Source organism: Paenibacillus sp. GQ49, from assembly GCF_059759055.1.
Genome location: NZ_JCAXEL010000007.1, coordinates 230,686 through 288,356, shown reverse-complemented (window position 1 = coordinate 288,356; position 57,671 = coordinate 230,686). Strand labels below are relative to the sequence as shown.

Genomic DNA, 57,671 nt, shown 5'->3' with positions numbered 1-57,671 from the left:
TTGCAATTCCTAAGACGCTGCCATTGCTAAGCCCTGCTTTGTCTGTAGTTGCGCTGCAATTGCTGGCATACTATGCTTCCCTGGCACTGGGTCATGATGTGGATAAACCACGTAACCTGGCGAAAAGTGTAACGGTTGAGTAAGGTATTCTGTACAAATTAGTTTATTTTCCAATGATAAATAAGTGTAGAACCATTTACAAAAGTATGGAACTACACGAACTGTTGTCTGATGACATGGATTACCAAACAAAATAATGGTCCTGATGACTCTAAGTCATCAGGACTTTTTTGATGTATCAGGAGGGTGGTTCTGAATATTAGAACCACCTTATTTGTGTTTGTACAATGTAAACCGTAAGTGCAATTATATCCCCAAGAAGGATGCGGATCGGGCATAAAAGATCATTTTAACGATAAAGGAAGATAACTGAACGTGACTGGAACATCCTTCAGCGACTCACAAAATGGTATGCCAAGGAGCAACAATTTGCTGAATGAAGAAGCTTATTACGCGAAGTGAAATCATTGTCTGTTTAACTTGGATTCAGAACGTCATTGGTAATCTATATGTAAATGAGTGAAGGACATCGGAAAGCGTATAAGGGAAAATCTCACGTACGGTTTGATGAGGAGGAGCATAATATATTTACCCTTTATTCTAACAGAGTTGTTGAGAAGAAGGCGTGATACAAAACGATGTCGGCTGCCATCCGTGTGGGTGCTGCGGCAAGCTTCCAGCCAGGCTTTCAGAAATTGGTCAGGTAATCAAGTTAAGTTAATGCAAAGTGCAAGGATTCGAAACACTGGCAAAGATTATTGAAAGGTAATATATACCAAATTATCCTGTTTCACGGATGAATGTCAACACGCGTCGAATTCCTCGATTGATGTAAAACCAATTCTCAACGTTTCTTCGCTATTCACTCTTTTTAACGAAAAATGTTAACACATTATGTTCCATAAACCAAATTTAACAATATAATGACTATATTTAACAAAAAATTTACTATACATTCTTGTAAATTTTGATATAATTCAACCTAGGTCTTATTCCCTATTATTCTATAAAATGGAATTGTAGGGTTTTTTATACCCATACAAGCTGTGTGCGAGAGACCAGTCTACTGGCTAAACAACAAGCCGGCATGCGGGGACCAACAATTGTGGAAAATGACAGCCTAGAATATGTTGCTCCATGACGTCAGAAGGTTCAGAAAGGAAGGTTCAGAAAGATGGAGCCAACCTTATCCCAATTCCGATGGAGGATGAAGTGAGTGAGCATTTTTGAAAAGCTGGAATCCAACGTAAGATCTTACTGCAGAAGTTTTCCGGTGGTATTCGACCGGGCCAAGGGAGACCTTTTATATTCTGAGGACGGAAGAGCATATATTGATTTCTTTGCAGGTGCCGGGGCACTCAATTACGGCCATAACAACGATTATATTAAAGACCGGGTTCTCGATTACTTGACTTCCGACCGGATTATGCACGGTCTGGATATGTATACAATGGCCAAACGTGAATTCATCCAGAGCTTCTCAGAGCGGATCCTGGAGCCGAAGAAGCTGAATTACAAGCTTCAATTCTGCGGTCCAACAGGGACGAATGCGGTGGAAGCGGCCCTGAAGCTCGCACGCAAGGCGAAGAAGAGAAGTGGAATATTCGCATTCATGGGTGGCTTCCACGGCATGTCGCTCGGCAGTCTGTCGGCGACAAGCTCCAAGTCCATGAGAGAAGGGGCGGGGCTTCCTCTGGACGGAGTTACGTTCATGCCGCACCCGAGCGGGGCTTTCGCAGAAATGGATACGCTCGGCTATATCGAGAATATCCTGACTGATTCGCACTCAGGAATCGATAAGCCGGCCGCGATCCTGCTTGAAACGGTACAAGCCGAAGGAGGAATTCACGTTGTCGACGCGCAGTGGCTACGCGAGCTGCAGCAGCTTTGCCGCAGGCACGATATTCTGCTCATTACAGACGAGATTCAAGTAGGATGCGGTCGGACAGGCGAATTCTTCTCCTTCGAACGTGCAGGGATCGAGCCGGATCTCATTACCCTGTCGAAGTCGATCAGCGGGTACGGCCTGCCAATGTCCCTCCTGCTGCTGAAGCCCGAACTGGATATCTGGACGCCGGGCGAGCACAACGGCACCTTCCGCGGCAACCAGCTGGCTTTTGTGGCCGCGAAGGCTGCTCTCGAGTTCCGGGACAGAACCGAACTGGAAGCTCAGGTGAAGCAGAAGGAAGAGTATGTGCGCTCGTTCCTTGATCAAGAAATCAAGCCTCTGCATCCGTCCATCGCCATCCGCGGACTCGGCCTGATCTGGGGCATTGACGTCTCGGGGTTCATGGATGAAGCCGGGGCGAAGCGGGTGACGGATATCAGCTTCGAAAACGGGCTCATCATTGAAAGAGCCGGCAGAGGAGATTGTGTGCTGAAGATCATGCCTCCGCTTACCGTCTCGATGGAGCATCTGACCGCCGGCTGCGCCATTATCAAGTCCAGTATGCAACAGGTGATCTCTCAGGAGACCAAGGATTTGTTAGTAACGACCTAAGCTTGGCCAAGCCGATGGCCGCCCCCGGCAAGAGGCATGAAAGTGCCTTCCGGAGGGCGTGCGGACTTGATGTTAAGGTAGCGCTTTCTCCTCATGCTACCTGCGGTAACGTCAATCAGCATGGAATTCTCCGGCAATCCAAGGGCAGTACCGTTCGTGCCATACGGAGCATTCCTTGAGTCTCATGCAGTACCCTCGTTAAATTTAATCGTCAGGAAAAGCTCACTACCCCGCAGCCGAATCTTTACTTATCCACACCAGGGCTGTGGGGGAATAAGCAAATCGTACATAGAGTGTATCAATACCCCTTAAACATAGGCTTCGTCAAAGGCAGCTCGGGTGCCAAATCAGGAGGTACGGTCGACTTCCTGCTGGACGGCTGGAACCCTGCGGCAAGCCTTACATCGACAGGAGGAACATTCCTTGTCGTCTATCCCCAAATCCAATTCTGAATCCCATGTTAAACCAAATCCCGTCTTCGGGTGACTCGTCGGCAGCAATCTTATTGAAGCAGAGGAGTCCGAAGTAACCGCATCTCTTGCGTAGAACGATGCTTGTTGTTGTCAGATGTTTGAAAAGGAGAGGAGCGAGGCTGGAGCGTTGCTTCGGCATATGCTCTGCCGGATTGCTTTTACCGATGAAGAGAGGGGAACGATCCAGATGGCTTTTGAAAAAGAAACGTTGTTTTGGAACGAAAAATTCGGTAGTGAAGATTATACCTTGACGCGGTTGCCTTACAGCAAAGCTCCAAACTCCCTGGTGCCCATTGTGAAAACCGTTGGCAGTTCGCTTTCGGAGAAAGCGGCGCAGCGCGTCCTTCAAATGAGCAAGGGTGCTCCGCTGGCTACTTTTATGATTTTGCTCGCCGGTGTTCAGGCACTCTTGCATAAATATGCAGGAGCTTCAGACATTCTGGTCGGCATGCCGGTTGTGCCGAAAAAGGGGGAGACGCGTCGATCCGTTAATCATACGGTCATTTTGAAAAACTCGCTTTCGGTGGGGGCAACGTTTAAAACGCTGCTGAGCGAACTGAGGACTTCCTTGCCGGAAGCCATTCAGCATCAACATATTCCGTTCTTGAAAATGACGGAGAAGCTGGATCTGCAATATGCTGAAGGGATACCCTTCGTCCATACGCTAGTATCCCTTAAGGAGCTGCATCTGGACGAAATTGGGCAAAACGTGGTCACGGATTGTTCCTTTGAATTCAGTTTAACCGGGGGGACGATACAGTTAGCGCTATCATATAACGAGCATTTATATGACTCCGAGTTCATGAATCGGGTCGTCGGCCACCTGAATCGCCTGCTGTCCGTGGGGCTTTATGAGCTGGAGTTGGAAATCGTGCGAGCGGACATGCTGTCGGAGGACGAAAAATTTCAATTACTGCAAAGCTTCAACGATACCGAGAAGGACTATCCTCGTGATCGGACGATTCATCAGCTTGTGGAGGAGCAAGCGAAGCGTGTGCCCGAGGCGACTGCGGTTGTCTTTGAGGGGCAGCGGCTTTCATACGCAGAGTTGAACGAACGGGCGAACCAGCTGGCGCGTACACTACGATCGGTCGGTGTGCTGCCCAATCAGTTGGTAGGCTTGATGGTCAGGAGATCGCTGGAGACGGTCATTGGCATTCTGGCGGTTCTGAAAGCTGGCGGTGCCTACGTGCCGATCGACCCGGAGTACCCGGAAGAACGTATCCGCTACATTCTGGAGAATTCGAACGCGCAGCTTCTGCTGACTCAAAGAGAGCTGTTACAGCAAGTCCCGTTTGAAGGGACCGTATTGGCGCTAGATGATAAACAAGCCTATAGCGACGATGGCTCGAACCTGGAGGCGGCCAGTGGTCCACACGATCTTGCTTATGTCATTTATACGTCAGGTACAACGGGGAAACCCAAAGGAGTCATGCTGGAGCATCGTGGTTTGGTCAGCTTGAAGCTGATGTTCGCAGATAGGCTGGGCATCACGGAGCATGACCGGATCGTTCAATTTGCGAGCTTGTCCTTCGACGCATCCTGTTGGGAAGTATTCAAAGCACTCTATTTTGGCGCGGCTTTGTACATCCCGACAGCCGAAACAATTCTCGACACTCGTCTGTTCGAGAGTTATATGAACGAGCATGCGATTACGGCGGCGATTTTGCCTCCGACGTACAGCGCGCATTTGAACCCGGATCGTCTTCCCAGCTTAACAAAGCTTGTAACGGGAGGTTCGGCGGTATCGGCCGAATTCGTGCAGCAGTGGAAAGCGAAGGTTCACTATTTCAATGCTTACGGCCCTACCGAAGCTTCAATTGTTACCACGCTTTGGGATGCGGATGAGCAGCAGCCGGAACGCAGAGTCATTCCGATCGGGCGCCCACTGGCTAATCATCAGATTTTTATTTTGGATGCCCACCTGCAACTTGTGCCTCCGGGAGTGGACGGCGAGCTGTGCGTGGCAGGGGTTGGGCTTGCGAGAGGTTACCTGAACCAACCGGAGCTGACGGCAGAGAAGTTTGTGGAACATCCGTTTGCGCCGGGAGAACGCCTTTACCGGACAGGAGATCTCGCCCGCTGGCTGCCGGACGGAAATATGGAGTACTTGGGCCGGATCGACCATCAGGTGAAAATCCGTGGATTCCGAATCGAGGTCGGTGAGATTGAAGAGCAACTTCTGAGGATCGACTCGGTGCAGGAGACGATTGTAATCGCGCGGGAAGGCAAAAGCGGGCAAGAATTGTGCGCTTACCTGGTCGCGAGCCTCCCTCTTACGCTCGGCGAGCTGAGAAGCGCACTGGCGCAAAAATTGCCGAATTACATGATTCCGGCGCATTTTGTTCAGCTTCCGCGGATGCCGCTCACGCCGAACGACAAAATCGATCGTAAGGCTTTACCTGCCCCGGAAGGAAACGCACTGACTGGCGGCGCGTACGTAGCTCCCCGCAATGAAGCTGAGCGAACGCTTGCTGATGTGTGGCAGGCGGTATTAAACGCTGATCGTGTTGGGGTAACGGATCATTTCTTTGAGCTGGGCGGAGACTCGATCAAGTCCATTCAAGTATCTTCGCGGCTTCATCAAGCCGGGTACAAGCTGGAAATCCGGGATTTGTTCAAATATCCGACGATTTCACAGCTCAGCCTGCATGTGAAACCGATCAGACGTACCATCGATCAAGACGAAATAACGGGTGAAACGGCATTGACGCCGATTCAGCATTGGTTTTTCGAGAGTTCATTTGCAGACCCGCATCATTTCAACCAGTCGGTGATGCTGTACCGGAAGGATCGCTTCAACGAAGAGATAGTGTATCAGGTGTTGCAAAAGCTGGCCGAGCATCATGACGCCTTGCGCATGGTGTTCTGCAAGACGGAACAAGGGTTTGGTGCGTTAACCCGAGCGATTCAGGATGGTGGACTGTTCACGCTTGACGTGTTCGACTTTAAGGATGCGGAGAATCCCACGCAGGCTGTGGAAGGGAAGGCAACGGACATTCAAGCAGGCATCGATCTGGTGAACGGGCCCCTTATGAAGGCGGCACTGTTCCAGTGCGAGGACGGAGATCATTTGCTGCTCGCGGTTCATCATGCTGTGGTAGACGGCGTGTCTTGGCGCATTTTGATGGAGGATTTCGCTCTAGGTTACGAGCAGATTGGCAAAAGCGAGGGAATTTGTTTCCCGGCGAAAACAGATGCGTACCGTACTTGGTCCGAGCAACTGGCTGCTTACGCGCAAAGTCCGGAGATAGCAAAGGAACGGGCCTATTGGCAGGCCGTGGAACAAATGGAGATTCTGGCCGTGCCGAAGGATATGGAGGCGGACGTTACGACGCAGCATGACAGCGAATCGCTGTTTGTCTGTTTGACTCCCGAAGAAACGGATCTGCTACTGAAGCGGGTTCACCGTGCCTACAACACCGAAATGAATGATATTTTGGTAACGGCGCTCGGAATAGCCTTACGCAAATGGACGGGGCATGAACGGGTGCGGATCAATCTCGAAGGACACGGACGTGAATCGATCGGAACGGATATCGACATCACGCGTACAGTTGGCTGGTTTACGACCAAGTTTCCGGTCGTCCTGGAGCCGGAAACCGACCGAGATTTGGCATATCAGATTAAACAGGTCAAGGAAAACTTGCGCCGTATTCCGAACAAGGGGCTAGGGTACGGCATATGCCGCTATCTCTCGAAATCGGAGGATGGATTGGTTTGGGGCGCAGAGCCGGAAATTAATTTTAACTACCTCGGCCAGTTCGACGATGATGTCGACCAGGACGAGATCGGCATATCTTCTTATTCCAGCGGCAGCCCGGCTAGCGACCGGCAGGCCCGCAGCTTTGTGCTGGATATCAACGGTATGGTGCTGGACGGCGCTTTATCGCTCGATCTCAGCTACAGCCGGAAGCAGTATCGCAAGGAAACGATGGAAGGCCTCGCTCAGCGGCTTGAGCAAAGTCTTCGAGACCTCATTATCCACTGTGCAGGCAAAGAAAACACTGAATTGACGCCGAGCGACGTGCAATTTAAAGGCTTGACCATTGCAGAATTGGAGCAAATCGCCCAGCGCTCGGGCCATCTCGGGGAAATCGAAAATATTTACTCACTTACGCCGATGCAGAAGGGGATGTGGTTCCACAGCGCCCTTGACCGGCAAACGGCAGCTTATTTTGAGCAGACGCGGTTTACGATGCGGGGAGCGCTCGACGTCCAGCTTTTTGAGAGGAGTTGGATGGAACTTGCGAAACGTCATCTGGTGCTGCGGGCGAATTTTGTGAAAGGACCGGCGGGCGAGCCGTTGCAAATCATATACCGCAACAAACCGGTCGGTTTTGAATATGAAGAGCTGCTTCATATGCAGATGGACGAGAAACAAGCTTACTTGGATAAAAAGGCCGAGGAGGACAAGCTTCGCGGCTTCGATATGGAACATGACGCGCTCGTTCGGTTCACGATCCTGCGCACCGAAGAGCAAAGTTATCATGTACTGTGGAGTTTCCAACATATTTTGATGGACGGCTGGTGCCTGGCTCAGCTGACACAGGAGCTGTTTGAGGCATACTCGGCCTTAGCATCCGGCAAGCAGTCAGCGGGAGATAAGGGATCGGATTATGGCGCCTATATCGAATGGTTGGAGAAACAGGACGATCAGGCGGCATCAGGCTATTGGATGGCATTCCTGGCAGGTTATGAAGGGCAAACCGTACTCCCGGGACAAAAGGAAGTGGCGCCCAACGGCAGATTTACGGCTGATCACGTCACCGCCGAGCTGGGCAAGGACTTGAGCGAGCGGATGGACCGGGTGGCGAAACAGCGCCTGGTTACGGTCAATACACTGCTGCAAGCTATTTGGGGCGTGATGCTGCAAAAATATAACGGAACAAACGATGCCGTATTCGGTAGCGTCGTGGCAGGAAGACCGGCGGAAATCCCGGGCATTGAGTCGATGATCGGGCTGTTCATCAATACGGTGCCGGTCCGGGTCACGAGTGAAGCGGACACCGTGTTCGCCGACCTGATGGCGAAGCTTCAAGAGCGGGCGCTGGAGTCCGGGCGTTATGATTACTATCCGCTGTATGAAATTCAGGCCCGCAGCGTGCAAAAGCAGAACCTGATCAACCATATCATCGCTTTTGAGAACTATCCGGTGGACGAGCAGATGGAGCAGGCGGGGGACCAGCAGCACGGCGATCTGACGATTGCTGATGTTCAGATGGATGAGCAGACAAACTATAACTTCAACGTCACCGTGGTGCCGGGAGACGAGATTGAAATTCGGTTCGACTTTAACGCAGAAGTGTTTGATAAAGATAGCATTGAGCGGCTCAAGGGGCATCTCGTTCATTTGCTGGAGCAGGTGGCGGATAACCCGGAAATTACCGTGGGCGAGCTGGAACTTGTGACGGAGGCGGAAAAAGCTGACCTTCTCGGACGTTTTAACGACACCACAACGGAATTTCCGCGCGGGAAAACGCTCATTCAATTGTTCGAAGAGCAGGTGGAGCGCATCCCGAATGCAGCTGCCATCTCCTTGAATGGGCAAGAGCTGACCTATTGCGAGCTGAACGAACGCGTTAACCGCCTTGCTCGTACCTTGTGTAGCCACGGGATATCCAAAGGCCGCCTGGTCGCCATTATGGCTGAGCGTTCCATCGAAATGGTGGTGGGTATGCTGGCGGCACACAAAGCCGGTTCGGCTTACGTACCGATTGACCCGGAATATCCCGAGGAGCGTATCCGTTTCTTGATCGAGGATTCAGGTGCGCAGGTCATGCTGACGCAAAGCCGATTACGCGAGCGCCTGGCGGGTTCGGACTCCGTGATTTTACTGGATGACGAGTCCTTCTATCACGAGGACCGCACAAATCTAAATTCGGGCAACGAAGCGACAGATCTGGCTTGCATCATCTATACGTCAGGCACGACGGGCAAGCCAAAAGGAAACCTTGTTTCGCACCGCAATATCGTGCGGATCGTGCGAAATACGAATTATATCGACATCACTGAGCAGGATCATGTCCTCCAGCTTTCGAGCTATTCGTTCGACGGAGCGATTTTTGATATTTTCGGTGCTTTGACCAACGGGGCACGGCTGGTGCTGGTTCCCCACGAGACTTTGCTGGAGATCGGCCAGCTGGCGGATCTCATCCAGCGCGAGCGAATCTCGGTCATGCTGATCACGACGGCTTTCTTCAACGTCCTTGTGGATGTGAACGTCAACTGCCTGCGGGATGTCCGGGCGATTTTGTTCGGAGGAGAGCGCGTGTCGGTCGGCCATGTGCGTAAAGCGCTCGCCCATATCGGACCGGGCAGGCTCAACCACCTGTACGGCCCATCAGAAAGCACGGTTTATACCACGTATCTTCCAGTCGACTTTGTCGATGACTCCGCGGTTACCGTACCCATCGGACGGCCGATCAGCAATACGACGGTGTATATCGTCGACAGCCAGAATAAACTTCTGCCGATCGGCGTGGCCGGGGAGCTTTGCGTCGGCGGAGAAGGCTTGGTACAGGGCTACAATAACCGGCCGGAGCTAACGGCGGAGAAATTTGTGGACCATCCGTTTGTGCCGGGAGAGCGCATGTACCGTACAGGGGATTTGGCAAAATGGCTACCGGACGGCACGATTGAATACGTGGGGCGGACGGATGATCAAGTGAAAGTCCGCGGCTTCCGTATTGAACTGGGCGAGATCGAAGCTCAGCTTCAGAAAGTGCAGGGAATTCGGAAAACAACGGTATTTGCGCGGGAAAACACCTCCGGCGAGAAGCAACTTTGCGCCTATTATGAAGCGGACCGTGAGCTTCCGGCGGTCGAGCTGAAGAGCGTTCTTTCCCAGGAACTTCCTGCCTATATGATCCCGGCCTACCTGATCCAGTTGGAACGGCTTCCGCTGACGACGAACGGCAAGGTTGACCGCCGCTCCCTCCCGGCACCTGAGGAGAGCTTGTTGCCGGGCGAAGGACATACTCCGCCTCGGACTCCGTTGGAAGCCAGCTTGGCTGAAATATGGAAAAGCGTGCTCGGATTGGAACACATCGGGGTTCATGATAACTTCTTTGACTTGGGCGGCCATTCCCTGCGGGCAACGACACTGGTGAGCAAGGTGCATCAGGAGTTGAACGTCGAGTTGCCTCTGCGCGACGTATTCCGCTACTCAACGATCGAAGAGATGGCTCTCGCCCTCTCCCGGATTGAAGAGCAGTTGTTCTCGTCGATTCCGCTGGCAGATGAAAGAGCGTATTATCCACTTTCCTCAGCTCAGAAGCGCCTGTTTATCCTGAATCAGCTGGAAGGAGCCGATCAGAGCTATAACATGCCGGGTGTGCTGCTGCTCGAAGGATCGATTGACCATAGCCTGCTGGAGAAAGCTTTCCGCGGACTGATCGAACGTCATGAAACGTTGCGAACCGGATTTGAGATCGTGCAAGGCGAAGCGGTACAGCGTATTTACGAGAGCGTTGATTTTGCCGTTGTGTGTCGACATGCGAACGGGGAAGAAGCAGCTGCAGTCGTGGAGGCTTTTATCCGACCTTTCGACTTGGCGAAGCCACCGTTGCTGCGTGCCGGGCTCGTAGAGCTGGCAGCCGATCGTTATTTACTGATGTTTGACATGCACCATATCATTTCCGACGGGGTTTCAATGGACGTGTTCGTTGAGGAACTCGTTCGTTTGTACGGCGGCGAGTCATTAGAACCTTTGCGCATTCAGTACAAGGACTATGCGGTATGGCAGCAATCGGACGAGCAAAAAGTGCAATTGAAACGCGAGGAAGCTTACTGGCTGGACCGTTACCGGGGCGAGCTGCCGGTTCTGGAAATGCCAACGGACTACCCGCGTCCTGCTGTACAGAGCTATGAGGGACATACGCTGACGTCTTTTGTGGACGAGGCAACGAACGAAGGCTTGAAGCAGCTAGCCGCTCAAAGAGGAACGACGCTATATATGGTGTTGCTTGCCGCATATACCGTGCTTTTGCATAAATACACAGGTCAGGATGATTTGATCGTTGGCACGTCGATTGCGGGCAGAACGCACGGCGATATGCAGCCCTTGATCGGAATGTTTGTTAACACGCTGGCGATCCGCAATTATCCGGCTTCGGAGAAGACCTTCCTGTCGTATTTGGAAGAAGTGAAAGAAACGACCTTAGGCGCTTACGAGCATCAAAATTATCCGTTCGAAGAACTCGTCGATAAAGTGCAGGTTAGCCGGGATTTGAGCCGCAACCCGCTGTTTGACACGATGTTCTCCCTGCAAAACCTGGAGGAGTCAGAGTTTGAGCTGGAAGGGCTGAAATTGTCCCCGTACCCTAGTGAATATGGTATGGCCAAGTTCGACCTGAGTGTGGATGTTACGGAAGAAAATGGCGGATTGGAGTGCAACTTTGAATTCGCAACGGCTCTTTATAAAGAAAGCACGATCCGGCGGCTATCGATTCATTTTGGACATTTGCTTGCGGCGATCGTAAGCCGTCCAGATGCGAAGATTGCCGAGCTGGACTTGCTGACGGCAGAGGAAAAAGAGCAAATTATCGGCGCGTTCCACCCGACGCAGTCGGAAGTGGCTCCTGTGGCGGCGTTCCACCGCCTGTTCGAGGAACAGGCGGAGAGCACTCCGGAAGCGGAGGCGGTCGTGTACGAAAACGATCGGCTTACGTATGCGGAGCTGAATGAACGGGCGAACCGCCTGTCGGCAACGCTGCGCGCAAGTGGAATCGGCCGGGAGGAGATTGTTGGCATTCTCGCCGAGCGTTCGGTCGATTTGCTGGTGGCCGTGCTGGCGGTCTGGAAAGCGGGCGGGGCGTATATACCGCTTGACCCGGATTATCCGGCAGACCGCGTGCGATTCATGCTGGAAGACAGCGGAGCGAAGGTGCTGTTGACACAAACGCCGCTGCGAGAGCGTGCCGAAGCCTGGCTCGGCGAAGAGGAACTGTCACTGGCGAAGGTGCTGTACCTCGACGACGAAACGTCATACAGCGAAGACTGGGAGAATGCACCGCTTGGCTCCAGCATGGTTTCCGGTAAAGTCTCCAGCAAGCTGACGGGTGCTGTGAACGGTGGTGGCGAGAGTCATCCAAATGATGTTGATGTTGTTGGTATGGACAGCTTCCATGAAGCTCGTCCAGAGGATTTGGCCTATGTAATCTACACGTCGGGTACAACGGGTAAGCCAAAGGGTGTAATGATCGAGCACCGCAGCCTGGTGAACACGGCAGCGGGTTACCGACGGGAATACCGGTTGGATCAGTTCCCGGTAAGGCTGTTGCAGCTCGCCAGCTTCTCGTTTGACGTGTTTGTGGGTGATATTGCGCGGACGCTGTACAACGGCGGTACCATGGTCATTGTACCGAAGGACGATCGAATCGATCCGTCTCGTCTGTACTATTGGATAGAGCGGGAGCGAGTGACGATTTTTGAATCAACACCAGCGCTGATCGTGCCGTTTATGGAATACGTGCACGAGCAAGGGCTGGAGTTGAGTGAGATGGAGCTGTTGATCACTAGCTCGGACAGCTGCAGTGTGGCAGATTACCGGACCTTGCAGGAACGGTTCGGCCCGTCGTTCCGCATCATTAACGCCTACGGCGTAACGGAAGCAGCAATCGACTCCAGTTTCTATGACGAGGAGTTGGAGAAACTGCCGCAGACAGGTCATGTGCCAATCGGCAAAGCGTGGCTGAATGCGAAATTCTACATCGTGGATGCACATCTAAATCCTGTTCCAGTCGGTGTGCTGGGCGAGTTGGTCATCGGCGGCGTTGGTGTAGCACGTGGGTACTTGAACCGTCCAGAGCTGACGGAAGAGAAGTTTGTAGACAGCCGGTTTGTCGCGGGCGAGCGGCTGTACCGCACGGGAGACTTGGCGCGGTGGATGGAAGACGGGAACGTGGACTTCATCGGCCGAATCGACAACCAAGCGAAAATTCGGGGTTACCGGATCGAGACGGGTGAGATCGAGTCGCAGCTGCTGCGGGTGGAAGGTGTGCGCGAAGCGGTGGTGCTGGTTCGAAGTGATGCGAACGGGCAGAAAACGCTGTGTGCGTATTACACGCCGGATACTGGTGCGAGGCTGTTGGTGAACGATCTGCGCAGTGCGTTGGCACAGGAGCTGCCAGGTTACATGATCCCGTCGTACTTCGTGGAGCTGGAGCGCCTGCCTCTGACGCCGAACGGGAAACTTGACCGAAAGGCGCTGCCAGCGCCGGAAGGAGAAGCGGGAAGCGGAACACAGTACGTCGCACCACGCAATGAGCTGGAAATGAAGCTGGTAGTTATTTGGCAGGAAGTGCTGGGGCTTACGAAGGAGATTGGTATTCACGACAACTTCTTCGACATCGGTGGCCACTCCCTGCGCGCGACAACGTTGGTCAGCAAGATTCATAAAGACTTGAACGTGGATCTGCCACTGCGCGACGTGTTCCGCCATTCCACGATCGAGAGCATGGCTGCCGTCATTTACCGGCTGGATGAGCAGACATTTGTTGCCATTCCGGTGGCGGATGACCGAGAGGTGTACCCTCAATCTTTTGCTCAAAAACGTCTCTTTATCCTGAATCAGCTGGAAGGTGCGGAGCTTAGCTACAACATGCCGGAAGCGATGCTGCTGGAGGGTGCTTTGGACCGGGCAAGGTTCGAAGAAACGTTCCGCAAGCTGGTGGCGCGGCATGAAATGTTGCGCACCGGGTTCGAAATGGTGGATGGCGAAGCATCACAGCGGGTTTACCAGGACGTGAATTTTTCGGTGGAGTTCTATCAAGCGGATGAGCAAGAGGTCGAAGCGGTGGTTCACGGTTTCGTCCGTCCGTTTGACTTGGCTAAGCCACCGCTGTTGAGGGTAGGCCTTGTTGAACTGGCTCCGGAACGCCATATTCTGATGTACGACATGCATCATATTATTTCTGACGGCGTTTCGATGGAAATCTTTGTTGAAGAATTTGTGCGTTTGTATGGTGGAGAGCAATTGGAGCCGCTGCGCATTCAGTACAAAGACTACACCGTTTGGCAGCATTCGCAGGAGCAGCAGGAACGGCTTCAGCATCAGGGGGCGTATTGGCTGGACATGTTCCAGGGCGAGCTTCCAGTGCTGGAAATGCCGACCGACTATCCACGTCCTGCTGTACAGAGCTATGAGGGCCAAACGATGGAGTTTTTCTTCGACGCTTCAAAAACCGACGGTTTGAAACAGCTGGCTTCGGAAACGGGCACGACGCTGTTTATGGTGCTACTTGCGGCGTATAACGTGCTTTTGCACAAATATTCAGGTCAGGAAGACGTGATCGTTGGTACGCCGATTGCCGGAAGGAATCATGGAGATGTGCAGCCGTTAATCGGGATTTTCCTAAACACGCTGGCGATTCGCAGTTATCCGTCTTCGGAGAAAACATTCCTGTCATATCTGAATGAAGTCAAAGAAACAACTCTGCACGCCTTTGAGCATCAAAACTATCCCTTTGAACAATTGGTGGACAAGGTGCAAGTCACCCGTGATTTAAGCCGTAATCCACTCTTCGACACGATGTTTACGATGCAAAATACGGAGAATGAGCAATTTGAGCTGGAAGGGCTTTGTCTGATTCCTTATCCGAGCGTACTGGATACTGCGAAGTTTGATATCAGCTTGGATGTGGGAGAGGAAAACGGCGGATTGGATTACAGCTTCGAATATGCGACGGCTCTTTATAAAAGGGAGACGATTGAACGACTGGCAAAACATTACGAGCAGTTGCTCGTGACAATTGTAAACCATCCAGATGCGAAGATTGCCGAGCTGAACTTGCTGACAGCAGAGGAAAAAGAACAAGTTCTCAGTGCGTTTAACCCGGCGCAGCCGGAAGAGGCTCCTGCGGCGGCGTTCCACCGGTTGTTCGAGGAACAGGCGGAACGCACACCGAAAGCGGAAGCCGTCGTGTATGAAAATAACCGCCTAAAGTATGTGGAGTTGAACGAACGAGCGAACCGCTTGGCGGCTACACTGCGCACAAGTGGCATCGGCCGGGAGTCAATCGTTGGCATTCTCGCCGAGCGTTCGGTGGACTTGCTGGTGGCCGTGATGGCCGTCTGGAAAGCGGGCGGGGCGTATGTACCGCTCGACCCGGATTATCCGGCAGACCGCGTGCGGTTCATGCTTGAAGACAGCGGAGCGAAGGTGCTGCTGACACAAACGCCGCTGCGAGAGCGTGCCGAAGCCTGGCTCGGCGAAGAGGAACTGGCACTGGCGACGGTGCTGTATCTCGATGACGAAACGTCATACAGCGAAGACCGAGCGAATGCTCCAATGGACTTCGGCCAAGGCTCCAGCATGGTTTCAGGTCTGGTCTCCGGCGAGCTGACGGGTGCTGTGAACGACCGTAATGAGAGTCATCCAAATGATGTTGATGTTGTCGGTATGGGCAGCTTCCATGAAGCCCGTCCGGAGGACTTGGCGTACGTCATCTACACGTCGGGAACAACTGGTAAGCCCAAGGGTGTAATGATCGAACATCGCAGCCTGGTGAACACGGCAGCGGGTTACCGACGGGAATACCGGTTGGATCAGTTCCCGGTAAGGCTGTTGCAACTCGCCAGCTTCTCGTTTGACGTGTTCGTGGGTGATATCGCGCGGACGTTGTACAACGGAGGCAGCATGGTGATTGTGCCGAAAGACGACCGGATTGATCCGTCTCGTCTGCACTACTGGATAGAGCGAGAGCAAGTGACGATCTTTGAATCAACGCCGGCGCTGATCGTGCCGTTTATGGAATACGTGCACGAGCAAGGGCTGGAGTTGAGTGAGATGGAGCTGCTGATCACAAGCTCGGACAGCTGCAGCGTGGCAGATTACCGGACCTTGCATGAACGGTTCGGCCCGTCGTTCCGCATCATCAACGCCTACGGCGTGACGGAAGCGGCAATCGACTCCAGTTTCTATGACGAGCAGTTGGAGAAACTGCCGCAGACAGGTCATGTGCCGATTGGGAAAGCGTGGTTGAATGCGAAGTTTTACATCGTGGATGCACATCTGAACCCGGTGCCAGTCGGCGTGCTGGGCGAATTGGTTATCGGCGGAGTCGGCGTGGCGCGCGGGTACTTAAACCGTCCAGAGCTGACTGAAGAGAAGTTTGTGGATAGCCCATTTGTCGCGGGCGAGCGGCTGTACCGCACGGGAGACTTGGCGCGGTGGATGGAAGACGGGAACGTGGACTTCATCGGCCGAATCGACAACCAAGCGAAAATTCGGGGTTACCGGATCGAGACGGGTGAGATAGAGTCGCAGCTGCTGCGGGTGGAAGGTGTCCGCGAAGCGGTGGTGCTGGTTCGAAGTGATGCGAACGGGCAGAAGGCGCTGTGTGCGTATTACACGCCGGATAATGGTGCGAAGCTGTTAGTGAACGATCTGCGCAGTGCGTTGGCACAGGAGTTGCCAGGTTACATGATCCCGTCGTACTTCGTGGAGCTGGAGCGCCTGCCTCTGACGCCGAACGGAAAGATGGACCGGAAGGCGCTGCCGGCGCCGGAAGGGGAAGCTGGAAGTGGAACGGAGTACGTCGCACCGCGCAATGAGCTGGAAACGAAGCTGGCGGTAATTTGGCAGGGGGTGCTGGGACTTACGAAGGAGATTGGCGTTTACGATAACTTCTTCGACATCGGCGGGCACTCCCTGCGAGCGACGACATTAGCGGGCAAGGTATTTAAGGAATTAAACGTCAATCTGCCGCTGCGCGACGTATTCCGTCACTCGACGATTGCGGCGATGGCCGATGCGATTTCCCGGATGGAACGGCGGGAGCATGAGGCCATCCCTCAAGCGGAAGAGAGAGAGTACTACCCTCTGTCCTCTGCGCAGAAACGGCTGTTTATTCAGCACACGCTGGATGGAGCGGATCAGCTTTACAACATGCCGGAACTGGTGCAGGTGGAAGGCAAGTTTGATTTAGACCGGTTGGAAGCCGCATTGCGGAAACTGATAACACGGCATGAATCGCTGCGCACCGGTTTTGAAATGGTGAAGGGCGAAGCGGTTCAGCGGATTTATCCGCAGGTCGATTTTGCTATCGAGCATCATCAAGCGGTTACAGAGGATGCAGCTCAAGTTGAGCAGATCGTCCGCAACTTTGTTCGTCCGTTTGATCTCGGCAAGCCGCCGCTGCTGCGCGCCGGAGTCGTCGAACTGGAGCCGAACCGGTATATTCTCCTTTTCGATATGCACCATATTGTGTCGGATGGAGTATCGATGGCGATTGTGATGGATGAGTTCTCGAGTTTCTACGCCGGTGAAGAACTGCCGCCACTACGCATTCAATATAAGGATTATGCTGTTTGGCAGCAGTCGAAGGCCCACCGGGAGCGGATCGGACGGCAGGAAGCGTACTGGCTGCAAACCTTCGAAGGTGAGCTGCCAACGGGGGATCTGCCGATGGACTACGAACGTTCTACAGTTCGCAACTACGAAGGCGCGCATCTGGAGTTCGATGTCGAAGCTTCTCTCTCTGCGCGGCTGCGTGAATTGGCGGCCGAGCGTGAAAGCACGCTGTACATGGTACTGCTTGCGGCATATACCGTGATGCTGTCCAAGTACAGCGGGCAGGAAGACTTAATCGTAGGCACCCCGGTGGCGGGAAGAACTAACGCCGATTTGGAGCCGGTCATCGGCATGTTTGTTAATACACTGGCGCTCCGCAGTCGTCCGTCAGGCGAAAAAACGTTCCTGTCCTACCTTGATGAAGTGAAGGAAACGGCTTTGGGAGCTTTTGAGAATCAGGATTATCCATTCGAAGAACTCGTGGAGCGTTTGAATGTGAAGCGAGAACCAGGCCGATTCCCGTTGTTCGATGCCGTTTTTGACTTGCAAAATATCGAAGAACGAGATGCCGAGCTGGAAGGCGTCAGCCTGAAGAATTACGAGCTTGACCATTTGGAAGAAGCGAAGTTTGATCTGACGCTGTTTATGTATGAAAACGAAGGGGCACTGAGCGGGGGCTTTTTCTACGCCACCAAACTGTTCAAAGAAACGATGATCCGCACCTTAACGGAGGATTACCTGCGGGTACTTTCTCAAATTGCGGAAAATCCACAACTTGAGCTAAGTCGGATTGAATGTCATAAACCGGCGGCAGGCGCAAAGAGTGCCGTCGATACGATCGAATTCGCGTTCTAATATTACAAGCGTGCTCCGCCGTCAAGCGAAAGTGGTGCGCATCCCAAGAAAGACGGCGAACAACTTGCAACTCCGTGTAAATCAAGCCCGTATACGCGCAGGCCGAAAGGAAGTTTTTTCGGATCTGCGCCGGGGCATGCGGTCACTTCATTTTTAGGGGAGGTACGAATGAAATCTTTATTTGAAAAGGAAGAACGGTACTGGAGCAGTAAGTTTGACGACGATGACAGTCTGAGCTTCCTTCCCTACAGTCAATCCTCCAAATTATCTGCGGGCGGCGAAGCTGCGGCAGAGCCGGCTTTGCTTCACCGTACCCTGCCGAGTGAGCTCTCGGAGAGAATTATTCGCCTCGCCAATGGTTCGGATCTGGCTTTGTACATGATTGTTTTGGCAGGAGTAAAAAGTCTGCTGTTCAAATATACCGGGCAGGATCAAGTACTTGTCGGCATGCCTTCTTATAGCGCGGACCCGGACGTGACTCAGCCACCACATAACATCCTGGTGATCAAAACGTCCGTAAGCAGCCAGACTACGCTGAAAACGCTGCTCGGGGGCATCAAAGCCTCCATCGGCGAGGCGCTGGAGCATCAGTATCTGCCTTTTCGGAAAATGGTGGAGCCGCTCCATCTGGACTATACAGGAGAGGGCCTTCCGGTCGTCAACACCGTTGCATCCTTCGCCCCGATTCATCCTGAATCGGTGGGTAACCGGGTGGCGGCAGATACTGTTTTTCGATTCGACCACCAAAACGACTCTATTCAGCTGGAAATAAGCTTTGACCGGAATCGATACGAACGGGCATTTGTGGAACAGGCGGCCGACCATCTTGTTCGGCTTCTGTCTGTGCTTGTATTTCAGCCGGATCTGGAGCTTGGACAAGCCGATGTGCTTTCCCCGGACGAGAGGGAGACGTTGCTGAATCGATTTAATGACACCGAAACCGGGTTCGAGCGGGGGAAAACGATTCACGGTTTGTTTGAAGAACAGGCGGAGCTATACCCGGACAACGTGGCCATTGTCATGAACGAACGTCAGCTGACCTACCGCGAGCTGAACGAGCGATCCAACCGGCTTGCGCGCAAGCTGAGGGAGACGGGAGTTGAAGCGGACCAGCTGGTAGCGATTCTGGCCGAACGCTCGCTCGATATGGTTGTCGGCATACTGGCGATTCTCAAAGCGGGTGGAGCCTACGTGCCTGTCGATCCCGACTATCCGGAGGAGCGCATCCGCTTCATGATCGAGGATTCGGGTGCACCGTTATTGCTGATTCAAAAGCATTTGCATGAGAAGACCGACTTCGCAGGAATGCGCCTTGAAATAGATGATTTCGTTTGGGGAGACAGTGGGGCGGACTCGGAAGGTGCGCTGGACGCTTCGAATCTGGAGCCAATTTCCGGGTCGGGGAACCTGGCATATGTCATCTACACGTCGGGAACGACCGGCAAACCCAAAGGCACGTTGATCGAGCATAAAAACGTTGTGCGTCTTTTGTTCAACGACAAGAACTTGTTCGACTTCGGGCGGTTCGACACGTGGACGCTGTTCCACTCGTTCTGCTTCGATTTCTCCGTCTGGGAAATGTACGGAGCGCTGTTGTATGGAGGCAAGCTGGTCATTGTACCGCCGCTTACGGCGAAAAATCCGACCGATTTCCTGGCGCTACTAGGCCGCGAACAGGTCACGATTTTGAACCAGACGCCAACGTACTTCTATCAGCTGCTGCGTAAGGTCTTGGCGGATCATCCATACGATCTGCGGATTCGCAACGTCATTTTCGGCGGCGAAGCGCTTAGCCCGCTGTTGCTTAAGGGCTTCAAGACGAAGTACCCGGAGACAAAGCTGATCAATATGTACGGCATTACCGAAACGACGGTTCACGTGACGTATAAGGAAATTACGTGGGTCGAAATGGAGGCGGCGAAGAGCAATATTGGCAAGCCAATCCCAACGCTGAGGGTGTATGTCCTGGATGAAAACCGCCGCCCAGTGCCGATCGGCGTAGCGGGCGAAATGTATGTGGCCGGGGAAGGGCTCGCGAGAGGATACCTGAACCGTCCGGATCTGACGGCGGAGAAGTTCGTTGATTCCCCGTTTGCGGAGGGGGAAAAACTGTATCGCTCAGGCGACTTGGCGACCTGGCTACCGGATGGCAACATTGAATACCTCGGCCGAATCGACCACCAGGTCAAAGTCCGCGGGTACCGGATCGAGCTGGACGAAATCGAGACGCAGCTTCTGAACGCCCGGGGCGTGGAAGAAGCGGTGTTACTCGCCCGGGACGACGCGAACGGCCATAAGCAACTTGTTGCTTATTACGTCGCGGAAACAAAGCTGGCGGCGAATGAACTCAAAGAGCAGCTCGCCCAGCAGCTTCCGGGGTATATGATTCCTGCGCATCTTGTGCAGCTTTCGCAGATGCCGCTGACCGCGAACGGAAAAATCGACCGCAAAGCGCTGCCAGTGCCGGAGGAAGCTGCGGCCAGAGGAGGGGAATATGTTGCGCCGAGAACGCTGCTCGAGATGAAGATCGCCCGTGTCTGGCAGGATACCCTTGGTATTCCTCAGGTCGGCGTAAAGGATAACTTTTTTGAGCTGGGCGGCAATTCGTTAAGTCTGATGAGGCTTGTTCAAGCCGTTTACGATGAAACGGGCATCGAGATACCGCTGAATCGCCAATTCCATAGTGTAACCGTTGAAGCCATGGCTTTTGGGGAGGAGGATCTGGGTCTGGATAAAGGGGGAGACTCCTTCATTAAGCTGAATAAAACAGGGGATCTGAACGTGTTCTGCTTCCCTCCAGGCAGCGGCTTCGGCATCGGTTACCGAGAGCTTGCAAGTAGGTTAGACGACCGGTTCTTGCTTTACGGCATTGATTTTATCGACGATGTCATCGATTACGAGGCCATGCTGAACCATTATGTGGATGAGATTGTTCGTATCCAGCCGGAAGGACCTTACGTGCTGCTCGGTTACTGCTTCGGAGGCAACCTGACGTTCGAGGTAGCCAAAACGATGGAAAGAAGAGGGCATGTCGTAACGGACGTGCTCATGGTGGACTCGTGGATTAAGGACACACTCACGCCTTATGAAACGTCTGAGAAAGAGCTTGAAGAAATGCTTGCGGATTTCAATGAAGAAGAGAAGGAATTAATGAGCAATCCGCTCGTGCGGGAGCGTGTTCATCGGAAAATCAAAGCCACCTTGACGTACGAAGCGCAGCTTATTAATTCAGGCACGATAACTGCCCGGATTTACGAACTGATTGCGAAGGACAGCGAAGCGTTCCGCCTGGAGCACCAGTTGCCGTCCTGGCAGAGGGCAACGACGCAAGCTTACGCCGATTACCGGCTGGAGGGCGCACACGAGGAATTACTGGAACTCGCGCGCGTGGACGAAACGGCCGTTGTCATCCGTGACATCTTAGTGCAGATCAAGCGGCAGATCGAAGCAGAGGTCGGGGTCCTGCATGGGAGCTGATCGGCAGACGGCTGTTCAAGAACAACGCACAGCGGAGCCTTCCAAGCGCCGAACCGCTTATGATACCTGGAAAGCGTTCCGCTGGCTGATGTCCTATGTGAGCCGCCACAAAGGCTGGATGATCGTCGGTATCTTGTCTGCAATAGCCGCCGCGGTTATTGAGATATGGACGGGACGTTTGGTCGAGCAGCTGACCACACAGGCCGAGAATGGGGCGGGGCCCGTCGTTTTGCAGATCGTGTACACGGTCTTTGTGGTCATCTTGATCGGTGTGCCTGCGAAGTTTTTCATGAGCTTCGGTGTGGAGCGAAGCAGTGCCTCTGCGGTGCAGGATATCCGCAACCATGTCATGCGTCATATCGGCAAACTCCCGGTCCCCTATTTGGAAAAACAGCACTCCGGCGACGTGTTGTCGCGGATCAACAACGATCTGCAGCTCATCCAGCAATTTATGATTCGGGACCTCGCCCAGTGGTTTTATCATCCGCTATTATTTATCGGCTGTTTCGCTTATTTGATGTATCTCCAATGGGAGCTGATGCTGTACAGCCTGCTGTTATTTCCCGTAGCACTGCTGGTTTCCCAATGGATCGGCAAGCAGTTGGAACAGTTGACGGAGGAAGCCCAGGCGAACATGGGCCGAATGAACGTCAACCTCCAGGATACGCTTGGAGGGATACCTATTGTAAAAAGTTACCTGCTATCTGGTATGTTATCTCGCTCCTACCAAGTGCTGCTGCAATTGACGGCTCAAAAAAAGCTGGCCGTTAAAAAGCGGGAAGCCTGGGTCAACCCGCTGCTTTCTACGCTGATGATCAGCCCGATCATTTTCGCTGTCAGTTACGGTAGCTATTTGATCTACAACGGGCAGCTAGGCGCGGGAGAACTGATCGCTTTCCTGTACTTGCTTAATCTGTGTCTGGAGCCGCTGGAGCATATTCCCGAGCTCATCACGCGCACGTTCGAAATGAGCGGTGCTCTGAGAAGGGTCTCCGAAATCGTCGAGCAACCGACTGAAACGGAAAATGGTCGTTTGCTTCCAAAAGCGAGCGCCGCCCCCATCCAGTTTCAGAACGTAACCTTCGGGTATGAAGAGAATTCCCTGATTCTGCGGAATATTAACTTCTCGGTGCCTGAAGGCAAGACGATTGCACTTGTCGGAGCGAGCGGCGGAGGGAAGAGTACGGTGTTTAAGCTGGTATGCGGCTTTTATCCACTTCCGGAGGATCAGGGCGAGATCCGTGTGTTCGGAAGCCTGATCCGCGGCGCTGATCCAGAGCAGCTTCGGTCGCATTTTTCCGTGGTAACCCAAGATTCATATTTGTTTAGCGGTACGATCGCCGAAAATATCGGCTATGGGCGGGAAGAAGCGTCGATGGACGATATTATCGAGGCCGCCAAAGCCGCTCAGGCTCATTCTTTCATTATGCAGCTTGAGGGCGGCTACCAGACGTATGTCGGAGAGCGCGGCGGCTTTTTGTCCGGTGGGCAACGCCAGCGCATTGCAATGGCCCGGGCTTTTCTGAAAGATGCTCCCGTTCTGCTGCTGGATGAGCCCACATCGGCTCTTGATCCGGAGTCGGAAAGCGCGGTTCAGGAAGCGCTGGACGTATTGATGAAGCAGAGAACGACCATGGTTATTGCCCACCGGCTTTCTACGGTGCAAAACGCCGATGAAATCTGGGTTATGGAAGAAGGAAATATTGTCGAAAAAGGCACTCATGAACAATTGCTCGAGAGGAAGGGACTGTACGCCCAGTCGTACTACCAGGAATTTACCGAGTCTGCCGAACGCAGGGAGGTGTCATACACATGAAAAAGGGCGGAAGGCTCTCGCAAGTGAAAGAACTCGGCTACTTGCTGACGTTTATGAACCGCAAGCGCAAAACCCAGTACGCGATTGGCCTTGCTGTAACGGCGCTCACCCAGACATTATTTCTGATCGCCTTCAGCTTGGTCGTACATAACTTGGTTGATTTCGCCGTGTCCCGAGATACGTCCCTGATGGTGGAAGCCTTTATTATTTTGGGCGCGGCCCTGTTCCTGGAAAATATAATCTCTCCCTGGTTCATTTACTTATACCAGCGCAGTGTCGAGCTGACTGTGCTGAATATCCGCAAACGTCTTTATGACAAGCTGTGCCGGGTGCGGCCGAGATTCCTGGAGCAGACGCACCACGGGGACTTGCTGTCGCGGGTGAACAACGACGTAACGACCGTTGAGTTTACATTCTCGCAGGTTTACTTCGTTTTGTTGCTTCAAGTTGTCTTTTGCATCGGCTCCATTGTCTCCATGGTGGTGATCGATTGGCGGTTTGCCGGCGTATCCTTCGTCGTTCTGCTGCTGTCCTCTCTGGTCAGCCTGAAATTTGCACGGGATATCCGCGCTTTGTCCGAACAAGGCTTGCAAACGCTCGGTAAAATGACTGAAAAATTCAAAGATTTTATGGGCGGCATTCAAATTGTGAAGCTGTTCCGCATCCGCACGATTTACGGCCAGTACGAGGCGTTGAACGAACAAATGACGCAAACGCTTCGGCAAACGGCGAAGAAGAACGGTATGCAGGCTGCGGTGAACCATTTTATCAGCTACGTCACGTTCTGCGGCATCATCGTCATCGGCAGTCTTCTTTATGCGTACGGATTGATGGGAATGGGAAGCGTCGCCGCTCTGGCAGTTTTGCAAGTGAATCTGACGCACGCCTTGTTGAACTTGGGGACGGTTCTGTCGATGACCCAGAATTCGCTCGCGGGTGCTCACCGGATTCAAGAGGTACTAAGCGAGGAAGAGGAACCGGAGCGTCTGGGATCTTCTCGTAGCGAGCTTGTATCGGAGGCCGCGGTGGAGTTTCGCGATGTGGAATTTTCCTATCAGGCGGATAAAAAGGTACTTGTCGACATGTCCATGCAGGTGTTTCCTGGTCAGGTCGCTGCGATCGTGGGAGCCAGCGGCAGCGGCAAAAGTACGCTGATTAAGCTGCTGCTCGGCTTTTATCCTGTGGACAGCGGAGATATCCTGCTCCAGGGCAAACCATTTGGCCATTACACGCTGGACGAAATTCGCAGGCAGATTGCATACGTTCCGCAGGAGCCATTCTTGTTTACAGGCACGATTGAGGAAAACATCCGCTATGGAAACCCGGATGCAACGGATGAAGAAGTGGTTGAAGCGGCCAAAGCGGCGTACGCTCACCATTTCATTCAGGAACTTCCTGAACAGTATAAAACGCCGGTGGGGGAGAGAGGAGCATCGTTGTCAGGCGGACAAAGGCAGCGAATTGCGATCGCCCGGGCGATTCTCAAAAACGCCCCGATTCTGCTGCTGGACGAAGCGACTTCTGCATTGGATAACGAATCCCAGCATTGGGTACAGCAAGCTCTGAACGTATTGATGAAGGGGCGGACCACCATTCTGATTGCGCATCGTCTCAGCACGGTGGAACATGCGGATTTGATTACGGTCATGAACCAAGGAACGGTCGTCGAACGGGGCCGCCATCAGGACCTGCTGGCGCTCGGAGGGTATTACGCGCGGCTGTACGGCTAGACCATTACGACGAGCGGCTTCCTGCTGATATCTGTATAAATTGAACTTTTCATTTACATAAAAACGGAGAGGACAGAAAAAACCTGAAAAAGCGTAGCGCTCGCCTTTATCACCGGATCTTCCCTTTTAAAAAGGGATGCCAAAAAATCTGGGGATAACAGCGATTGGAAGGTTATTCTGTCATCGGAGTGTTCCGTGTAAATCATCTTTAGTTCAATTTATAGATACAAAGCCTATCTACAAACAATCTCTAATACGGGAGTGTGTCGATGTGAGAGAGAATACGAACAAGCAATATGGATTAACGCAAGCCCAGCGCCGGATATGGTTCATGGAAATTATGAATCCGGGCACATCCATCACGATGCTTTCGGCGACCTACCAGATTACGGGCGAGATCGACACCAAGCTGCTGGAGCAAGCGGCTGCAGAGATTGTCAAAACCTATGACGCTTTCCGAATCCGCATTAGCGGGGATTTGCAAAATCCAACGCAGTGGTTCGAAGAGCCGGAGAATGACCAAGCCCAGATAAGCCACCTCGAAATAGGTACAAACGAACAATTCTATGCCTGGGTGAAAGAAGTAACCGAAAAACCGGCCAGTGTGTTCGACGAACACCTCTATCAATTTACGATGATCCATTTTGCGAACGGCCAAATATGGCTTAATTTGACTGTAAATCATATCATTGCCGATGGCTTGTCCGTCACTGCTTTGCTGCATGCGGTGATGGAAAAATACCTGGAACTGCGCAAAGGCATCCTCAGCAGTTACCAGGCCCCTTCCTATCTGGATTATATTTCAACTGAGCATGAGTATGAGCAATCGCAGCGTTATCAAAAAGGCAAGGAATATTGGCTGACCAAGTACAACACTTTGCCTGAAACGAGCGGCATTAAATCGGCTCCGCCATTCTCGATTGGCAGCGAATCGAATAAACGTTCCATCACGTTGGATGGTTCCCGGTATGACCGCATTCTGGCTTTTAGCGAACAATATCAGGTCAGTTTATATACGTTATTTTTGTCCGCCATGTACGTCTTATTGTACAAGCTGACCGACAGCACCGATGTGCCGGTCGGCACGGTTTTTGCCAATCGCACCAGCAAGAAGGAAAAAGAAACGATCGGTATGTTCGTCAGCACCGTGGCTACGCGGATTAGTCTGAATCCAGATGGGTCCGTGCTTTCCTTGATCCAAATGGTCTCCAAGGAAAATACGGCGGATCTGCGGCATCAGAAATATCCTTATAACCAATTGATCCAGGATTTACGCGAACAACACGGTCGCAACGATCTTTCGGAGTTGTTCCGCACGTCTCTGGAATATCTGCCTTTGAAAATCGTGGAGTACGAAGAAATCAATGTACGTCTGGAGGCTCACTTTGCCAGGCACGAGATGGACGATCTACTGCTGCGCTTCGACCATATGCTGAATGAAGGCCATGTCATTCTCCATGCTTCCTATCGTACCGGCCTGTTCGAGACGACCGAGATTGATCGCATTATGGAACAGTATGTAACCGTTTTGGACCAGTTTCTTGAGACTCCCGAACTGCGGGTGCGCGAGATTTCTCTGTTGAGCGATGAGGAGAGACACCGTATTCTGGACGTGTTTAACCCGCCGGTGGCAGCACTGAGCGAGGGAATAGCGTTTCATCGGTATGTCGAAAAGTTTGCCCGAGACATTCCGGATCACCCGGCAGTTGTTTACATGGACAAAAAGCTGACTTACGGCGAATTGAACGAACGCGCCGAGCGGCTGGCTGCGCTCCTTCGTGAACAGGGCGTGGGAAGGGAGACGATTACGGGGATCTGGGCGGAGCGTTCGGTGGAACTGCTGGTCGGTGTGCTCGCCGTATGGAAAGCCGGCGGAGCTTATGTACCGCTGGACCCCGATTATCCGGCGGAGCGGATTGAGTACATGCTCAGCGATAGCGAAGCATCGGTGCTGCTTACGCAGCGTCATCTGTTGGAGGGGGCCGGAGGTTGGCTGGCCGATGACCGGCTGAAGCTTCAAGCTGTCTATGCGATAGACGATGAACAGATGTATAACGGGGATACCTCAGCCGTGGAATTTGAATCTGCTGACAGTGCCCCGCAAGACTTGGCTTATGTGATTTACACCTCCGGTACGACGGGACGCCCAAAAGGCGTCATGATCGAGCATGGTAGTCTCGTGAATACGGCGGATGCGTACCGCCGTGAGTACCGGCTCAATCAGTTCCCGGTGCGGTTGCTGCAACTGGCGAGCTTCTCGTTCGACGTGTTCGTTGGAGACATCGCGCGGACGCTGTATAACGGAGGAACGATGGTAATTGTGCCAAAGGATGACCGGATTGATCCGAACCGCTTATACGGCTGGATTCGGGACCAAAACATTACGGTATTTGAATCGACACCTGCGCTTATCCTGCCGTTCATGCAGCATATTTATGAAGAAGGGCTGGACGTCAGCTCCATGCAGTTGCTGATTACCAGCTCGGATGCTTGCAGTGTCACCGATTACCGATTGCTGCAGGAAAGATTCGGCGGACAATTCCGCATCATCAACAGCTACGGCGTTACCGAAGCGGCCATTGACAGCAGTTTTTACGATGAGCCGCTGGACAAGCTGCCATCGTTGGGTCATGTGCCGATCGGCAAATCCTGGCTGAACGCCCGGTTCTACATTGTCGATGCCGGGTTAAAGCCGGTTCCTGTAGGGGTTCCGGGTGAGCTTGTCATCGGCGGCGCCGGGGTGGCGCGCGGGTATTGGAACCGTCCGGACCTAACCGCCGAGAAGTTTGCAGACAGCCCGTTTGTGTCCGGCGAACGTCTGTATCGGACAGGAGATTTGGCCCGCTGGCTGGAAGACGGCAACGTTGACTTCATCGGCCGGATCGACTATCAGGTGAAAATTCGCGGGTTCCGGATCGAACTCGGCGAAATTGAAACGGCCCTGCTCAGTTTCCCGGGGGTCAAGCAGGCTGTGGTGACTGACCGTACGGATGAGCAGGGGCAAAAGTATTTGTGCGGTTACGTGGCGGGGGATGATTCCTTGCAGCTGATCGATCTGTTGTCCCAATTGAAACAAGAGCTGCCTGCGCATATGGTTCCGGCCCGACTGGTATCTCTGGATCAGCTACCACTCACACCGAATGGAAAAGTTGACCGTAAAGCGCTGCCTGAACCGACCGGAGAGGTAGAAGTGGGCCTTGAGTATGTGGCTCCTCGTACAACGCTGGAAACAAGACTTGCACTTATTTGGCAGCAGGTGCTGGGTATTGCGCGAGTTGGAGTCCATGACGATTTCTTTGACCTTGGTGGTCATTCCTTGCGAGCCTCCGCGCTTGTTTCCAAGATTCGAAAAGAGCTGCAAGTCGAGGTTCCGTTGCGGGACGTTTTCCGCTACACCACGATCGAACAACTTGCTCAAAGAATTAGCGGTTTAAAGCAGCAGGAGACGTATGAGATTACAAAGGCGGCAGAGGCCGAGTACTATCCGGTTTCATCCGAGCAAAAGCGTCTGTACGTCTTGCGCCAGCTTGACGCGGCCGAGCGTAGCTACAATATGTCGGCGGCGCTTCTTCTCAAAGGCAAGCTGGACCGCACGCGCGTAGAGTACGCGTTTCGGGCGTTGATTCAGCGCCATGAGACGCTGCGTACCGGGATCGAGCAGGTTCAAGGCGAGCTTGTGCAGCACATCTATGACGAGGTGAAGTTTGATGTAGATTATTTCCAGGTGAGCGAGCGAGAAGTGGACCAAGTGGTGGAAGCATACTATCACCCGTTTGATCTGACCAAGCCGCCACTTCTTCGCATCGGCCTGATTGAAGTCACCGAGGATCGCCACATTTTGCTGTTCGATATGCACCACATCGTCTCGGATGGCATCTCGACAGCGTTGCTTTTCGACGAGTTCAGTCGCCTGTATCGGGGTGAGGAGATGGCTCCGTTGCGTATTCAATACAAAGATTATGCCGTTTGGCAGCATTCCGAAGCCTATGTGCAGTTGATCCAGCCGCAGAAGGAGTACTGGCTGAAACAGCTGTCAGGAGAGTTGCCTGTATTGGAACTGCCGACGGACTTCCCGCGGCCTGCGGTGCAAAGTTTTGACGGCCGGACCGTGAAGTTTGATATTGGGAAAGAACGGACGGAAAAGCTGAAAGAACTGGCCGCACGGACGGGCACGACCCTGTACATGGTGCTGTTGTCTGCTTACTCGATCCTTATGCATAAATATTCGGGTCAGGAAGATCTGATCGTGGGAACGCCGATTGCCGGAAGAACGCAGGAAGAAGTGCAGCCAATCGTAGGTATGTTTATCAACACGCTTGCCATTCGCAGCCATCCAGAGCGTTCCAAGCCGTACCTTAAGTACCTGGAAGAAATGAAGGAAATCACACTCGGGGCTTTTGAACACCAAAATTATTTGTTCGAAGACTTGGTGGAAAGCCTTCACATTCCGCGTGCGACCGGCCGGAATCCGCTCTTTGATACGTTCTTCTCCCTGCAAAATACGGAGAATGAGCAAATTGTCATCGAGGGGCTGGAGCAATCGTTTTATCCGTTGGAAAACCGAACGTCCAAGTTCGAGCTGCTTCTGGACATTTCGGAGCAGGATGGTCAGCTCGAATGCCGGTTGGAGTACGCTACGGCTTTGTATAAACAGGAGACCGCGGAGCGAATCGCCAGACATTATGACAAGCTACTCGAAACTATCGCAACAGCGCCGGAAGGGGATATTGCTTCGCTGGAAATGCTAACAGAGCAGGAAATCCGTGAACTGGTGCACGGTTTTAATGATTCGGAGGCAGACTACCCGCGTCAGCAGACGATTCATGGCTTGTTTGAAGAGCAGGCGAAGCTTTATCCGGATAACGTGGCCGCCGTCATGAATGAGCGGCAGTTGACCTACCACGAATTGAATGAGCGGTCCAACCGGCTTGCGCGCAAGCTGCGGGAGACGGGAGTCGAAGCGGACCAGCTGGTAGCGATTCTGGCCGAACGTTCGCTTGATATGGTCGTCGGCATTCTGGCGATTCTCAAAGCGGGCGGAGCCTACGTGCCTGTTGATCCCGACTACCCGGAGGAACGCATCCGCTTCATGATTGAGGACTCGGGCGCACCGTTATTGCTGATTCAAAAGCATTTGCATGAGAAGACCGACTTCGCAGGAACGCGCCTTGAATTGGACGATTTCGTTTGGGGCGACAAAGGGGCGGACTCCGCTGGTGCGCTGGACGCTTCGAATCTGGAGCCAATTTCTGGCCCGGGTAACTTGGCCTATGTCATCTACACATCGGGAACGACAGGCAAACCCAAAGGCACGTTGATTGAGCATAAAAACGTCGTGCGCCTTTTGTTCAACGACAAGAACCTGTTCGACTTTGGGCCGTCCGACACGTGGACGTTGTTCCACTCGTTCTGCTTCGATTTCTCCGTCTGGGAAATGTACGGAGCGTTGCTGTACGGAGGCAAGCTGGTTATCGTACCGCCGCTTACGGCGAAAAATCCGGCTGAGTTCCTGGCACTGTTGAGCCGCGAACAGGTCACGATTTTGAACCAGACGCCAACATATTTCTACCAACTGCTGCGTGAGGTTTTAGCGGACCATCCGTACGATCTGCAGATTCGTAACGTCATCTTCGGCGGCGAAGCGCTCAGCCCGCTGTTGCTCAAGGGTTTTAAGACGAAGTACCCGGAGACAAAGCTGATCAATATGTACGGGATTACCGAAACGACGGTTCACGTGACGTATAAGGAAATCACATGGATGGAGATGGAGGCGGCGAAAAGTAATATCGGCAAGCCGATCCCAACGCTGAGTGTGTACGTTCTGGATGAAAACCGTCGTCCTGTTCCGATCGGCGTAGCAGGCGAAATGTACGTAGCCGGTGAAGGCCTGGCAAGAGGATACCTGAATCGCCCGGATTTGACGGCGGAAAAGTTCGTTGATTCTCCGTTTGCGGATGGGGAGAAACTGTATCGCTCAGGCGACTTGGCGGCCTGGCTGCCGGACGGCAACATTGAATATCTGGGTCGGATCGACCATCAGGTCAAAATTCGCGGGTACCGGATCGAGCTGGACGAAATTGAAACGCAGCTTCTGAACGTGGAGGGTGTGGAAGAAGCGGTGGTGCTCGCCCGTCAGGACAGCGGGGGCGAGAAGGCGCTTGTTGCCTACTTTGTGGCGGACCGGACGCTGACGGTTAGCGAAATGAGATCTTCGCTGGCTCAGGGAATGCCGGGATACATGATCCCGTCGTACTTCGTGCAGCTGGAACGCATGCCGCTGACGTCCAACGGCAAAGTGGACCGCAAAGCATTGCCGGAGCCGCAAGGCGGCTTGCAAACGGGCGTCGAATACGTAGCGCCACGTAACCTTACGGAGTCCCGGCTTGTGAAAATCTGGGAGGAAGTGCTGGGTTACTCCGGCATTGGAGTCATGGACAATTTCTTCGAACTGGGAGGGCATTCCTTGCGGGCGACAAACCTTGTCAGCAAGATTCGGAAGGAAATGAACGTTGAACTTCCTCTGCGCGATGTGTTCCGCTATATGACGGTAGAGTCGATGGCCGGGGCTATTGCCAGCTTGGAAGAATCAGAGCATAGCTCGATTCCAAAAGCGGAAGAGAAAGCGTACTATCCGGTTTCCTCTGCACAAAAAAGGCTATACGTCCTGCACCAGCTGGATAGCTTGGAGCTGAATTATAATCTCCCAAGCGCCTTGCAATTGGAAGGGGCTTTGAACGAGGCCAAAGTAGAAGATGTACTGACTACTTTGATGGCCCGGCACGATATGTTGCGCACCGGTTTTGAAATCATGAATGGGGAGCCGGTTCAGCGTATTCACCCGCTCGTCGCTTTCAAGGTCGAGAAGATTCAAGCAAGCGAAGATCAGGTTGCAGCCATTCTTGAAGGCTTCATTCAGCCTTTTGACTTGACCCAGCCGCCTTTACTGCGCGCTCTGTTGATTGAATTGGAGAAAGAAAAATTCCTGCTCGCGCTGGATATGCATCACATTGCTTCCGACGGCCTTTCCATGGACGTGCTGCTGCGCGAATTCGTGCGGCTGTACAATGGGGAAGAATTGCCGGAGCTGCGAATTCAGTACAAGGATTACGCCGCTTGGCAGCAATCCGAGGAACAGCGTCAACGCATCAAACGACAGGAGGAATACTGGCGCGGGGTATTCAGCTCCGAGCTTCCGGTTCTTGAGCTGCCTCTTGACTACTCTCGTCCAGCTGTTCAACAGTTTGACGGTCAAACGCTCACGTTTAGGCTAGATGCGGAGAAAGGCGAGGCTCTCAAACAGCTTGCCAGCGATTCGGGGGCAACGTTGTACATGCTTCTGCTGGCTGCGTACTCTGTATTACTTCATAAATACGCGGGACAGGAAGATATAGTAGTTGGCACTCCGATTGCCGCTCGTTCTCATGCCGACTTGCAGCCGATAATCGGCATGTTTGTCAATACGCTGGCCCTTCGCTTGGGTCCGACGGCAGAGCGGACGTTCATGGATTACTTGCAGGAAGTGAAGGAAACGACACTTGGAGCCTTCGAGCACCAGGACTATCCGTTTGAGGAGCTGGTAGAAGCTCTTCAGGTGACCCGGGATTTAAGCCGAAATCCGCTGTTTGACACCATGTTTTCTTTGCAAAAGCACGAAAGCCTGGATTTAACTCTTGAAGGCTTGCAATGGTCACTGTTTGACATCGAGGAAAAGACGGCGAAGTTTGATCTTAGCTTGGATATCGTGGAAGAGGGTAACGAGTTGGTTTGCAAGATCGAGTACGCTACCTCGTTGTTTAAGCAGGAAACGATGGTACGGCTGGCGGGTCATTACGAGCAGCTTTTGGCGTCGATTCTGGCTCAGCCGGGTGCGCGGATTTCGGATTTGGATATATTGACGAACAGCGAAAAGGATAATTTATTGGTCGGGTTTGACGTGTCGTCTTCGGCTCTTGCGAAGCAATACGCCGCAGAGGGTACAGGTTTGGAAGCAGATGAGTCGTGGAGAGAGAGAACGTTCCACGAGCTGTTCGAGGAGCAGGCGGAGCGCACTCCGGGAGCGCTGGCGGTTGTATACGAAGACAGCAAGCTGACGTATGCGGAGCTGAATGCTAAAGCGAATCGTCTGGCGTATGTACTGCGGGCACGCGGGGTGAAGTCGGAACAGGTGGTTGGCATTCTGGCCGACCGTTCGGCCGAGCTGCTGATCGGGGTGCTCGCCGTATGGAAAGCTGGAGGTGCTTATGTACCGCTTGACCCCGACTATCCAGCGGAGCGGATCGAATATATGCTCGCGGACAGCGGGGCATCGGTGTTGCTTACGCAGACCTGCCTGTTGGAGCAGGCGGAAGCTTGGCGCAGCGACAGAGCTTTAACGCTGCAAACGGTGCTTGCACTTGATGACGCCGCGGCGTACAGCCTAGGCACGGTGGAAACAGCTGTAGGCGTACAAGCTTTGGGCGAAGAGGGCACAGAGGCGGAGGCTTTGGCGCAAGTGGCAACGGCTGTTGCCGAAACATCTGCCACGGCAGAAGCTGAGCAGAACGCACAAGCGGCGGATCTCGCATCCAATCCGGCAAATGTGAACAAGCCGGGCGATCTGGCTTACGTCATCTACACCTCCGGTACGACGGGCCGTCCGAAGGGCGTGGCAGTGGAACACCGCAGCTTGGTGAACACGGCGGCGGGCTACCGGCGGGACTACCGTCTGGATCAGTTCCCAATCCGGCTGTTGCAACTTGCCAGTTTCTCGTTTGATGTGTTCGTCGGTGACATTGCACGGACGCTGTACAACGGTGGAACTATGGTCATCGTGCCGAAGGAAGACCGGATTGATCCAACCCGCCTCTATGGCTGGATTCGTGATTACGCCGTGACGGTGTTCGAATCAACTCCGGCACTGATCGTGCCGTTCATGGAGCATGTGTATGCCGAGGGTCTGGACCTTGGCTCGATGCAGCTGCTGATCACAAGCTCAGATGCGTGCAGTGTAGCGGATTACCGCACCTTGCAGGAGCGCTTTGGCTCGCAGTTCCGTATTATTAACAGCTACGGCGTAACGGAAGCAGCGATTGACTCCAGCTTCTATGACGAGCCGCTGGAGAAGTTGCCGAAGGCGGGTAGCGTGCCCATCGGGAAAGCGTGGCTGAACGCCAGATTCTACATCGTGGATGCAAATCTGAAGCCGGTGCCGATCGGGGTGCTGGGCGAACTGGTTATCGGCGGAGCGGGTGTGGCCCGCGGTTACTTGAACCGCCCGGATTTAACGGCGGAGAAATTCGTAGATAGCCCGTTAACCGCTGGGGAGCGGTTGTACCGGACGGGTGATCTGGCACGCTGGATGCCTGACGGCAACGTAGATTTCATCGGGCGAATCGACAATCAGGTGAAAATTCGCGGTTACCGGATCGAGCTTGGTGAGATTGAAGCGGCCATGAAAAATGTTGCCGAGGTGCGTCAAGCGCTTGTCATCGACCGGACGGACGAGCGGGGGCAGAAATATTTGTGCGGGTATGTCGTAGTGGATTCCAGCTTCGATCTGGAAGGGCTTGTGGCCCATCTGGACGCCGTACTGCCTTCTCATATGGTGCCTTCGCGAATCATGCGTCTGGATCAACTACCGCTTACACCGAACGGCAAGATCGACCGTAAAGCGTTGCCTGTGCCGGAAGGAAGCATTCGTGCCGAGGCTGCATACACGGCGCCGCGTACTCCAGCCGAGAAAGCACTCGCGTTGGTCTGGCAGTCAGTGTTAGGCGTGGATCAGGTTGGCACCATGGATAATTTCTTTGCGCTTGGTGGGGATTCAATTAAAGCTTTACAGGTATCTTCTCGTACTTTGCAAACGGGGTACAAGCTGGTCATGAAAGATTTGTTCCATTACCCGACGATCTCCGCCCTTAGTTTGCGGTTGCAAACAGCGGCGAGAACGGCAAGCCAGGCCGAAGTGACGGGAGAGGTTATCCTGACCCCGATTCAGCGCTGGTTCTTTGAACAAAATCCGGCCGATGTGCATCATAGCAATCAGGCGATTATGCAGTTCTCCAAGCAAGGCTTTGATGAAAAAGCTTTAAGCCAAGCAGTGCGTCAGCTTATCGTGCATCACGATGCTCTTCGTACGCTTTATCATCAAACCGAGAATGGTTATACCGTCTGGAACCGAGGCGCCGGGGAGAATGAAGTGCTGTTCGATCTGGAAGTTATCGATTTCAAGGGAGTCCGTGACGTGAAAGAAGCGGTAGAGGTTAAGGCAAATGACATTCAAGCAAGCATCGATCTGGAAAACGGTCCGCTGGTGAAGATTGGTTTGTTCCGCTGCGACGATGGCGACCATCTGCTCATCGCGATCCATCACTTGGTCGTAGACGGCGTATCCTGGCGGATTCTGCTTGAGGATTTTGCAGCCGCCTATGAGCAGGCGCTACAAGGTCAGCTGATCCGTCTGCCGCTCAAAACGGATTCATTCCAAACGTGGGCGAAACAGCTCGCTGATTATGCGAACGGGCCGGCGATGGAAAGCGAGAGAGCGTATTGGCAGTATATCGAGCAATTGGCCTATGAGCCGCTTCCAAAAGATTATGAACAAGGCAGATCCAAGCTGAAGGACAGCGGGCTCGTAACCGTTCGATGGACAGTGGACGAAACCGAACAATTGCTTAAGCAGGCTCACCGTGCTTACCATACGGAAATGAACGATTTGCTGCTTGCCGCGCTGGGCCTGTCAGTACAAGCTTGGAGTGGTCAGGAACGCGTGCTGGTGAATCTCGAAGGCCACGGCCGGGAAGAGCTTTTGCCAGATGTGGACATTACGCGCACGGTAGGTTGGTTTACAAGCCAATTCCCTGTTGTTCTGGAGCCAGGTCACGTAGCACTCGGTCATCAGGTGAAACAGGTGAAAGAAAACTTGCGTCGCATTCCGAACAAAGGGATCGGCTATGGCATCCTGCGTTATTTGTCGGCGCCGCGTGCCGGAGAGAGCTTCGTTTTGGAGCCGGAGATCAGTTTTAACTATCTGGGCCAGTTCGACCAGGATTACGAAAGCAGTGGCTCGCAGCCGTCTCCGTTCAGTCCGGGCTCCGATTCAAGTCCGAATGCTGTGATGGATTATGTCCTCGATATCAACGGTATGGTGTCGGAAGGCGTGTTGGAACTCACGATCCGTTATGGGGAAACCCAGTATCAACGGGAGACGGTTGAGCGCCTGGGCTCCCTGCTTCAATCGAGTTTGCGTGAGGTCATCAGCCATTGCGTATCGAAAGAGCAGCCGGAGCTTACGCCTAGTGACGTACTGCTTCAAGATGTGACGGTGGAGGAACTGGAGCGGCTGTCCGAACATACGGCGGCACTCGGCGAACTGGAGAATGTATACACCCTGACTCCACTGCAAAAAGGGATGTTGTTCCACAGCCTGCTGGATGCCGATTCGGAAGCTTACTTCGAACAGGTGACCTTCGATCTGTATGGAAGTCTGAATGTGGAAGCCTTCACCCGGGGATTGGATACGCTGGTACAGCGAAATGAGGCGCTGCGGACCAACTTTATTACCGGCTGGAGAGACGAGCCGATTCAAGTAGTATTCCGCGAGCGGAAGTGTGAAGTGTACTTTGAAGATATTCGCTCAGCAAGAGATGAGCACCCGGAGAAGACAATAGCCGATTTTGTAAGCGCGGATAAAGCGAACAAATTCGATTTGGCCCAAGACTCTCTTATGCGTGTGACCGTTTTGCGCACAGGCGACGAGTCTTACCATGTGATCTGGAGTCATCATCACATTTTGATGGATGGCTGGTGTATGTCCTTCATGATCAAGGAAGTGTTCGACACTTACTTTGCGTTTCAGGAGAAGCGAGCGCCGGAGCTTCCTCCGGTTACCTCGTACTCCCGATATATCAAATGGCTGGAAGCTCAAGATGTAGCGAAAGCTTCGGGTTACTGGTCGGAGTATTTGGCGGGTTACGATCAGCAGACCAAGCTGCCGCAGGAGAGAACGCAGCTGAAACAGCATGCTTTTGAAATGGCTGAAATTGATGTGGAACTCAGCAAAGGACTGACTGAGCAAATTGAGCGTGTGGCGCGCCAGCAACAGGTAACACTCAACACGTTTATGCAGACTGTATGGGGACTGGTCTTACAGATATACAACAACAGCGAGGATGTTGTGTTCGGCTCCGTTGTATCCGGGCGTCCGGCGGAGATTCCGGGCATCGAAAGCATGATTGGCTTGTTTATTAATACGATTCCGGTCCGTATTCAAGGTAAAGCCGAGGAGACGGTAGCCGATATCTTGAGAAAAACACAGGATCAAGCGCTGGCATCGGGAGCTTACGAAACATTCCCACTGTTCGAAATTCAGTCGCTGAGCGAGCAAAAGCGTGACTTGATCAACCATATCATGGTCTTTGAAAATTATCCGATGGAAGAACAGATTGAACAAGTTGTCGGCGGAGGCCAAGATGCGCTGAAAATTGCTAATATCCAATCGCCGGAACAAACGAACTACGACCTGGACATTACCGTCATTCCGGAAGAGCATATTTTGCTGCGGTTTACGTACAATGCACTGACGTTCAGAGCGCAAGACATCAGGCAGATCCACGGTCATTTTGCCCGTGCATTGGAACAGGTTGCGGCTAATCCGAATGTTCGTGTAAACGAGTTGGAGCTTCTGACGGCGGCGGAAAAAGAAGAAATTGTCTGCGTGTTTAATCCGGTGCAGCCGGAAGTGGCACCTGTGGCTGCCTTCCATCACCTGTTCGAGGAACAGGCGGAACGCACGCCGGAAGCGGAGGCCATCGTATACGAGAACGATCGGCTGACGTATACGGAGCTGAACGAGCGGGCGAACGGCCTGTCGACCACGCTGCGTGCAAGCGGCATCGGTCGGGAGACCATCGTTGGCATTCTCGCCGAGCGTTCGGTCGATTTGCTGGTGGCCGTGATGGCCGTCTGGAAAGCGGGAGGGGCGTATGTACCGCTTGACCCGGATTATCCGGCAGACCGCGTGAGGTTCATGCTCGAAGATAGCGGAGCGAAGGTGCTGCTGACACAAAACCTGCTGCGAGAGCGTGCCGAATCTTGGCTCGGCGAAGAGGAACTAGCACTGGAGACGGTGCTGTATCTCGATGACGAAACGTCATACAGCAAAGACCGGGCGAATGCACCGATGGACTTCAGCCAAGGTTCCAACAGTGCTCCCAATCCAGTCAACGGCAAGCTGACGGGTGCTGTGAACGACCGTAATGAGAGCCATCTAAATGTTGTGGGCATGGACAGCTTCCATGAAGCTCGTCCGGAGGATCTGGCGTACGTGATCTACACGTCGGGAACAACGGGTAAGCCCAAGGGTGTAATGATCGAGCACCGCAGCCTGGTGAACACGGCAGCAGGCTACCGACGGGAATATCGGTTGGATCAGTTCCCGGTAAGGCTGTTGCAGCTCGCAAGCTTTTCGTTTGACGTGTTCGTGGGTGACATTGCGCGGACGCTGTACAACGGCGGTACCATGGTCATTGTACCGAAGGACGACCGGATTGATCCGTCTCGTCTGCACTACTGGATAGAGCGAGAGCAAGTGACGATCTTTGAATCAACGCCGGCACTGATCGTGCCGTTTATGGAGTACGTGCATGAGCAGGGGTTGGAGTTAAGTGGGATGGAGCTGTTGATCACAAGTTCGGACAGTTGCAGTGTCGCGGATTACCGTACCTTGCAGGAGCGCTTCGGCTCATTGTTCCGGATCATCAACGCCTACGGCGTGACGGAAGCGGCCATCGACTCCAGTTTCTATGATGAGGAGTTGGCGAAGCTGCCGCAGACAGGCCATGTGCCGATTGGCAAAGCGTGGTTGAATGCGAAGTTCTACATCGTGGATGCACATCTGAACCCGGTGCCAGTCGGCGTGCTGGGCGAATTGGTTATCGGCGGAGTCGGTGTGGCGCGCGGGTACTTGAACCGTCCAGAGCTGACGGAAGAGAAGTTTGTAGATAGTCCGTTTATCGTAGGTGAGCGACTGTATCGCACGGGAGATTTGGCGCGGTGGATGGAGGACGGCAATGTGGACTTCATCGGCCGGATCGACAATCAGGCGAAAATCCGGGGTTACCGGATCGAGACGGGCGAAGTCGAAGCAGAGCTGCTGAGTGTAGGTGGCGTGAAGGAAGCGGTCGTTATTGTCAGGGAAGATCAAGAGGGGCAGAAAGCGTTGTGCGCTTATTATACAGTGGAAGAAGGCTTGACGGCGGCAGATTTGAAACGGGCGATCTCCAGTGAGCTACCGGGATACATGATTCCATCGTATTTCGTCGAACTGGAGCAAGTGCCTCTAACGCCGAATGGGAAAATTGACCGGAAGGCGCTGCCAGCGCCGGAAGGGGGAGCAGGCGGAGGCCGCGAATACGTGGCGCCGCGCACCGAACTGGAGGCAAAACTGGCCGCCATTTGGCAGGAAGTGCTTGTTCGGGAGAAAGCGGTAGGCGTAACGGACAACTTCTTCGACCTCGGAGGACACTCCCTGCGGGCGACAACACTTGTCAGCAAAATGCATAAGGAGCTGGGCGCCCAATTCCCGCTTCGCGACGTATTCCGCTACTCGACAGTTGAGGAAATGGCTGTGGCTATGGAGCGGTTAGAGGTTGGCTCGTTTACGGCTATTCCGGCTGCGGAACCTAGCGAGTATTATCCGCTCTCTTCCGCGCAGAAACGTCTCTATATCTTGAACCAGCTGGAAGGAGGCGAGCTGAGCTACAACATACCGGGAGCTATGCTGCTCGAAGGGCAGCTCAACCGGCAGCGGTTTGAAGAAGCATTCCGCGGGCTTGTAGCTCGTCATGAAACGCTGCGTACGGGCTTTGAGATGGTTGAAGGCGAAGCGGTTCAGCGAATTTACGAAGATGTCACCTTCCAGGTGGAATATGTGCAGATCAGCGGGGAGCAGGCGGAAGAAACGGTGCGCCAATTCGTTCGTGCGTTTGATCTAGCGAAGCCGCCACTTCTGCGGGTGGGCATTGCCGAACTCGCGCCTGACCGGCACATCCTGATGTTCGATACACATCATATCGTATCGGACGGCGTTTCAATGGACGTACTGATCGAAGAGTTTGTGCACTTGTACAGCGGGGAGCCGCTCAAGCCACTCCGCATTCAGTACAAAGATTATGCAGTATGGCAGCAATCGGATGAGCAGAAAACGCAGCTTGCCAAGCAGGAAGCCTACTGGATTGACATGTTCCGCGGAGAACTGCCAGTTCTGGAAATGCCGACGGACTATCCGCGCCCGGCTATGCAGAGCTATGAGGGCCGCACGCTGCAATTGTTTATGAATATTGAGAAAAGCGAAGGTCTGAAACGGCTTGCAGCTGAGAACGGCGCAACGCTTTACATGGTTCTGCTTGCGGCATATAACGTGCTTCTGCATAAATATTCAGGTCAGGAAGACGTGGTGGTTGGTACTCCGATTGCGGGCAGAAATCATAGCGACGTTCAACCGCTGATCGGGATGTTCGTTAATACATTGGCCATCCGCAGTTACCCGGCTGCCGGTAAAACGTTCCTTGACTACTTGAAGGAAATCAAGGAGACAACGCTGGGTGCTTTTGAACATCAGAATTATCCGTTTGAGGAACTGGTGGATAAGGTAAACGTGGCTCGTGATTTAAGCCGTAATCCACTGTTTGATACGATGTTTGCTTTGCAGAATACAGAAAATGTGGAAATCCAGCTTCCGGGACTGCATTTGTCGACGTATGCCAGCGAAGAAATTGTTTCTAAATTTGATCTCAGCTTGGACGTTACGGAGATTGAGGACGGCTTGGAATATCTGTTTGAATACGCCACGGCTCTATATAAAACCGAAACGGTGGAGAAATTGGCTGTTCACTACTTGCAGTTGCTTGAATCTATTCTCCGCAACCCGTCGGCGACGATTGCCGAGCTTAACTTGTTAACGGCAGAGGAAAAAGAGCAGATTGTCGGCGCGTTTAACCCGGCGCAGCCGGAAGTGGCTCCTGTGGCAGCGTTCCATCGACTGTTCGAGGAACAGGTGGAGAGCACTCCGGAAGCGGAGGCGGTCGTGTACGAAAACGATCGGCTTAAGTATACGGAGCTGAATGAGCGGGCGAATCGCTTGGCGGCTACGCTGCGTGCAAGTGGAATCGGCCGGGAGGAGATTGTTGGCATTCTCGCTGAGCGTTCGGTGGACCTGTTGGTGGCCGTGCTGGCCGTCTGGAAAGCAGGCGGGGCGTATGTGCCGCTTGACCCGGATTATCCGGTGGACCGTGTGCGGTTCATGCTCGAAGACAGCGGAGCGAAGGTGCTGCTGACACAAACGCTGCTGCGAGAGCGTGCCGAAGCCTGGCTTGGTGAAGAGGAACTGGCACTGGGGACGGTGCTGTACCTCGACGATGAAGCGTCGTACAGCGAAGATCGGGAGAATGCACCGATGGACTCTGGTGTGGTTTCCGGTATAGACTCCGGCAAGCTAACGGGGGCTGTGAACGGTGGTGGCGAGAGTCATGTAAATGATGTTGATGCTGTCGGTATGGACAGCTTCCATGAAGCCCGTCCGGAGGATTTGGCATATGTCATCTACACGTCCGGAACGACGGGCAAGCCAAAAGGCGTGATGATCGAGCACCGCAGCCTGGTGAACACGGCAGCAGGCTACCGACGGGAATACCGGTTGGATCAGTTCCCGGTGCGTCTGTTGCAGCTCGCAAGCTTCTCGTTTGACGTGTTCGTGGGTGACATCGCGCGGACGCTGTACAACGGCGGTACCATGGTCATTGTACCGAAGGACGACCGGATCGATCCGTCTCGTCTGCATTACTGGATAGAGCGGGAGCAAGTGACGATTTTTGAATCAACGCCAGCGCTGATCGTGCCGTTTATGGAGTACGTGCATGAGCAGGGGGTGGAGTTAAGTGGGATGGAGCTGTTGATCACAAGCTCGGACAGCTGTAGCGTGGCAGATTACCGGACCTTACAGGAACGGTTTGGTCCGTCATTCCGCATTATTAACGCCTACGGTGTGACGGAAGCGGCAATCGACTCCAGTTTCTATGACGAGGGGTTGGAGAAACTGCCGCCAACAGGCCATGTGCCGATTGGCAAAGCGTGGTTAAATGCGAAGTTTTACATCGTGGATGCACATCTAAATCCCGTACCGGTCGGCGTACTGGGCGAATTGGTTATCGGCGGAGTCGGTGTGGCGCGAGGATACTTGAACCGTCCAGAGCTGACGGAAGAGAAGTTTGTAGACAGTCCCTTCAACGCAGGTGAGCGGTTGTATCGCACGGGAGATTTGGCGCGGTGGATGGAGGACGGCAACGTGGACTTCATCGGGCGGATCGACAATCAGGCTAAAATCCGGGGGTACCGGATCGAGACGGGTGAGATCGAGTCACAGCTGTTGCGGGTGGTAGGTATACGCGAAGCGGTGGTGCTGGTTCGAAGTGATGAGAATGGGCAAAAGGCGCTGTGCGCCTACTACACAACGGATATCGAACTGACGGCGGCCGACCTGAAACGAGTGATCTCCAGCGAGCTGCCGGGTTACATGATCCCGTCGTATTTCGTGGAATTGGAGAATTTACCTCTGACACCAAACGGGAAAATCGACCGGAAAGCGCTGCCGGCGCCGGAAGAGGGAGCAAGTGCAGGGCGCGAATACGTGGCGCCGCGCACCGATCTGGAGACGAAACTGGTCTCCATCTGGCAGGACGTGCTCGGGTCAGTTACGATTGGTGTGACGGACAACTTCTTCGACCTCGGCGGTCACTCGCTGCGGGCGACAACGCTGGTCAGCAAGGTGCACAAGGAGCTGCACGTGGACCTGCCGCTGCGCGATGTATTCCGGTACTCGACTATTGAAGCGATGGCTGAAGTGATTAGCCGATTGGAGCAGCAGGAATTCCTTTCCATTCCGGTTCTGGATAAAAGGGAGCATTATCCGCTTTCCTCCGTGCAAAAACGGCTGTACATCCAGCAGCAGATGGAAGGTGCCGAGCTTAGCTACAACATGTCCGGCATGACGGTTCTCGTCGGACGCTTGGAGCGGAATCAATTCGAGGCGGCGCTCAAAGGGTTAATCGCTCGTCACGAAGTTTTGCGAACTGGCTTCGAAATGGTCGACGGCGAACCGGTACAACGGGTTTATTCGGACTTGGAGTTTGCCGTCGAGTATACAAAAGCGACGGAAAGTGAAACGAACAGCATTGCAGATGCCTTTGTACGTGTCTTTGATTTGGAGCGGCCGCCGTTACTGCGTGTGGGCTTAGTTGAATGGGGAGCGGAACGTCATCTGCTTATGCTGGACATCCATCATATAGTCACGGATGGCATGTCGATGGGTATCTTCATCGAAGAACTGCTGCGCCTGTATAACGGTGAGACACTGGAACCGCTTCGGATTCAATACAAGGAATTCGCTACTTGGCAGCAGTCCGAACCTGTAAAAGAACGGCTGAAATCCCAGGAAGCCTACTGGCTGGACATGTTGGAAGGTGAATTGCCAACGCTTGAGTTGCCTACGGACTTTGTCAGACCTGCCACTCGCAGCTTTGAGGGAGATGTGCTGCCTTTCAGTATCGACAAGCAGATGACTGACAACTTGCAGCGCATTGCCGATGAGAACGGTGCTACCCTATATATGGTGTTATCGGCGGCTTATTCAATCCTGCTCAGCAAGTACTCGGGACAAGAAGACTTCATTGTAGGCACACCGGTTTCGGGCCGCACACATGCCGACCTGGAGCCGCTCATCGGAATGTTTGTCAACACGTTGGCGATTCGCCATTATCCATCCGGGGAGAAGACGTTCCTCGCTTACTTGAACGAAGTCAAAGAAACGATGCTGGGGGCCTACGACCACCAGGATTATCCGTTTGAAGAACTTGTGAAAAAGCTGCAGGTGCCGCGAGATCAAAGCCGCAATCCTGTATTCGATGTCATGTTTACACTGGAAACGAAGGAAGATAACGTTCAAAGCTTCGGGGATATCCAGATCGAATCTTATCCGGAAACGCATGCGGTTTCCCAATTTGACCTTACCTTGGTCATTTCGCTCTTGGATGAGGGAATGAACGGGCAGTTTGAATATGCGACCAAGTTGTTTACGCGCAATCTGATCGACAATTTTGCTCAGGACCTGCTCGTGATCATCAACCAAATTGCTGAACAGCCTTCGGTGCTGTTAAAGGATATTTCCCTGAACGGCCAAACTGAACAGGAGCAAGATGAGCTAGAGGTTATTGATATTATTTTCTAATCCTTTATCCGCCTTGGGTGAAAATGGATCATTTAAGCACGTTATATGCGACATTCGGTATATTGAGGAAGTGGTAATGAAAATTTGTGGTGGTTTCACGACTTTTTTAACACCTGATAAAAGTATTTAAGTTATGTAACAAAGGGTCCTGATGACAATTGTCATCAGGACCCTTTGTTTATGAATGTATAATTAATGTTCCTATGTCCAAATCAGTATGAGGCTATTATAATGAAAACCTTTAACTGATATAGGCTGAGTACTCTGATATTATGGGATGCACAGTGATTTTCATCTATTTTTCAGACTTAGTATTTACTATAGCATCATCCATAGTCATTTTAGTCTTGAGAGTAGCTGTTGATTATGCCCAAGTTGTAATCGTTTCAACCGGGAGACGATAGGAAGGATAGCCATCTTTGGCTGCTTTACCTATGGAGATTAACATCACGGGCTGGAACCGTTCTTTATCCAGGCCGAACGCTTCGGCGATCTGACCTTTGTCATAGCCAGCCATAGGGTTCGTATCATAGCCATGAGCACGGGCAACGAGCATGAGTTGCATGGATATGAGGCCTGAATCAATGAGGTTCATATCACGCAGTTCGGATGGATTTATGTTCGCATAATAAGGTTTTACCTGCTGCATCTGCATATCCATGATGTCTTGGGGCATGTATCCAAGTTCCACTGATTTGCTGAAAATCTCTTCCAGGTATTCAACGTTGTTGGCATCGTAAAACACGGCAATGACAGCGGAAGACGTTAGTGCCTGTGTCTGGTTAAAAGAGGCTAGTGGTGCAAGTTTTTCTTTGCCTTCAGCACTGTCGATAACAAGAAAACGCCAAGGTTGCATGTTAATGGCTGAAGGGGCACGTGAAGCTTTCGCCAGTATTTCGGTCATCTCCTCGCGGCTGATCTTCACTTCAGGGTCGTAGGCTTTAACGGAATGGCGCTCCAAGACGATGTTATCAAAATCATTTGTTTTGTTGAATTGACCGGTAATTGTGTTCATATTGAAATCTCTCCTCATATCTATATTGGTGAGAGTAGGGTATAAATTATATCTCCATCTGTCTCACTATGAGGATTGTAAACTATAAAGTATACTTTATAGCAAGAAGAAACGGGGGAAATCCATATGAAGATTAGTGAAGTAGCGAACCATGTAAACCTTCCGATATCCACGATTCGTTACTACGAGAAAATAGGTATTATCCCGGATGAACATATGCTGAGAGATCATAATAACTATCGAATATATGCGCAGAGCATTATTCAGCATCTGGAAGTGGTCAAACAATGTTTAGCTGTTGGTTTTACGATCCATGAGATCCAATCTATGATCTCTAAACATGGGTTTTCAAGTAATGATCAAGCAAGCATTATCCAAGCGAAAATATCAGAAATTGAAGAAATACAAAATAAATTAGAGAATTCCAAACAAAATCTGTTCGAAATTCTTAAATCGGATATCACGTGTGAGGATGGTTTTGGTAAGTATTAAGCCGGAAGTCCCTCTTGAGGTTTTCATTTCAGTACGTTCTTACATCATATCGATTCAATCGAGTACATATCGTCCTGTATACGCAGACTACCGGGCTGCCCAGTTTCCACCTTCACCTCCGTGGCAAACACACCAGGCATACGCCCGTCTGGGAACCAGGGCTTCTGTTTATCAATGACAATAAACATGCCTTCTGCATCACCCGTGGGGGAGAATTGTTTTCCGTCTCCGGCAAATGGTTCAAGTTGATAATGCTCATTCAATGTGTTCATTGTCTCAGGAACATCATCGACAGGCAGACCGATTTCACTAATGCATAACAGATGCTTCGCTTCGAAAGTTTCATCAACTGCATTATCGAGTGAATGGTGAGCGATAAATTCCATCAAGTTGCCGCTTGGATCATAAAAATAGAAGGCTGTTGCATCCCAGTAGGGGAAATAAAATTCATCCTGTCCATCTTTCGAGAGCAATGGAATGTTACGGTCGTGAGCCCATCTTTTTGCATCAGCAAGTTTATTCGTTGGAATCGTAAACGCTACATGATAGTATGGCTTCTCTTGTTCTGGCGCTTTCTTGAAAGATAGGACCGAGTTCCCCGCACGGAATGAAACGCATGTTGCATTATCCTCCACAAGATCCAGTTCCAGTAGTGTACCGTAAAACTCTTTTATGGCCTCCACCTGATGTGTCAACAAACCTACTTCTCTTATTTTCATTTCAAAATCCTCCTTTTAAACTCACCTTTGATTGAAATACTCGATTGTTTTCTCAATAAATGCCTTGGCGGATTGCGTCAGGTAACGGTCGGAGCGATGAATAATCTCAAAGTGCCGGTATGGCGGATCGTCTGTAATTCGGATGCAACGTAGCGTGGGCTCATTCATGGCTTGGATCAGAGGATAAGGCAGCAGTGTTCCTCCGACGTTGGCTTTGACCAGGCTAATGATGGAGGTTGCCGAACTGGTCTCCATGATGGTATTTAGGGTGAATCCATATTTACGGCAATAGCCATCAACCAATTCTCTGCCTGTAAATCCTTCGGGGAACATCACCGTTTGGATATCACGTAACTCCTGAATTTCAATTGTGCTTCGTTCAGCCCATTCATGATTCTCGGAAACGACGAGTACATATTCTTCACTGCACAAAGGAATGCGTACAAGCCGCCTATCAGGGGCAGACGTGATCTCGATGCCGATGTCGACTTCATTTTCCAACACTTGATTTACGACATAGATCGAAGAGACGACCTTCAATTGCACTTTGGGAAATCGGGCATGAAAATCAACGAGCAGCGGAGTGATACGGTAATCCAAATCCGACGGAAGAACACCAATAACCAATCGTCCCCGCTGATCATTCCGAAATTCAGCTAGCGCATCCTGGGTATTCTGTAAATGCCGGATCATCTGTACACAGTGCTCCAGAAACAGAGTGCCTGCCTGGGTCATCACAATTTTTTTGCCGACACGGTCAAATAAAGGGACACCAAGTTCATCCTCCAACCCACGTATCTGTTGACTCAACGTAGGTTGAGATATGCCAAGTTTCTCAGCTGCCCGTGTAAAATGAAGCTCCTCACACACTGTAATAAAGTTTTCCATTTGACGAATCTCCATGAATTCACCTCTAATCATTGGTTTTAGTAATCATTTTAATAGAAATAATAGTATTGTTCAATCATTATAATGATCCTATACTTAATTCGTGCACCACCCGAAGATCTTGTCATTAAAGAATAGGACTTTTGGTGAAGGCAAAGGAACGAGACTACTCCCATGAGGTGATTCATAATGAAACTTTTTTATATTGTATTGGCGCTTATTCTGGCTTCACTGAATTTAAGACCACCGATTACTTCCATTTCTCCTCTGATGAGTACCATACAGAATGATCTGGGTTTGAGCGGCATGACCGCCAGTCTGTTAACTACACTACCGGTATTATGTATGGGCATATTCGCTCCATTCTCTGTAAGACTAAGTAGAAGGTGGGGGAACGAAGGTGCCATTGTGCTGGCTTTAATCCTTATTGGGATAGGTACGGGATTACGATTGTTTGTAGGCGCAACTCCGTTGATGATGTTCACTTCTTTTCTGTCAGGTGTAGGGATTGCATTGGCAGGGCCGCTGTTGTCCAGCTTCATTAAGCAGTATTTTCCTAACCGAGTGGCAGCCATGGTCGGCATCTACTCTACAGCAATGGTGATGGGGGCCAGTATTAGTGTGGGGTTATCGGTTCCGCTTCAGCAGACGCTGGGGGGATCTTGGAGAGGTTCTTTGGCTACATGGGCATTACTCGCAGCCATTGCATTGCCGATCTGGTTAAAATTAGCTTGGTCTGCGCGTACAGAGAGACAATCCGGACCAACTTCGGCTGTCATTCATGCACCACTTCCGGTGAAGAACAGGCGTGCATGGGTGCTGACACTGTTCTTCGGACTGATGGCCGCGATCTTCTATTCATTAACCGCCTGGCTTGCGCCAGCCATTCAGAGCCATGGATATAGCCAAGAGACTGCTGGCAACATCCAAACGTTATTTACATTGATATCACTGCCCTCAACGTTATTCATTCCCATGCTTGTACATCGGTACCAAAAACGTGTCTTCTGGCTTGTTGGATGTGCGATGTTGGAGTTAACAGGTGTCCTGATGCTGAATCTCTCTGTCAGTCCGTGGCTCGCGGCGATCCCGCTCGGTATTGGTGCAGGTGGACTGTTCCCAATTGCACTCATGTTGCCGATTGATGAGACAAATAATGCTCAGGAAGCTAGTAGCTGGTCGGCTATGACTCAATCTGGTGGCTACATTCTTGGAGCACTTGGACCGCTGGCGATTGGTTGGCTCCGCGATCTAACAGGCAGCTTCGTGCAAGCATTTTATGGTTTGGCTATCATCATCGTGTTGCAGATTATCGTTCAATTGGCTATTGGCAATAAAAAAAGTTTAAAAGTTAGCCAGGAGCAGAGCTAAAAGGCATGTGAAGTAAATGGATATAGAAATATGATTTTTATACATGATCCAACAAGTCCAGATAGTACTGCCTTAATGCTTTCTGTAAGGTGACGGGCTCCATAATCTTAATCGATTTACCATAGCTCGCAAGATATCTCACTATGAAATCAAGCTCGTGAGGTTCGTACGAACCGACAAGATACATGTATCCCATCTTCTCGATGATCTGCATAGATGGGAAATGTTCTTGCTGGAATAGCTCCATCCCCGCTTCATCAATCAGGCATTTGAATGGAATGGCATGTTCCGATGGTTTCCATAGAGACTGGACATCCTGTGAATAGAGTTCCTTTACATGAGTTAAAGGTTCAATCTCCGTTATTTCTGTTGAAATGATGCGGTCGCAGCGGAATACACGATACGCTTGTTTATGCAGATCATAGGCCTGGCAATACCAATAGCCTTTCCTGGCATAGAGCGCGATGGGTTGAATGGTGCGGATATTGGTGTTTACAGAAGATGGCCTTTGATCAGAGGATCTAGGCTGATTAGCGTACGTAATCTGGATCACTATATTCTGCACAGCAGCCATCAACAGAAACTCCAAATGTGCACTGTCGCGGATCTGCTCGGTATGTTGGAAGTAAACCCGGTGTTGGATGCTCTCAATATCCTGTCGTTGTTTGTCGGATAACGCGCTCATAAATTTCTCATGAATGGTACGGAAAGAGACTTGAAAGGGTAGGCTGGAGAAGCTGCGGAGAGCCTGCATCGCAAAATAAAGGGCATGAAGCTCCCCCGTATTAAACGAAATGGGAGGCAGCTGCATCTGTTGCAGCAGTCGATATCCACCGTAGCGTCCATATTCGACATAGATGGGCGCACCTAACTCTTCCAATGAAGTGATATCTCTTAACGCAGTTCGTTTGGAGATCTGGAACTCCTGCATGAGATCTTGCAGGGTGAACTGTTGTTTTTGATTAATAAAGCGCAGCATCTGGTTCATACGTTCTGATTTTTTCATATCAAACCCTCTTAATGGTGCCATGGATTGGCACCTTTCGTTGTTATAGTGATAAGTGTAATCCAATAGGAACAAGGAGGCAATATAATGAATTTTGAAGTGATACCATTTTTGTCGATGAACGGGGATGCAGCGGCAGCCATTGCTTTTTATGAGGAGTTTCTGGGCGCCAAGGTGATATTCAAGAAAAGTTATAAAGAGATGAAGGAGATGAACCCAGGTTTCGAGTACCCTGCCGGTCAAGATGAGTATATTACACATTCGGTGCTGGAGATTGGGGTTAACAAAGTCATGATTGCGGAAGAAGCAATGGACACGGAGAGAGCATGGCAGCTGGGGAACAGCACGTCACTATGTATTCAATCCAAGGACAAAGATACAATCGATCAACTGTATGATTCTCTGATGCAACATGAGGGTGTGAAGGTACTGGTGCCGTATGAACAAAATGAATTCAGCCCAGGATACGGTATTGTACGGGACCCATTTGGCATTGCGATTCAGCTGTGTGTCACTGTGCACGATTTTTAAAATGAGTTCAGGCCCCTGGTTAAACACTCGGTATGTAAACCTGTAACTAACTTAAAAACATCAAAAAAAGAAGAGCCATGGATATCATGTGCTCTTCTTTCTTTGGTTTCTATGCAAGGTGGTTCAGTTTGGCAGTGTATAAAGGCGCTAAACAGTTACTACTAAACAGAAATTATGTTACAAATACGTTACAAGTGCAGAAGAGTATCCTTTTTTGCCTTATGTTACGATACGTATAAGTAGATACAGAGATATTTTACGGATAATATAAGTTATAACATCTCTTTTCTGGACGATTTTCTATGAAAAAAATAAACGACAACAGGTGATCCAAAATGCTGCAAATCGGGTATCAATAGTAGAGCCATCTAGAACCTGATGGATACATATGTTGTTATGATCGATTTTTGCTAGTTAAAGGCTGTCTATTATGGAATGAACTGTGGGGGTTATCAAGTGTCTATATTAGATATGGAAAAGAAAGATGTTGTCACCGATGCAATGGTCATCAAGGCGATGGAGAAAAGTCTTGCTATCATTCGATTCGATCTGGATCGCCGGGTAACCTACGTGAATGAAGTCTTTGCCCAGACGATGGGATATACGGTAGATGAGATGTACGGCATGAAGCATCAGCAACTGTGCTTCGGTCAATTTGCAAATACCCCGGACTATGATGCTTTTTGGAATAGCATATTTAATGGTGTCAGCTTCCAGGACAAGGTTGAACGCAAGGATGCAAAGGGGAATTCCGTATGGCTAGAGGCGACATATATGCCGGTGTACGATGAGACGAATCAGAAGATACTGGGTGTCTCCAAAATCGCCACCAACATTACCAATCGGCAGAACAACATTTCGGTCGTAGTGAATGAGCTAAAAACGATGTCTCATGAACTAAATGGGCAGGCAGATGTAGGCATTGAACGCAGTCAGGAATTGATGTCAAGTATCTCCTATATCTCTGAGGTGTCGACTTCTAACCGTGCAACGTTGACTCATTTGCAGGAACAAGCCGGATCAATTCAGGGCGTGGTACGAACGATACGCGAGATCTCGTCTCAGACGCAACTGCTCGCGTTGAATGCTGCCATTGAGGCTGCACATGCAGGAGAATTTGGACGAGGATTCGATATCGTGGCCAAGGAAGTTAAGAAACTATCCGCAATGGTGGAGAGTTCGATTAATGAGATTCGTGATAGCGTTACCGGAATAACAAAGGAGATTGGTAATATCACAAGCGGTACCAAAAAAGTAGAAGAATATGTCGAGCAGAGCCAGAAGCAGATTGAGATCGCTCTGAATGATTTTACAGCAATTGCTGCTTCAGCTCACTTGTTGGATGCCAAAGCGGAGCATGTGACCAGAATCGTATAAGAATATATAGTAATAGCGGTTCCTTACACAGGAACCGTTTTTTTTGTCGTTCAGTACACAAAAAAACGGGAATTATTGTGATCAAACGGGGACACAATACTTGGGAATACCTGCAGCTTCATCATGCAGAGAAATGTTGGGGTGGGAACATGTGGTCAACAATTGTATCCTACGTGCCGGATTGGACCATATGGATTCAGGCATTCTTGGTCCTTATCATACCGATCGGCATTACAGTAACCATGCGGTGGATCAATGCCGCCATTAAGCGTGGAACCTTCTCTCGTTCCGAGAAACCCTCCATATCCTCGAAAGATATTTCTCCTGCTACCGCGGGTCAGGGTCAGGGAACTGAAACGGGCCACTATGCCAATATTAAAATAACCGGCAAGTACAATACGGATCTGACCAGTGTAAGAGAAAGCTTTGGTCAAAATGCTGATGTGCACATTCGGGAATTTACCATTAGAGGTACCAATACACGGGCAGCCGTCATATATACCGAAGGCCTGGTGGATCAAGACTTAATTGATGATCACCTGATTACACCGTTAATGATGGAGGGCGTTCCAGAGCTTAAGCGGGAGGGGTTCCTCCATCCGGATAATGCACATTTACTGTCGGCCTACCTGCAAGATCAATTATTACCTGTCAGTCTGGTTGAGGAGACCCAGTCCCTCCAAAAGGTCTCAGTTGGCGTGCTTTTTGGCAAGAATGCACTGTTGGTTGATGGATTGCCAGGGGCGCTATTAATTGGAGCTCATAAGATCAAAACACGTGGTGTGAATGAACCGGTGTCAGAGGGGTTGCTCCGTGGCCCCCGGATTGGTTTTACAGAACAGTTAAGTGATAACACAGGTATTTTACGTCGGTATGGTAGTGATCAGAGCCTCTTTATTCAGAAGTATGAAGTGGGTTCACGGATCAAGAAAGATTTGGCTGTTGCCTATATTCAGGATATTGCTGATCCAAATCTCGTTGCTGAAGTATGCAAGCGGATCGAAGAGATGGATATGGATTCGATGTTGGAATCAGGTTATGTGGAACAACTCATCGAAGACAGTACCCTGAGTCCTTTTCAACAGGTACTAAATACGGAAAGACCTGACCGGGTAATGGGCGCCCTTCTGGAAGGCCGAGTGGCTATTTTATTGGATGGGACGCCATTTGTCTTAATTGTGCCAGTGACGTTTAGCATGTTACTCCAATCTCCCGAGGATTACTATGAACGATGGATTCCTGGAACATTCCTGCGAATGCTGCGTTTTATGGCCGCGATGCTGGCCTTGCTCGCTCCTGCGCTCTATATCTCGTTTATCTCGTTCCATCCGGGTCTTATTCCAACCAAGCTGGTATTGACGATCATTGAAACGCGGACGGGCGTGCCGTTTCCTTCAATCATCGAAGTACTGATCATGGAACTTTCGATCGAGATATTGAGGGAGGCTGGCATTCGTTTACCTAAGCCGATTGCACCCTCGCTGGGTATCGTTGGAGGTCTGATTATCGGCCAGGCGGCCGTACAGGCAGGAATTATAAGCCAATTCCTGGTCATCGTTGTTGCGATTACCGCCATATCCTCTTTTACGATCCCTGTCTATAGTGCCGGCATCACACTGCGAATTCTGCGATTTGCTGCCATGTTTAGCGCGGCTGTACTCGGATTGTTTGGCGTGGTTATGTTCTTTCTGCTTGTGTGTACGCATCTGGCACGACTTTCAAGCTTTGGCGTACCTTATGTGGCACCAGCGGTTCCTTATCACATTAATGAATGGAAGGACTTCGTTATCCGTGCACCGTTAAATATGATGAGAATGCGTCCCGAGATATCTAGTCCAATAGATAAAGACCGAAAAAGATAAATGAAGTAAATCACGAGGTATGAGGTGGGATGAAGTGAATGGTTCCGAAGGAAATATTAGCACAAGACAGGCCGTCGTAGTTATTGTTAATTACATGCTTGGCGCTGGGATCCTGACACTCCCTCGAACGACGAGTAAAGATGTCGGAACGCCAGATGTCTGGATATCCATCATTCTGTCGGGATTGATTATTACGGGTGTCGGAATTATTCTGGTTACCCTGTGTCGCAGATTTCCGGAGAAAACAGTGTTCCAGTTCACCCGTGAGATTACGGGGAGCTGGATTGCTTACATACTGGGATTCGCCATGATTATGTATTTTATGGTGATTGCCGCTTTCGAAATCAGGGTCATGGCTGAAGTGACAGGCATGTATTTGCTTGAGCGCACACCAACATGGGCCATCGTGATGGTCTTTATGTGGATCGGCATATATTTGATCTCAGGCGGACTCACTGTCATTGTGCGCGTTTTTGAGATTATTTTGCCAATTACACTGATTATATTTGTGATTGAAATCTTGCTTAGTAATCAGTTATTTGAGATTGGCAATCTGAGACCCGTACTTGGCGAGGGTATTATGCCTGTTTTTAAAGGATTGAAGCCTTCGCTGCTGGCTTACACGGGGTATGAGGTCATGTTTGTCATAACTGCTTATATGAAAAATCCAAAAAAGAGTAACTTAGCGATGAGCTGGGGCATGTTTATATCCACGCTGATTTACCTAATTACGGTCGTGATGGTTATAGGTAGTCTTTCCCTCGACGGAATCAAAACACGGACTTGGCCAACGTTGGATTTGGTGAGAAGTTTCGAGATTCAAGGTTTGATCTTTGAGCGTTTCGAATCCTTACTATTGGTCATCTGGATTATGCAGATCTTTGCGAGCTTCACGATCACACACTATTGTGCTTCGGTAGGTATTCGGGATTTGTTTCGTACAAAGAAAATCAAAGTCATTATGTATGCTCTTCTGCCGTTGATATATTTGACGGCATTGATGCCGAAAACTGTGGAGGAAACCTTTGCACTGGGTGATATGTTGGGCAACTCATCCGTGCTTTTATTTGCCACTTTACCACTGTTGCTCCTGATAATAAGTCTGATTCGCAAAAAAGGAGGCAAGCATGCATGATTACATTCCGTATGTTGTTACGCTTAGCCGCTGTATTATGCATTCTCTTAACCATATCCGGATGTTGGAGCAGTCGGGAGATAGAGGATCTAAGTGTCTACGTTGGCCTTGGGATCGATATCGGCAAAGAGACGGAATTTGAGAAAAACATTGCTAATCAGGGAGGAGGGTATTCCAAGCAGAACAATGTGACAGCCACGGTACAGATTGCTCCCGGTAAATCCAGCAGTCAGAAGAGCCAACAATCCGGTTCACCTGCTTCTGGTAAAACGTCCTACTCCAATGAACAGCTTACCGGAGATTCCTTGCTGCAAATCTTTCGTCAGTTTGCACTGAGGCGAGATCATCCGCTCATCGGGCATCATCTGAAGGTTATCGTTGTGTCCAAGGATATCGCCAAAAAGTATGGTCTGGACCAGCTGCTGGATTTTGTACTTCGGGATAATGATATTCGTCCTAACTGTCTGGTGCTGATTAGCCATCATCGTGCTATTGATGTACTGACTTCAAATGATCCTTCCCAGATTCCAGCATTTTATCTTACAGGAATTACCGGTAATTCGTACTTGTCCAATAAAATCCTGGACCCCGTTCTACTCTCCAAATTAGATGCACAAATGCAATCCGGTTCCAGCTTTCTGCTCCAAAATGTACTGAACTTCAACGGAGAGGACAAATTCTCCGGTGCCAGTATCTTTGATGGGAAAACGACCAAATTCATCGGTGAACTCAGCCAAACGGATCTAGAAGGGCTATCGTGGATCAGACCTAAAGAAAAAGGAGGCATCTTGAAGACATATAATAAAGCAGGATTCACTGTTGTATATGAAATGAAGAAGAAAAAAACAAAAATAATTCCAAAAGTGGTTGGCGATGATATTTCATTCCATGTAAAGGTCGAATCCGAAGGCTGGTTGATGGAAGATTGGCGTTCGCCCGAAAGAGAGGAAAAAGGGGATTATCTTAAAGAACTAGAAAAAGAATTTGCTGAACTGGCCGAACAACAGATTCGCCAAGTGTTATACAAACTGCAGCATACCTATAAAGTAGATGTTGCGGATTTTCGGGATAGCTTGCGTATCAAGGAACCCAAAACATGGAAAAAGGTCAAAGACGATTGGGATAAAATTTTTAGTACCGTGCCGATCACGTATGAGGTAAAGACCACCATCACCAATCCGGGGTCTTCCACTCAATAGCGAGGTGTGCCATTTATGATTTAAATGTTGACACATTCATGATAGATCGCTATATTAGTAAAAAATCATTTTCTTATCCAGAGAGGTGGAGGGACTGGCCCTTAGAAACCTCAGCAACAGATCTGAAGGATACTGTGCTAATTCCAGCGGGTGAAAGCCTGATAGATAGGAGCGTTTGTTTTTATTTGTCAGTAACGGCGCACTCTTTAGGCAGAGTGGGTCTTTTTTGTTTTTTCTGGATGAAGAAGTAGGGGAGCAGCAGGTATGGAGAACAACAACGACAAAGGGCATTTTCAGCGGAAAATGCAGGCACGGCATGTGGTCATGCTCTCTCTCGGAGGAGTCATTGGAACGGGATTATTCCTCAGCTCAGGTTACACCATTCAGCAGGCGGGACCACTGGGAACCATTCTGTCCTATCTGATTGGAGCCATCGTTGTATATCTGGTGATGCTCTGTCTTGGTGAACTGTCTGTTCATATGCCAGAGACGGGAGCATTTCATAGTTATGCAGCCAAATATATCGGACCGGCAACAGGCTACACGGTGGCTTGGTTATACTGGTTAACCTGGACTGTTGCGCTTGGCTCCGAATTCACAGCCGCCGGATTGCTGATGCAGCGCTGGTTCCCATCGGTGAACGTATGGATATGGAGCGCGCTCTTTGCACTGATGATCTTTCTGTTTAACGCTCTAACGGTGAAATTATTTGCGGAATCCGAGTTCTGGTTCTCATCTGTAAAAGTAGTGACTATCGTAATCTTCATTATTATCGGTGGCGCAGCCATGTTTGGGTTCATTCCCATGGCGGATTCTGAACCGGCTCCATTTCTATCGAATATTACCGCATCCGGGTGGTTCCCTCATGGGGCTACAGCGATATTGATGACCATGCTTGCTGTAAACTTTGCCTTCTCAGGCACCGAGTTAATCGGCATTGCCGCCGGTGAGACGGAGAACCCGGAAAAGACGATACCAAAGGCTATTCATACAACGCTGTGGCGTTTGGTTATTTTCTTCATCGGAACGATTATTATCTTGTCGGCCTTGCTGCCCATGTCGGATGCCAGTGTACTGGAAAGTCCGTTTGTAGCGGTAATGGAGCGGGTGGGTGTACCCTATGCAGCAGACATTATGAACTTTGTTATTCTGACGGCGATTCTCTCTGCTGCCAATTCAGGCCTGTATGCATCTTCACGGATGCTCTGGTCTCTGGCTGACAAAAGAACGATCTCTCCGTGGTTTGCCAAATTGACCAAAAGCGGGGTACCCCTGAATGCACTTCTGATTAGTATGGTGGGTGGTGCGCTGGCATTGCTGTCCAGTATTATTGCGCCAGGTACGGTGTATATTACGCTGGTTTCCATTTCAGGTCTGGCTGTCGTTGCAGTATGGATGAGTATCAGTGCCTCCCAATACATGTTCCGCAGACAATATATCCGGGAAGGACATGCGGTCAAAGATCTGGTCTACCGCACACCACTATATCCGGTGGTACCAATTGTTTCATTTATATTATGCCTGGCTTCATGCATAGGTATTGCCTTTGACCCGACACAGCGAATTGCACTGTATTGTGGGGTTCCGTTTATCGCAGTGTGTTACGCTGCT

The 57,671-nt window shown here is 51.3% G+C and carries 19 protein-coding genes and 1 riboswitch (2 of these 20 only partly in view); of the genes, 15 read left to right on the top strand and 4 right to left on the bottom strand.

The genetic code is table 11. The annotated features are described in order from the left end of the window. The 7 genes from glmS to AC6CIF_RS15330 form a co-directional block, all read left to right on the top strand. A protein-coding gene (glmS, locus tag AC6CIF_RS15360; protein ID WP_076217241.1) for a glutamine--fructose-6-phosphate transaminase (isomerizing) crosses the window boundary here: on the top strand, positions 1-143 show its end. It extends 1,690 nt beyond the left edge of the window; only the last 143 of its 1,833 coding nucleotides appear in the window; its start codon lies off the left edge, out of view; it ends in the stop codon at positions 141-143. A gap of 1,133 nt (positions 144-1,276) precedes the next feature. Continuing rightward, on the top strand, positions 1,277-2,560 hold the full coding sequence (ectB, locus tag AC6CIF_RS15355) for a diaminobutyrate--2-oxoglutarate transaminase (RefSeq protein ID WP_076217242.1): 1,284 nt from the start codon (positions 1,277-1,279) through the stop codon (positions 2,558-2,560). Positions 2,561-3,127: 567 nt separating this feature from the next. Continuing rightward, positions 3,128-18,184 carry an amino acid adenylation domain-containing protein gene (locus AC6CIF_RS15350; protein WP_498200330.1) on the top strand — a complete coding sequence of 5,019 codons (15,057 nt, stop codon included), beginning with the start codon at positions 3,128-3,130 and terminating at the stop codon, positions 18,182-18,184. A 168-nt stretch (positions 18,185-18,352) separates the two neighbouring features. Further along, positions 18,353-21,661 (top strand): non-ribosomal peptide synthetase, encoded by a 3,309-nt coding sequence (locus AC6CIF_RS15345; protein ID WP_498200329.1) that lies wholly within the window; start codon positions 18,353-18,355, stop codon positions 21,659-21,661. Continuing rightward, positions 21,651-23,477 carry an ABC transporter ATP-binding protein gene (locus AC6CIF_RS15340; RefSeq protein ID WP_498200328.1) on the top strand — a complete coding sequence of 609 codons (1,827 nt, stop codon included), beginning with the start codon at positions 21,651-21,653 and terminating at the stop codon, positions 23,475-23,477. Before AC6CIF_RS15345 ends, AC6CIF_RS15340 begins: the two co-directional genes overlap by 11 nt. Then, positions 23,474-25,207, top strand: coding sequence for an ABC transporter ATP-binding protein (locus tag AC6CIF_RS15335; RefSeq protein WP_340912614.1), 1,734 nt, complete (start codon positions 23,474-23,476; stop codon positions 25,205-25,207). The genes AC6CIF_RS15340 and AC6CIF_RS15335 overlap by 4 nt, the downstream gene beginning before the upstream one ends. 271 nt (positions 25,208-25,478) lie before the next feature. Further along, on the top strand, positions 25,479-44,465 hold the full coding sequence (locus AC6CIF_RS15330) for a non-ribosomal peptide synthase/polyketide synthase (protein ID WP_498200326.1): 18,987 nt from the start codon (positions 25,479-25,481) through the stop codon (positions 44,463-44,465). 364 nt (positions 44,466-44,829) lie between these two features. Here the strand turns inward: AC6CIF_RS15330 and AC6CIF_RS15325 are convergent, their stop codons facing one another. Further along, positions 44,830-45,480: a nitroreductase family protein gene (locus AC6CIF_RS15325; RefSeq protein ID WP_498200325.1), complete on the bottom strand. Its 651-nt coding sequence runs from the start codon at positions 45,478-45,480 to the stop codon at positions 44,830-44,832. A 126-nt stretch (positions 45,481-45,606) separates the two neighbouring features. Between AC6CIF_RS15325 and AC6CIF_RS15320 the strand changes: the two genes are divergently transcribed. Beyond that, positions 45,607-45,972, top strand: coding sequence for a MerR family transcriptional regulator (locus tag AC6CIF_RS15320; RefSeq protein ID WP_339298221.1), 366 nt, complete (start codon positions 45,607-45,609; stop codon positions 45,970-45,972). Positions 45,973-46,016: 44 nt separating this feature from the next. Here the strand turns inward: AC6CIF_RS15320 and AC6CIF_RS15315 are convergent, their stop codons facing one another. Together AC6CIF_RS15315 and AC6CIF_RS15310 are read right to left on the bottom strand one after the other, a co-directional pair. Then, a complete protein-coding gene (locus AC6CIF_RS15315; protein ID WP_498200324.1) occupies positions 46,017-46,691 on the bottom strand; it encodes a VOC family protein in 675 nt (224 codons plus the stop codon). A gap of 21 nt (positions 46,692-46,712) precedes the next feature. After that, positions 46,713-47,594: a LysR family transcriptional regulator gene (locus tag AC6CIF_RS15310; RefSeq protein WP_498200323.1), complete on the bottom strand. Its 882-nt coding sequence runs from the start codon at positions 47,592-47,594 to the stop codon at positions 46,713-46,715. A 174-nt stretch (positions 47,595-47,768) separates the two neighbouring features. On the opposite strand from AC6CIF_RS15310, the gene AC6CIF_RS15305 reads away from it, so the two are divergent. Further along, complete coding sequence (locus AC6CIF_RS15305) at positions 47,769-48,950, top strand: MFS transporter (RefSeq protein WP_498200322.1); 1,182 nt, start codon at positions 47,769-47,771, stop codon at positions 48,948-48,950. A 37-nt stretch (positions 48,951-48,987) separates the two neighbouring features. Here AC6CIF_RS15305 and AC6CIF_RS15300 read toward each other — a convergent pair whose 3' ends face one another. Then, positions 48,988-49,956, bottom strand: a complete 969-nt coding sequence (locus tag AC6CIF_RS15300) for a helix-turn-helix transcriptional regulator (RefSeq protein WP_498200320.1) — start codon at positions 49,954-49,956, stop codon at positions 48,988-48,990. A gap of 87 nt (positions 49,957-50,043) precedes the next feature. Here AC6CIF_RS15300 and AC6CIF_RS15295 point away from each other — a divergent pair, with 87 nt between their 5' ends. From AC6CIF_RS15295 to mmuP, 6 genes are all read left to right on the top strand, one after another. Continuing rightward, positions 50,044-50,487 carry a VOC family protein gene (locus AC6CIF_RS15295; RefSeq protein WP_498200318.1) on the top strand — a complete coding sequence of 148 codons (444 nt, stop codon included), beginning with the start codon at positions 50,044-50,046 and terminating at the stop codon, positions 50,485-50,487. A 456-nt stretch (positions 50,488-50,943) separates the two neighbouring features. Next, positions 50,944-51,864, top strand: a complete 921-nt coding sequence (locus tag AC6CIF_RS15290) for a methyl-accepting chemotaxis protein (protein ID WP_498200317.1) — start codon at positions 50,944-50,946, stop codon at positions 51,862-51,864. Between the two features lie 149 nt (positions 51,865-52,013). Beyond that, on the top strand, positions 52,014-53,726 hold the full coding sequence (locus tag AC6CIF_RS15285; protein ID WP_498200315.1) for a spore germination protein: 1,713 nt from the start codon (positions 52,014-52,016) through the stop codon (positions 53,724-53,726). A gap of 34 nt (positions 53,727-53,760) precedes the next feature. Next, the gene (locus tag AC6CIF_RS15280; RefSeq protein ID WP_498200313.1) at positions 53,761-54,861 is read left to right on the top strand and encodes a GerAB/ArcD/ProY family transporter; all 1,101 of its coding nucleotides are present in this window, start codon (positions 53,761-53,763) and stop codon (positions 54,859-54,861) included. Next, complete coding sequence (locus tag AC6CIF_RS15275; RefSeq protein WP_498200311.1) at positions 54,858-56,060, top strand: Ger(x)C family spore germination protein; 1,203 nt, start codon at positions 54,858-54,860, stop codon at positions 56,058-56,060. The genes AC6CIF_RS15280 and AC6CIF_RS15275 overlap by 4 nt, the downstream gene beginning before the upstream one ends. A 70-nt stretch (positions 56,061-56,130) precedes the next feature. Further along, positions 56,131-56,232: riboswitch (SAM riboswitch) on the top strand. A 92-nt stretch (positions 56,233-56,324) separates the two neighbouring features. After that, positions 56,325-57,671: the 5' portion of an S-methylmethionine permease gene (mmuP, locus tag AC6CIF_RS15270; RefSeq protein WP_498200310.1), read on the top strand. 66 nt of this gene lie beyond the right edge of the window; the window shows 1,347 of its 1,413 coding nt (coding positions 1-1,347); the start codon lies at positions 56,325-56,327; its stop codon lies beyond the right edge, outside the window.

Excerpts from the sequence above, each read along its gene's own strand:
- AC6CIF_RS15285 (WP_498200315.1), top strand. The coding sequence starts at position 52,014 with ATGTGGTCAACAATTGTATCCTACGTGCCGGATTGGACCATATGGATT.
- AC6CIF_RS15320 (WP_339298221.1), top strand. The coding sequence starts at position 45,607 with ATGAAGATTAGTGAAGTAGCGAACCATGTAAACCTTCCGATATCCACG.
- AC6CIF_RS15315 (WP_498200324.1), bottom strand. The coding sequence starts at position 46,691 with ATGAAAATAAGAGAAGTAGGTTTGTTGACACATCAGGTGGAGGCCATA.
- AC6CIF_RS15310 (WP_498200323.1), bottom strand. The coding sequence starts at position 47,594 with ATGGAGATTCGTCAAATGGAAAACTTTATTACAGTGTGTGAGGAGCTT.
- AC6CIF_RS15275 (WP_498200311.1), top strand. The coding sequence starts at position 54,858 with ATGATTACATTCCGTATGTTGTTACGCTTAGCCGCTGTATTATGCATT.
- AC6CIF_RS15340 (WP_498200328.1), top strand. The coding sequence starts at position 21,651 with ATGGGAGCTGATCGGCAGACGGCTGTTCAAGAACAACGCACAGCGGAG.
- AC6CIF_RS15345 (WP_498200329.1), top strand. The coding sequence starts at position 18,353 with ATGAAATCTTTATTTGAAAAGGAAGAACGGTACTGGAGCAGTAAGTTT.
- AC6CIF_RS15305 (WP_498200322.1), top strand. The coding sequence starts at position 47,769 with ATGAAACTTTTTTATATTGTATTGGCGCTTATTCTGGCTTCACTGAAT.
- AC6CIF_RS15335 (WP_340912614.1), top strand. The coding sequence starts at position 23,474 with ATGAAAAAGGGCGGAAGGCTCTCGCAAGTGAAAGAACTCGGCTACTTG.
- AC6CIF_RS15295 (WP_498200318.1), top strand. The coding sequence starts at position 50,044 with ATGAATTTTGAAGTGATACCATTTTTGTCGATGAACGGGGATGCAGCG.
- AC6CIF_RS15300 (WP_498200320.1), bottom strand. The coding sequence starts at position 49,956 with ATGAAAAAATCAGAACGTATGAACCAGATGCTGCGCTTTATTAATCAA.
- AC6CIF_RS15325 (WP_498200325.1), bottom strand. The coding sequence starts at position 45,480 with ATGAACACAATTACCGGTCAATTCAACAAAACAAATGATTTTGATAAC.
- AC6CIF_RS15350 (WP_498200330.1), top strand. The coding sequence starts at position 3,128 with ATGTTTGAAAAGGAGAGGAGCGAGGCTGGAGCGTTGCTTCGGCATATG.